The organism is Legionella sp. W05-934-2, assembly GCF_964199965.1.
Taxonomy (GTDB): Bacteria; Pseudomonadota; Gammaproteobacteria; order Legionellales; family Legionellaceae; genus JAFIFT01.
Map to the genome: position 1 here is coordinate 115,343 of NZ_CAXMZT010000003.1, position 57,671 is coordinate 173,013.

The following is a 57,671-nucleotide window of genomic DNA, read 5'->3' on the forward strand; positions in this document are numbered from 1 at the left end:
GTAAGCTAATTGGTCAGTTTATTTTCGTCCAAATTCGCTCAAGAATGTGCTCAGAGCAGGGTTAATCTGCAATTTTGGTACAATTTCTACCGTTTTTCTTGGCTTGATATAACGCTTGATCAGCCCGATGAATAATCGCATCAATCGAATCATCCTCCTCACATTCCGTTATGCCAAAGCTAGCTGTCAATGACACGCCTTGAGGAAATTCTGAGTCGATAATTGCTTTTCGCAATTTTTCACACGTCTGATAGGCTTGGTCAAGATTGGTTTCAGGAAAGATAATGATGAACTCTTCTCCGCCCCAACGGCCAAAAATATCCACTTTGCGAATATTGCTTTTAATAATTTCAACAAATTTGATTAACACGTCATCCCCAACCAAATGACCATGAGTGTCATTGATAGGCTTAAAGTAATCAAGATCAATCATACCCACTGCCAAGTTATGGCAGTAGCGCTTTTGCCGATTTAGCTCGTGATCCAGGATGGTATCAATTCGATAACGATTATAAATGCCTGTTAAAGAATCTGTTTCTGATATGTGACGAATCAATTTTTGGTTGGTAATATCATTAAATATCAGCGTATAACCATTGGGCTCACCATCCTGCTCACTCATAACGACATCCAAACTAATCTCAGCCCAAACCGAACCCTCGTCATTTACCATCAATAACAGCTCCCCTTCCCAATCATTTTTGTGAGTAATTGCCTGGCTCAAACTCTGTAGGGTTGCGCCATTGTTTTCATTAAAAAGTATTTGATAAGGCTTGCCAATTAAGTCATGCTTTTGATAATGATACCGTTGAATAAAGCAGCTTGAAACATAGGTAATAATCCCGTTTAGATCGAGACTAATTGATAAAATATTTTTATCAACGACGTCAAAGTAACTCGTAATTGTCTGACTGGCATTTATTAATATTTGGTTTTTTTCCCAAAGGGCTTTTTGCAATCGCCGACTTTTAACCAATAGTAACAAAATAACAATTAATAAAACTAATAATACCGTGATAATGATGCCGGCATGTTCTCGGATAAAACCCAATGGAGACTGAGTATCTAAGATCGTCTCAGCAAGACAATAAGGTGTCCATAAAAAAACGAATAAACACCCCATCCAAATACAAAATTTTAAAAGACCTTGATAAAAATGCGGCCTCATGCAAAGTTCTCTAATTATTTTAGTACTTTAAGTTTAGTAAAATTTTAGCAGTTTGTTTACATACCCGTACCTGGCGAGTCAAAAAAACGACAATGAAGCAATTTAACTTTCTCTTTTGGGTTTCAGTATATCGGATAGCTTCTGCCCTGGTTTGACGTTTTTCAGCGATATCCTATAGTTAAATTAAGGGAACTAAAAATAAGTGCTCACCATGAAAAAAATACTCCCATTTCTTATGTTAATCTGTCTAACAAGCAATGTATACGCCTGTTTTGGCTCAGGTAGTGCCAGTCAATGCCCTCGAGATTGCGGTAAAGGTGATACGTGTTGTAAAGGCCAAGGGGGAATTAGCTATTGCGATAGTTCTGCAGGACGTTATGTTTGCAATTACGGGGGCTATTCAAGCTGCTACTGTACCAGACATGCGGTCATGGATGTGCAAAATGTTGAGGGATGCTGTGTTTGGCAAGGCGGTGTCTTAAAAATTTCTCCCAAAGGGATGGTTATCTGCAATAATGGGGGGGTATCAGAAATGTGCTCCCGCGTATTCATGAAAAAGCCTCAGGGGACTATCTAGGGCAGGTTCACAAAAACCACGTTTAATGGACGTTGCTAAATTAGGCAACGTCCCTAGACAAATCATGACAAAAGCTGCATAATCTAGATTTTTCCTCAGCGCCCACATGACATGGCAATACCCCTTATTGAGATAAAAAATCTGGTTAAACATTATGATGATCAGACAGTACTTAACGGTATCGATTTAAGCATCAAAGACGGTGAATTCTTGACCTTGCTTGGCCCATCAGGTTGCGGAAAAACCACCCTCCTAAGGCTTATTTCCGGATTTGATACGCCCGATGAAGGAACCATCCATATCAATGGGTTTTGCATTAATCATTTGCCCCCTCAGCAACGCAATGTGCATACTGTTTTTCAAAGTTATGCGCTATTTCCTCATTTTGACGTCTTTAACAATGTTGCATTTGCCTTACATTGCCAAAAATTACCCGAAAATGAAGTGAATGAACGCGTTGAGGAGGCCCTTCGATTGGTTCAATTAACCCATTTAACCCACCGACCTATCAGCCAACTCAGCGGGGGCCAACAGCAACGCGTTGCCATTGCTAGGGCTATTATCAATCAGCCACAAGTATTACTCTTAGATGAACCATTAAGCTCGCTCGATTATCAACTTCGAAAATCGATGCAATATGAGTTAACCCAATTGCAAAAAAAGCTGGGCATGACGTTCATTTTTGTCACCCACGATCAAGAAGAAGCCTTGTCCATGTCCGATAGAATTGTTGTACTAAATGACGGCCATATTGAACAAATCGGCACCCCAAGAGAAGTCTATGAAACACCCCAAAATTTATTTGTGGCTAATTTTATTGGGGAGGCAAATATTTTTGACGTGACGATAGCATCCAACAACGGGCAGAATCATCAAGTGAAAGTGGAAAACGAGACCATCTCTTGTTTGAGTAAACAAATCTACCCAACCAACACAAAGTTGCATTTAATCATTCGCCCAGAAGATATTCGCGTATATAATCAAATGGAGGTTGAAGATACCCAAGGCATGATTGCTGGACGAATCATGGATATCGTTTACAAAGGATCAACGGTTGATTTGAAGGTAAAGCTACCTTCTGGGATGGTTATCAATGCTTCTGAGTTTTTTGATGAAGATGATGAAGATTTGGAATATACCTTGAATGAGTCAGTTTGGGTGCATTGGCTACCTGGATGGGAGGTGTTATTGCCTCATGAAGCGTAAATCCTTAGCAATGATTGGCTTATACAGTTGGTTAATCCTTTTCGCCTTAACACCGATGTTGTTGGTTCTTATAACCAGTTTTCTAACCACCAGCGAACAACATCTGGCAACCACGCCGTTGACATTGCAAGCTTATTTTGCTCTATTGGACCCACTATTAGGCAAAGTGTTTATTCGTTCAATTATCATGGCACTGATTGCAACCGTTGGCTGTTTGATTTTGGCATATCCTTTTGCCTATGCCATGATTAAGAGCCGGCATCAATCATTACTACTCGTCCTAATCATCATTCCCTTTTGGACCAGTTCCCTCATCCGCACTTACGCATTGATTGCGTTACTAAAATACAAGGGCCTAATTAACCACTGGTTCATGACGTTACATATTATCGAAAAACCCATGTCATTATTATACTCTCAGACGGCCGTTATCATTGGTTTAATCTACACGCTATTCCCATTCATGGTACTCCCTATATATACCCAAATGGAACGATTTGACTTTCAATTAATCGACGCTGCTCGTGACTTAGGCGCCAATCGCTGGCAGGTATTTAGCCGCGTATTTCTACCCAATACCATTCCTGGTATTATTGCAGGTAGCCTATTAGTCAGCTTACCAGCCATGACATTATTTTATATCCCCAATATATTAGGGGGCGCTCGCACCGTTTTGTTAGGTAATTTAATTCAGGATCAATTTTTGTTAACTCAAAACTGGCCGCAAGGGGCTGCTACAAGCGTTGCCCTCACTGTCGTATTAATCGGTTTGTTAAGCCTTTTTAAACGCAATAACAAGGCGGTGATGCTGTGAGAAAAACCTATCTAAGCATCATCCTAATGCTGCTCTATCTGCCGATTGTCGTACTGATATTATTTTCTTTTAACCAGGCAAAATACTCCTTACAGTGGCAGGGATTTTCTTTTCATTGGTATCGCATCTTGATGGAAGACCGAAGCCTTTGGAGCGCGTTGTTTCATTCGGTTCTTCTCGGTACGGTCACCGCTATCATAACGACCATGATTGGATTATTTAGCAGCATTCATTGTTTTGCTAGAACCCGATACCAACCACGGTTACTGAATACCTTATTGATTATGATGGTTATCATTCCTGATATTGTTTTTGGTGTAGCGCTTTTAATCTTTTTTCAATTTATGCATCTTAAACTGGGCTTTGTCAGTCTACTGATCGCACATATTACTTTTTGTTTACCTTTTGTTGTGCTGACAATCAATACGCGCTTGAAAACCTTGGATAAAAATATTTATGACAGTGCCCTCGATTTAGGTGCCAGCCATTGGGGCGCCGTCAGTAAGATTATGATTCCTTTGCTCTCACCATCCATCATTAGCGCGCTGTTATTATGTTTTACCCTCTCTTTTGATGATGTGATTGTCTCCTATTTTATTGCTGGACCCGATTTTTCCATTCTTCCTCTAACGATTTTTTCCTTAGTGCGAAGTGGGGTTACCCCAGAATTAAATGCGTTGTGTGCATTCACTTTGGGCTTTTCAATGCTCTTGGTCCTTATTTCCCAATATTATTACCAACGAGAATTATGAAAAAACTGCTGCAAATTCTATGCTTTATTTTCCTGATGCCGGCTCATGCAAACAAAGTCGTCAACGTTTATGCCTGGGGTGGAGAAATTCCTGCCAGTGTCATTCGTGCATTTGAACAAAAAACAAATATTCAAGTGAATTTTTCAACGTATGATAACAACGAAACACTCTACGCCAAATTAAAGGCGGGAGGGATAGGAACGTATGATGTTATTGTCCCTTCAGCCTATTATGTAGAGCGCATGAAACGCCAAGGGATGTTGCATCCACTAGCGCATAAAAAAATCCCAAATTACGCCAATTTGACCTCGCCCTTCACGAAACTCACTTACGATAAAGGCAATCATTATAGCATGCCCTTAATTTGGGGTATTACAGGCATGTTCTACCCGAAACATATTGCCAATCCACCAAAACGATGGAAAGACTTTTGGCAGCCTCGATGGAAACATCAACTTGTTTTATTAGATGATGCCAGAGAAGTCTTTTCGATGGCGTTATTAGCGAAAGGGTATTCGGCCAATGACAGCGATCCCACTCATGTTGAACAAGCTTTTCAAGCGCTACTCCAATTAAGACCCAATATAAAACTTTTTGCCAGCGATAATATCCAAGCTATCATCATTGATGAAGACGCTCAGGCGGGCATGGCCTGGAATGGGGATGTTGGCAAAGCGTTAGCAGAAAATGCGCCCATTGCGTTTCAATTCCCTGAAGACGGCTTTGTCATGTGGGTGGATAGCTTAGCCATTCCCAAAAATGCGCCGCATCTTGAGGAGGCCTATGCGTTCATCAATTTTTTACTGGCTCCAGAGTCCGGGGCTTCCATCGCCCTTGAGGGAGGCCATGCCATAACCAATGAGAAAGCCAAAGCGCTGCTACCGAACGCCATTCGCAATAATTCTTTGATTTATCCTGACAAAGAAGTATTAGGAAAAGCTATCGTTCAGCGTGATTTACCCAGTCAAACTTTAGCGTTATATAGCCGCTACTGGCAGCGATTAAAGTTGTCTTTCTAATGGTGTTAACCCTGGATTTAATCGGGAAGACAATCTTTATCCGCATCCGGATACAATTGTTTGATCCCTCGATAAAAAGTACCTTGGGCATTAAAAATGGCAAACAATAATCCTGATTTTCCATCCAAAAAGCCACGTTGTAGGATGTAACAGCGGGTAAACATCCACATTGATTTCACAAACGTGATGAATAAATTTCCTCTTTTATTATTATCTAGGCGTATTTTGGCACTATAGGATGAATACCGATTGATCTTGGATAACACATGGGAAATATCTTGAAAAGATTGATGCAAAATCGGTGCTTTCAGTTGCCCAACGCGGCTTCCTGCTGGCAAAATAATTTTTTCATGAACTATGTCGTCACTAAAACGTGCCCCTTGTCGCTTAAATAACCTTGCATGCCGGGTTGGGCTCGAACAATGGGGGAGAGGTTTTCCATAAAAATGCATGATAACCGGAATACGATACGCATCTTGATTATCCTCTTTGAGACTTGCAAGAATGACTGACTGTAATTCAGCACTCACGCATTCATCCGCGTCTAAGTTTAATATCCAATCCCCTTTGCAGTGATCGAGCGCTCGCTGCTTTTGCTTACCATAGCCTGGCCAATCGGTTTCAAACACGTTTTCAGTAAACTGTTTAGCCAACGCCACTGTGTTATCCACACTTCCGGAGTCCAGAACCACAATTTCATCAGCAAAGGCAACCGATCGTAAGCAACGTTCAATATTCTTGGCCTCATTTTTTGTGATTATCATCACGCTTAACATAAATTTACCTAAATCATGGTTCTTAGATAAGAAGTACGATGTTGTATTTCTATTTATCAATTGTCAATAAAAATAACAACGAGCTTAAAGAGATTTTCTATTCTACCATTGTTTTCCTTAACTCCAAAAATCATAATAACACAGTGCCTACGTAAGAAGCATCGATTGATTTTTACGTGAACGTTTGCGTCACCGTCTGCGTTACCGAACACACTGTGCCTTCCAAAAAACTACAGATAGAGAAGGGATAGAGTTTTTTCGTAAATGCTGATCGCTTTGCCTTATAGAAAAAGATAGGTATAATACCAATTCGTTAAATTGTTATCACTGCTTATGCGTATAAATCACCGTCACTGGATAGGAATTGTTGCATTAGCAGGCCTAGTCTTCGTGTTTGGCCTCTGGGTATTCAAAAATCGCACCCAACCATCAGATTCCTCCTCTACAAGTATTCCTGTCGAAACGAGTAAAACTCAGCTATTAACCATGGCTGATAAATTTGAGACCGTGGGTAATCTCGAAAGCACCGATCAAATTGATATCAGCAGTGAGTATGCCGGCCAAATTAAAGCCATTCGCTTTACGGCGGGGAGTGATGTCAAGAGGGGGCAACTCCTCATTGAGCTCGATGATACGATGATTAAAAATGAAATGGCAACAGCAAAGCATCGTCTTGCTTTGAGCGAAAGCAATTATGAGCGAATTAATAAACTTGCCCAAAGACGCATGGCATCTGACCAATCGTTGGAAGAATTAAAAACGGATTGGCAAGAGAAAAAAAACGCCTATCTAGCAACCCGCGCCCAGTTGAACAAACTTAAGATCAAGGCACCTTTTGAAGGTACGCTAGGCGATAGACATATCAGCGTTGGTCAATATATCAAAGTGGGTGAGCCACTGGTTAAGTTGGTTGCACAAAATAATTTAAAATTACAATACCACCTCCCAGAGCGATATTTAGCAAACTTAGGGAAAGGTCAAAAGGTGGTGCTTGAAACAGATGCCTTCCCAAACCAGCAGTTTTCTGGTCAGGTAACCTTTATTGATCCCACGTTAGATCCCGCAACACGGAGTATTCGTATTGAAGCAGAGATACCCAATACCGATCATCGGCTACTACCCGGTATGTTTGTTCGATTAACGCATTCGTTTGGAAACGACCATGCTCGCCTTTTTGTCCCCGAAGAAAGTTTAATACCAACCATCAATGGGCAAAAAATATTTATAGCTATAGACAAACAGGCTAAATCCGTCATGGTTCAAACTGGCATACATCACAAAGGGATGACTGAAATCACAAAAGGACTTGACGCCGATAGTTTAATCATCACTCGCGGTCAACACCGTCTCAAAGATGGCGCAAACATCATTGATGTCGGTAGAGGATAAGCATGGGATTTTCAGAATTTTTCATCAAACGTCCCATCTTTACCTGTGTGCTTATGGTGCTAATATGCGCGATTGGTCTCATAAGCCTTAAACAACTGCCTTTACGGCATCTCCCAAATATCACAACGCCAACTGTCAGTATTTATACCAATTACCCCGGAGCCGATCCGCAACTCGTTGAAAAAGAAATCACCATCCCCATCGAAAATTCATTATCGACCATTGCGGGTGTTAAATCAGTTCGCTCCAATTCCTATTTGGGCAAGAGCTGGGTAAATGTCGATTTCCAACTGGGTGTCAACTTGGTTGATGCGGTTAACGACATCCGTAATAATGTTGCGGAACTTGCTAGCCATCTACCGATGGGAACAAAAGCGCCCTCCGTGTATAAAAAGGACGAGGACGTGAACCCTGTGGCGATTATTGGTTTTAATGCGCCTCATTTAGATGCCCTGCAAATCACAGATTATGTCAAACGTTACACCAAGCCAGAATTAGAAGAAATTCCTGGCGTTGGGGAGGTCGATTTCTTTGGCAGTAAAGAATATGCTGTGCGAATTGCCTTGGATCCGATAAAAATGGCCGCACGCGGTGTATCTGTCGCTCAAGTAAAAAAAGCATTTATCGATCAAAATATCGACATCCCAAGCGGCCAAATAAAAAGCACAAACCGCTACTACACGGTGATTACCTCAGCAAAAGTAAAACAGGCCCAGTCATTTGATCATTTGGTTATCGCACAAAGTAATGGTATTGCTGTTCATCTAAGTGATATCGGCAAAGTATCTGTTGCAGAAGATAACAATGAACGATTATTGCGTATCAACGGGAAAGACGCTATTGGATTAGCGATTTTGCCCCAATCGACGGCCAATCCCTTGGAGTTGGCCAAACGTGTTAAAAACGAGATTCATCACATCAACCAAACATTGAATAATGGCATGCAAGCCACCATCGTTTTTGATTCAACCAGCTACATAAAAGCATCCATTAAGGAAGTTTTGAAAACGTTTGTCGAGGCAACACTCTTTGTTGCCGTCGTGGTTTTCTTGTTCTTAGGTAACTTACGAGCTGCCATTATTCCCATTATCACCATTCCAATCTGTTTAATAGCTGTGCTAGCGCCAATGAGTTGGATGGGTTACGATCTCAATACCTTAACCATGCTTGCCATGGTGTTAGCTATTGGGCTTGTCGTGGATGATGCCATCGTTGTTCTTGAAAATTGTCACCGCCACATCCACAACGGTCAAAGCAGCTTAAAAGCAGCTTTAATTGGCAGCAAAGAAATCACCTTCGCTGTCATTGCCATGACGTTAACGCTTGCTGCTGTGTATGCTCCGATGGGGTTCGTTGAGGGGTTTACGGGGCGACTATTTCAACAATTTGGTATTACCCTGGCTTTAACCGTATTTATTTCTGGCATCGTTGCCTTAACCTTATCGCCCATGATGTGCGCTTATCTGTTAACGACAAAATCCACGCGACTAAGTAGCAAAGTCAATGATCTCTTCATGCGATTGGGACAAATGTATCAAAAAAGTCTGAAGTGGGTATTCAGTCACCTAAAGCTATTTAGCCTAATTTGTCTATCTTTGATGACCCTAGGCATCCTATGCTTTAATCAAATAGGTGCCGAAATCGCCCCGGAAGAAGATCAATCCTATATCATAGCCCCAGTATCTTCACCAACCAATGCTAGTTTAAGCTACACCGACTATTATGTTCGACAAATTGAGAAAATTTATAACCAAGTGGATGAACAGACCACTTTTCTCACATCAGTTAGGCCCGAATCCGCTTTTACCTTGCTGAAATTAACCCCTTGGGAAAACAGATCCCGTAGTCAACAAGAAATTAGTCAATGGTTGTCAAAAAAGTTTAACCAGTTAACGGGTGTGAGTGTGTTCGCTCGATCTCCCCAGCCTTTAGGCCAAAGCAGCTCCCAACAGAGTTTCAGTTTTGCCTTAACCGGCAATACCTCCTATGAAAGGTTACACAAAATTGCGAAAGGGATAACGCAGACCATGGAAAAAAATCCCATCTTTTCCCATGTACGCAATCAATTAACCATCGATAGTGAGCAACTAGAACTGCAGATTAACCGTAAGCTCGCCAATGATTTACAAGTCAACTTAAGTGATATCGCTGAGTTGTTAAGTACCATGTTAGGTGGTGCTAACCCGGTTGAGTTTAATTTTGCCGGTCAATCTTACCCAGTGATTATGCAACTGGATCAACCAAACCAACATGATATTGGTATTATAAACCAGTTATTTGTGCAAAGTGCGCGAGGCAAAATGATTCCATTATCTAATTTGATAACTGTCAGCACCAATACTGCTCCCAATAATCTTCCCCATTTGAATCGACAGCGAAGTGCCAATATTAGCGCTGAAATCGCGCCAGGGTATGATATGCATGATGCCATTGTTGCCATTGACAACCTATGCAAACAACTCTTACCTGATGATGTCCATTACCAATTCACTGGCAGTTCCCAAGACTTTATTGAATCAAATGGTCAAGCAATTTTTGCCTTTGTTCTTGCCTTATTTTTTATTTATTTGGTGCTTGCCGCCCAATTTGAAAGTCTCATTGATCCTTTGATTATTTTATTATCGGTACCGTTGTGTTTGTGTGGGGCAATATTTGCACTATTTCTCACCGGCACAAGTCTATCAATCTATAGCCAAATCGGCATGATTACATTAATCGGATTAATTGCTAAACACGGCATTATGATAACTGAGTTTGCCAATGCCCATTTGCATGAATCACAAGATGTCTTAGCGGCGATTACTGAAAGCGCGACCATACGGTTACGACCAATATTGATGACTACTTTAGCAATGGCATTAGGCGCCCTTCCTTTGCTTTTTGCTCATGGTGCAGGCGCTGAAAGCAGAGGTCAACTGGGGTTGGTGATATTTACAGGTCTATGCTTTGGCACAATATGTTGCATCTATGTTGTGCCAGTCGCTTACTACTTAATTCGACGCCTTGGACAGCCAGTCACTCATTTTTCCGTCTCTCAACAAGGTTTATCGAATAGTGGTGAACATGCAGTCACTTAATGATTGCTGGCAACTATAGCCGCCAAAATCACTGACCCATTGCGTTTCTAATGGTGAAGGAATGCGCACCCTGACTTGCCACCAAATTGAATAGCGCCCTTCAGAAGTATCATAAAAACAGACCACCCCTTGACCATAACCTGCCCGCAAGATTTTAGCTTGAGCAAAGCGAGTATTGTCATCGCCTTCGGGTCGTTTGGGCGAGTAAGGATTTGGCTGCCACGGTGGAGGTGGTGCACCCCATTGCAATGAGCTAGTCTGAGGATCCGGGCAAATATCCGCGCGTGCTGTCGCGGCTATCATCATTGCAATTAAGCAGAACAGTATTTTGTTATGTCTCATGTGCCCCCCACAAATGCATAAACCGATTTAAAATGAATTGTCCGTCTTTATCCTAAAGCACAGCACTAGTTCTCTTCCTTATTATTAAACCTAAATTGAACAAATTTTGCAACCAAGATGGCCATTAAAATGGTTAAGAACGCCTGCCCTGAACAGGCCGCCATCCACGATAAAGTCTTTGCCATTGGACTATTGGGTACAACGTCCCCATACCCCACCGTGGTTAATGTGACAAAGCTATAATAAATAAAATCATTATCCCAATCATTGATATCCGTTGGTAATCCATTAAATGAATCCGGATTGCCATACATCAGTGCTTGAAATAAGTAGGCCCAGCACAATCCAAGAAACAAATAGGCTGAAAGCGATCCAAATAACGTCGTGACATTTACTTTTTCATCTTTCAGGGTAAAGTTGACGCAGGAAACAAATAGCAATGCAAATAAACACGTGGTAACGATATCGCGAAAGAACTTCAGTGTCATGGTAGGATAAATGGATAGGCCTGGTAATAACGATATTTCAATCAGACCCAAAAAGCCAATGCTTAACCAAATGACTCGCTTTTCATGCGAAATCACCCAAAAACTATACAATAACAAAATAACAAAGACATAATGAGCAACTTGAAGGTTTGCTATGGATAACTGACTAGCGTTCAACAACAAATACCCAACTAATACGAGAAATAGGAACAGAAATCGTAAGCGTTCGATGATATGAGGATGTTTCATGGTATCCATGGTTAAATGGCTGATAATTTATACTATCGAATTTTTAAGCGCCTGACTACTGGGGTACCTCATCCCATTCATTGCTACCAATAACGAAATGAGCGCCGAACATGCACACTTTTGATTCGTCGCCATGAATGAGGTCTCGCCTTAAGAATGCTTTGGCTTTTGTTGGAAAGATGGTTCGTTAATTTCTCTTGCAATCCACTCAAGGTAACGATGTATTGCCCCCCGATTTTCCACTAATACTTGGGTTGCCGCCTTGGCAATTTGTTGACAATCCTCTTCATTGTTGAGAAGTCTCACCACAGATTCAATCACTTCTGAGATAGTATTGGCTAAAATCATCGCTTGCCTATCATGGAGCATTTGAGCAATATGCGTAAAATTATGCATATGAGGTCCTGTCAAAACGGGGATGCCTAACATGGCGGGCTCCAATACATTATGCCCCCCCACGGGGACCAAACTTCCGCCCACAAACGCCACCTTTGCCAATGAGTACCACTGCATGAGCTCACCGACACAATCAATCACAATCACCTCGGCATTGGACTGAATCTTATCAGGTTCACTACGTTTATAGGTCACAAGGCCTAATTCCCGAATTTGCTCAAAGACAGCATGGAATCGCTCGGGATGTCTGGGAACAACTAAAATCAGCACATGCGGTGAAGCTGCCTTGATTGTACTTATATGATTTAGAATTTGTCGTTCTTCATCGTCATGCGTACTAGCTAGGATAAGGACTGGTCTGTCTTTTCCCCATTGCTTTTGCATGGTTTGCATCGGTAGGTTGTCTTTATCAGCTGGCATAGGTTGATCAAATTTAATATTGCCTAAAACCTCTATCACCGGTTTACTAGGATGGTTCGCTAGGCGGCGAAAGCGATGCGCATCTGTATCACTTTGCGCCAAAATGGCATCCACGGATTGTAAAACAGGTGCTATTAACCGTGCAATTTTTCCGTAGCCATGCATGGATCGTTCCGATAATCTCGCATTAATAATAGCAATTTTAACCCCCATTTTCTTTGCTTCGCCTACCAAGTTTGGCCAAATCTCCGTCTCCATCAACACTATAAGTTTCGGTTTTATTTTCTGTAAAAAACGATATTGCAACGTGGGTAAATCATAGGGCAAATATTGGTGTTGAATCCGACCTTGAAACATATCCATTAATTTTTTTGACCCAGTCGGTGTGGTCGTGGTTACCATTAATTGATAACCCTTTTCCAACAAAACGTTGATCAACGGAGAAACAGCTATGACTTCGCCAAGCGATACGGCGTGTATCCAAATATCAACTTGGCGCAAATTAGCCTGTCTCGAAAAACGCTCCCCAATACGATAACGGTAAGCTGGTAATTTGCGACTCTTAACGAAAAGGCGCAGAAAAACAAAAGGCATGGCTAAGCGGAGAAATAGATTGTAAAGATGATGCATAACAAACTGTTTTAGTAAAAAGTGTAGTATAACAGAATCGAAACATTATATGCTAAAATATCCCATGCAACGTCAAAATACTGTGAGATGCAATAAATTGTGAGGCGAGTGTGGATGATTTTTCATTTTTAGGCTTTTGGGTCGGCAAGATACTCGGCGCTATACTAGGGTACCTAGTAGCAGGCCCTGTTGGCATGTTTTTTGGCCTTTTGATTGGCAATTTCTTTGATCGCGGCTTGGCCAAAAATGTCACTAACCCACTGTACCTGTTCCATAAAGAAAAACGACAAGTCATCCAACGAATTTTTTTTCAATCTACTTTTTTAATCATGGGACATATTGCTAAATCAGATGGCCGAGTAACTGAGCGAGAAATTGATTTGGCTCGCCAACTCATGAGTGAAATGAAACTATCGAAAGTTCAAAAAGAGGAGGCTAAGGGGTTATTTCACCAAGGAAAACAACCCAGTTTTAACTTAGGTCACACATTAACATTGCTAAAGACACATTGTCGAAATCGTCCGGAGCTTTTAAGACTATTTATTGACATTCAATATCGGGCAGCCTGTATCGATGGACTCAATCAAGAGAAAATCGATGCCCTTAATCGCGTCCTTCGTTTTCTTGATTTTGCCCCACTGAATAAACAATTCCGCTTTTACCAAGACTTTTTCCAGGATCAGCAACAAAAATATCAGCAAAAACAGCAACAACAACGCCAACATACCTATCAAAAGCAACAAGATAACCAGCAGTATAACCAGCAATACACTCGCCCCCATAACTACGACCCCCTTGCCAGCGCTTATGCGATATTAGAAGTCCCCGCCAGCGCAAGCAAACAAGAGGTAAAAAAGGCTTATCGTCGCTTAATGAGCCAGAACCATCCGGATAAACTGATTGCAAAAGGATTGCCGGAAGAAATGATTAAGATGGCAACCGATAAAACGCAAACGATCAGTAAGGCTTACGATGAAATCTGCGAAGCAAGAGGATGGAGCTAACTAGAGCGTGCCCTAGAATACTCGACCGATCTTAGGACTCGGCACTTTTGTTAGCCAATTATCAACTTCTGCCGAAAGGTGGTTCTCTTGGTAATGATAATCTGGCCCAGCGCCTGGAATAGTCCGCTTAAAATAATAGTTTTTATCAAATAAAAACTGACGCTGAGAATAATCCTTAATCACCAGACGATTATCAAACTGCCCAACGATATCTAAAACTGGAAAACGGATCTGCCATGGGTCATTTACCTTTACGTCTGGGTATTGAAACGCCGAAATCAATACCAAACCACTCACTTGTTTTGCTTGAGGCTGTGAAAAATAGTGCAGTAATTGGTGATAATCGTCGCCATACCAAATAATACCAATTTTTAATTGGGTTTCTTGGCGTAAAATAGCTAAATAGGAGGATAATTGCTCCGTAAATTTATCAGAGGATAGCGAAGAAGGCACCACCGCGACGGACCAGCCCCTCTTCGATAAAATTTCAGCCAAAGTTGTCAATAAATGTTGAGCATGGCTATTTGTCCCTTGGACCAATAATAAACCACCTGCAGAATGACTTGTGCTTGGCCAAAAAGGCAGTTTGGTCTGTTCGTCGATAGTCAGGGTTGTTGGCGAAGCCAACAACCCTGTGCCGTTTAGCAATAGCAAACATCCCAGTAAGAATTGCCGTAACATAGCGTTTTAGGACGTTGAAGAGGTATCAAAAACATCCGACAACTCTGCTAATACTTCTTTAGCCATGATCTGATGCGCTTTAGCAGTGGGATGAACGGGATCAAAAAATAAGTAGTGTTCACAATCGCTAGGAGGGGCGATATTAAATAGCTTCTCCATGCGAATAACCGGCTGCAATCTGACATTGGCCGCAAGATCTTCCTCAAAACACATATCAGTCACATTGGTGATATCATAGTTCTCAGGTGTTTCAAGCGCTTTGTTAAACATTTGATGAACATTATAAAAATACCAATGCACATCGGGATGTTTTTTACGATACGTTTCCATGACTTGGTCAAGCATGGCATTATGTTTTTGGGTGTACCGTGCTAATTTATCATGCTCCTCTTCACCCATGCTTTTTGCAAGCGGCGTTCTACTCAACTCGGGAAGATTCAAAACAAGAAAATGTTTTGCACCGGCATTGATTAGCTTATCTAACGCTTTAGAAGTTCCTTGTTTAACGGTGTCGACGGTTTCATCTTCATCATCGGGTAAAATTAGATAATTATTGGCACCAATCCATATGACATACAAGCTCTCCTCATCGGCAACTTGATTATTATTTTGCAGAAAATCCTTTACTTCATTTGCTAACGTAAACACCCCATCAATATCGTCATTCTCTGCTGTCACACCCGCGCCGCCTAATGCATAATCTTGTAAAAAATTCTCCTCGGTCGATATTGCTTTTGCTATATATTCAATCCAAACTGGGCCATCACTAAAGCGCCCTTGAAAATAAGGCGGAGTTTGGGGGACATAATGCTGAGTTCTCTCAAATGCGTTGCCGTTGTCGGAAAGACTATCGCCAAAGACAACAATATGGTTGAATGGTACAGAAGCTTTCGCTACCAATGAAAAACAGATTAGACCTAAATTGATTAATCGTTTCATAAGCATACCCTCAGAAGTTATAGGATCCAGTTTAAAAATAACACGAGTTTAGCACAGAAAGAAAGACATGATTGTATTTGCACCATTGTGAGCCCATTTATATCGTTTCTTTGGGTTCCATCAGGGCACGTACAATTGCCAAATCTTCTGCGCAATTGATATCTTGCCTGGGTAAAACTTTAGCAGTATCAACGTAAATGGTATGACCATACCAGAGTGCACGTATTTGCTCAAGCTTTTCTTGTTGCTCAAGCCAACATGGAGCATAATTTGCCCAAGTTCGCAAGAATTCTGCTCGATAAGCATACAATCCAATATGACGAAAATACCCATCCACATTGAGTGTAGCACTGGATTGAGAAGGGATCATTTGACGAGAAAAATAGATGGCTTGCTGCTTTTGGTTCCTGATAACTTTGACCACATTTGGATTGGTTAGCTGATCGCTTGACTCAATGGGCCAACACAAGGTTGCAATATCACACTGACTTTGATTTAAATTATTTGCCACTTGTTCAATAAGAATCGGTTCAATTAGAGGTTCATCCCCTTGAACATTCACAATACAAGCATCTGCCGGATAGGAACCTCTCTTAATGATTTCTGCTAATCTGTCCGTTCCGGTCAAATGGTTGGTGGAGGTCATGACAACATTGTCGGCAAACTGGCGCGCAACGTCAAGAACCTTCTCATCATCGGTGGCTATCGTTATCGAAGCAGCACTTGTCATACAAGCTCTCTCATAAACCAATTGTAGAATAGGCTTTTCTTTAATCGTCATCAAAACTTTGCCAGGCAAACGAGACGATGCAAAGCGAGCGGGTATGATAATGTGGAATGGGGTCATAATTGTTCTTTTTCTTCCAGAGGGATAAGACGTGCTTCATGCTCAAGCATGACTGGAATGCCATCCTTGATGGGATAAGCTAACCGATCAAATAAGCAGATCAGCTCGTTGTCTTTTAATTTGAGCTTACCTTTACAAAGGGGGCAAACGAGAATATCTAATAATTTTTTATCCACCAGATGCTCCTTGAGTTACCTGATTGCGAATATACACTGGCAAAGCCTGAATAGCGGTGACAGGCTCAATATGTTTGTTCAATACTAAATCAACCATAGCCTCTAAATTCGGATAAATGGTAAGAACCTGGATAATACGTTGCCGTATTTCCTCCCCTAGTTGGGGCAAGTATGCCTCAACACCAACACCGGCTATCACAAAACGGTTATCAGTCAGGGATATTTGCTGGGCATGGCTTACTTGTTCCTCAGCCAAAACCATTGTCTTGCCGGAGTATATAGCCCAATAAAGCTCATTCATCCTGGCATCAACGGCGGCTAGGATGGGAGCCTTTTCTCCCTTTAATCTTAGGTGATGGGCAATGGATTGCAAACCACTCACCGGGTAGACAGGAAGATCATGAGCAAATGCCATGCCCTGTACAACACTACAAGCAACGCGCAAACCGGTAAAGCTACCTGGCCCGCGACCGAAGATAATAGCATCTAAACTCTCTGGATACCACTGTTGCTCGGATAAGAGCTCATTTACCATGTGGAGGAGTTTTTGGGAATGGGTGCGGACACCGACTTGTTGTCGACTACCCAAACATTGATTTTCTCCCACTGCGACACTGGCGGTATCCGTTGAGCAATCAAGTGCTAACCACTTCATATCCTAGACCTATGTTTTCAATAAATAACAACGTTTGCATGAGACTTCTTGTTCGTTTTACCGGCGGCAAACTAGCGAATATCTGTCGCCCATAATCGCGACCAACTAATCGGGGATCACCGATAACAAAGAGACCGACATCTTGTGAATCACGTATCAATCGGCCAACCCCTTGTTTTAATGCGATGACGGCTTGGGGTAACGAATAGGCATCAAACGCAGACACCCCTTGGGATCGTAAATAGGCAATCCTGCCTTTGTTGATGGGATCTTCGGGGCTTGCAAAAGGCAGCTTGTCGATAATCACACACGATAAAGCCTCCCCTTTCACATCGACGCCTTCCCAAAACGTCGACGTCCCCAACAACACCGCATTCCCTAAATCACGGAAACGAGACAGCAGTATGGTTTTTGATTCTTCACCTTGTATTAAAAGAGGATATTTTAGTGTATTTTGTAGCTTAGCTGCAACCTGCTTTAATGCGCGATGGCTGGTAAATAAGAAAAACGTTCTCCCACCACATGCGTCAATGACAGGTAAAACCTGCTCGATCAGTTTGTCATGGTAATCGCGGTCTTTGACATCGGGCAAATGCCTGGGCAAATATAACAAGGCTTGTTGCCAATAGTCGAAAGGGCTGGGGTAAATCGCCGTTTTTGCTTTAGTTAACCCCAGAGGTTTTAAGAAAAATTCAAACGAATCAGCCATGGTTAACGTTGCAGACGTGAATATGTAGCTTCTTCTGGCATAGCTAACAAGTTGGGAAAATTGTTCAGCAACTGATTGGGGGGTCATGTGCACAACAATCGACTTTCTAAAGGATTCTACCCACAGGATCATGGAATCCGCGTTATCTTGAATTGGTACAAAGAGTGCAACAATTTCTTGCAGGCGTTCATCACATCGAGCTAATCCTTTATTTTCTTCATGCAGATAGGGCTTAATATCTTCTTTCAAATCCATTAATAATTGTTGCAGGGCAAGCCATGTCGATTGAAATGGGGGAGCTCGCCACAATTTTTGCCACTCGCTCCGTGACTCAGCAGGCCCACATAAGTGAAGCAATTGGCTAATATGTTGATTGATGGTAACCACATAATTGTTTAAACAATCCAAGGATTTGACATCAGAGGGCCACTCCTTTTGCAAATCTGAGAGAAAGTCCTCAATTTGCCTTGTTCCAAGACGCTTTCCATTAAATCGTGTTGCAATCTCATGCAACTGATGGGCTTCATCAAAAATAATGACATCCGCTCCGGGTAGCAACTCGGCAAAGCCTTCTTGCTTCAACGCAGAGTCGGCAAAGAATAAATGATGATTAATGACGACAACATCTGCTTCCAGAGCTTTTTTGCGAGCATCAACTAAAAAGCACTCATTAAAAAAGCCACATTTCTGGCCTAAACAATTGTCTGTTGTTGATGTAGCGTAAGGCCAGACAGGTGCATCATCGGCAATTTCAGGTAACTCTGTTCGCAAGCCTGTCTTTAGTCGACCTAACTGCTCACGTATAAATGCCATATCATGGCTTTGTTGCTTTGTTTCAAAATGGCCTTCACTGGCATATAAGTGAGTCCGATATAAGCAAATATAATTGGAACGACCTTTTAAATTAATCGCTTTGACTGAAATACCTAAGGCTTTAATGAGTTGGGGTAAATCTTTATTAAACAGTTGGTCTTGCAAGGTTTTTGTTGCAGTAGAAATAATCGCTTTTTTGCCAGATAAAAGTGCGGGAACGAGGTAGGCAAATGTTTTTCCCGTGCCTGTTCCTGCCTCAGCCGCAAGTTGCCCATTGTCTTCGATACATTGGGCAATGGCTTTTGCGAGTTCTTGCTGTGCTTTCCGTGGATGATAGCCAGCAATTGCCGTTGTTAATCGTCCATTGTTAGAAAATACCCGGCTTGTTTGACTAAGCAAACTACCGGTTAATCCTGTCAGCTCTCCCACTGAGTTTCTAACATATCACGTTTATTTTCGACCCCTTCCCATGATTTCGCGTCGTCAGGGGCATCCTTTTTAGCGGTGATATTGGGCCAATGTGCCGCTAGCTCAGCATTCAGTTGCTTGAATTCAGCTTGCTCTGGGGTTAAATCATCTTCCGAAACAATCGCTTCAACAGGACATTCCGGTTCACATAATGCGCAGTCAATGCACTCATCAGGATGAATCACCAGGAAATTCGGGCCTTCATAAAAACAATCCACTGGACAAACTTCCACGCAGTCAGTGTACTTGCATTTGATGCATTGTTCTGTCACCACAAATGTCATTTTTTACTCCTTAGCTAACTTAACTACTAGGATTGGGTAAAACATAAAAACTGCTGATATTATCCGCAGTCAAAGGGGGAGGAACAACTAACAAGGGTCCATTTCTACTACCTTTGTATAACGATTCACCCGTGGTGGCGTAGCGTGAGCATCCTTGGTTTAGGAGTAATGCCAAACCAACCGACACGAGCATCATTGTGCGTCGCCATTTGGGGAGTATGTTAACTAAATAATGCACATCATACCTCTTAAAGATTCGCTAATTGCTGTATTGCTGCCTCAACAGCCGGATGATATTTTGTTGATAATGGCGTTAAAGGCAGCCGAATTTCATCATTAATTAACCCTTGTTTACTGACCATCCATTTCACAGGAATCGGATTTGCTTCAACAAACATCAATTGATGAAGGAATTGTATATCGCTCTGCAATGCTAGACAAGCATCATATTCCTTATCTTCGGCTAATTCACATAATTTTGCCATGATTTTGGGGGCAACATTGGCTGTCACTGAAATAACCCCTTTCGCGCCATTAGTTAGCCACTCTGCACAAGTTGGGTCATCCCCGCTGTAAACATCGAGGGTGTTATTTGTTTCTTTTAAAATTGCTTTCAATCGACTCATATCCGCTGTGGCATCCTTAATACCAATGATATTAGGATATTGCGTGAGCCTAGCAATGGTTTCGGGCAACAAGTCACAAGCGGTTCTTCCTGGCACATTATACATAATAATAGGCAACGCTGCTTGGCTAGCAATTTGGCTATAATGCTGAAAAAGCCCTTCTTGAGTGGGTTTAATGTAGGCAGGCGTCATAATCAGCGCTGCATGCACACCAAGGCCCATGGCTTCTTTTGTGAAAGCCACCGCATCACGTGTTGCATTTGCACCCGTTCCGGCTATCACCGGAACCCGCTCTCGGGTGTGTTGAACGGCTGTCTTAATGATTAATAATTTCTCTTCGTGATTTAACGTCCCAGACTCACCGGTTGTGCCTGCAACCACTAACGCGTGTGTTCCCATTTCTATATGGTAGTCAATCAGCTCTTTCAATCGGGGCACATCGATTTGACCATTTAACAGCGGGGTTACAAGCGCGACCATGCTTCCTCGAAACATACGATAACTCCCAATTATTTTTTTCCTAGTTTAATGTGCTCACGCAAGGGGTACAAGTCGGACTATAAAAAAAAATTAATTGCTGTGCTGCGCTTGATCAAACGCCTTGATTTTATGTTCATTTAGTTGATATATAGTTTATTTATTCTACAATTAATAATGAAGGAACTGATATGAGGACATAGCATGAAAAAAGCGATTCAAGTTGTTGGTTTAGCTGGTACACTTTCACTCGTTGTGGGTTGTTCAGGCGCAGCAGTAGGATCCGGAGTAGGCGCTGCAGCTGGTGCTGGTCTCGGCTATGCCGTATCGGGTGGTACTGCTCTTGGTACTGTGCTTGGTGCAGGTGCAGGTGCATTAGCAGGTGGAGCCATTGGCTCAACGTATGATAGGCCTTATTATTATCCGCCTTATTACTACTACTAGTAGATTACCTCCATATAAACCCACATTACGCCTATGGCTAATGTGGGCTACAATTTTTTTTCAAAATTTCCATTATCCCTAAGCCTAACGGCAATGGGCGTTGGTTAGAGGTTTTTTAATTCGGATTCATGCCAAAACAAATTCTTTTCACAATTCTAATTTTCAAGCTATACTAAAAGCTCAGTATTTTTGAAATTGACCGGGACGTCATGCTACTAATCATTGGATATATTGTCATTTTAGCTTCGGTATTCGGTGGATTTGCGCTCGCCGGGGGGCATTTGGCAGCCATTTTTCAGCCAGTTGAACTGCTGATTATTTGTGGAGCCGCTGTTGGCGCATTAATTGTGGGGAATACGAATAGTACCCTTAAAGAACTGCTAAAAGCATTGCCATCGGTTACTAAATCAGCAAAGACTAACAAGCGTGCATACATGGATTTGCTTAATTTACTGTATGCGTTGCTAAATAAATCTCGCCAAGAAGGACTCATGTCCCTTGAAACAGATGTGGATGAACCCGCTGAAAGCAAAATTTTTCAACAATTCCCTAGCGTCGCTAAAAACCATCACTTAAGGGACTTCATTTGTGACTATGTTCGCTTAATGATCACCGCCAACATGCAACCCTTCCAGCTTGAAGCCTTAATGGACAATGAAATTGAAACTCACCACAAAGAAGCCTTGATTCCTGCCAATACTGTGACAAAACTAGCTGATGGAATGCCAGCTTTTGGTATTGTTGCCGCTGTCTTAGGCGTGGTACACACCATGGAATCAATCCATCTCCCCCCATCCCAACTGGGCGTTCTGGTAGCGCAGGCACTGGTAGGGACTTTTTTGGGTATTTTGCTAGGGTATGGGTTTATTGGTCCTATTGGTAATTCACTGGAAATCAGGGCCAATGAAATTCACTTAATGATGAACTGTATTAAAGAAACCTTACTCGCCAGTTTGCATAATAACCCACCCATCATTTCCGTTGAGTTTGGACGCAAAGTATTATTCTCCCAAGCTCGTCCTACATTCAATGAATTAAATGATGAAATAAAGAATGCGAAAGCTGCGCCTGCAGCAGCGGATACTCCTGCGTCAGAAAAAAGCAAAGAATCATAATAGGATACTAAACGATGTCCGGTAAACGAGAAGAATTGTCTGACGAAAAAGAATCCAGCCCGATTATCGTTAAGAAAATCAAAAAGCATGAACATGGCCATCATGGTGGCGCTTGGAAAATTGCCTTTGCCGATTTTGTTACCGCAATGATGGCTTTTTTCCTATTAATGTGGCTATTAGCTTCTCTTAACAAAGCCCAAAAAGAAGGGATAGCAGACTATTTCAAACAGCCCATAAAAATTGGCCTGCTTGGTGGTGACAGCATGGGTGACCGGGCATTGCAAGTTGTAGGTGGCGGTAAAAATATTGAAGAGCAGGACGGCTCTGTGTCCGCCTCCGATAAACCCGTGAGTAAACAAAAATCGACCGCTGAAATAAAAGACCCTGGGCAACGAGCTGTTGAGATAAAGGCATTGAATGAATTACGCGACAACATCATGCTTGCTATGAAAAGCGACCCAGCACTTGATGGGCTTAAAAAGCAATTGTTAATGGATGATGTAAAAGACGGATTACGTATCCAACTAATCGATAATAAGGATCAGCCCATGTTTGGCATTGGCAGTGATGAAATGAGCGATGAAATGAAACAAATGTTGCAAAAAATCGCAAAGGTCGTCAATCAAGTCGATAATAAAATTAGCATTCAGGGGCATACCGATGCTCACCCCTACCACAACCCCGAAGATCTGGAACAAACCAACTGGGAGCTGTCTACCCAACGAGCCAATGCCGCCAGAAGAGCGCTAGTCGCCTCCGGCGTATCTGAAGACAAATTCTTGCGCATTACCGGCTATTCTTCCACCATTTTATTCAACCCTGGCGATCCCTTTGACGCCCGTAATCGACGAATCAGCATTATCGTCATGAAAAAAGATTCCGAGATTGAGTTATTAAAAGGACAATAGTCGAAAATATTTGACACCCATGGCAATCTCCAGCCGGGTTATTCCATGAACCACCGTGTCAATAATTATGGTATCAAATTTGACGATAACATACCGGATATTGAACGGATCAAAATAGCCTCCGCCATGTTTCAAGCAGGCAGTCAAATTGAGGGGTCAGCGCGGGGTGTAATTACCGGAATGATAATGGACCCCAAGAAAGAAGAACAAGGCATGGCTCTCAATCAACAATTAAAAGCAGCCGCGGTAGATTTTGTCAATGAGATCAACCAACACGCACCCAACTCAGGCATTGGCTCAGCCAATCACCTAATCTATGCATCCAATGACGTGATCCATAGCACCCCTGCACAACAAGCAGTGGATACGCAGCCGAAACAGCCTCGCCCAAGATAGTTTATTAAATAGACAACAAATCAAACCTTGCCCACGCTTTGGTGATCAACGCTCGGTTGATGAATAATACCCCCATCAGTGACTACTGAGGTGCCAACTTTAAGTCAGAGTAGTTCAGCGCTTGATTTCTCATTCTTTTGTCAACGAGTGTATCGAATTGGCCTTTGTTCAACTCAACCCCAACCGCTTTTTGGCTAAAAAATAGAAGATTTTGACATCGCGTTACTTGCTGCTGAAGGGCCGTTATTTTCTGACACAGTTTCGCTTTCGCCAGTTTATTTTGATTTAACTGGGATGATGGCAAAGGAATATACTTTGCACCACTGAATAATGAGCCTAAACTGACCCCCTCTTTTTCTCGAACGTGAATTTTAATGTCACTTGCTTGATTCACTTGCTGAATCTCTTTTTGTTGTTGGCTATCAAATTTTCGGCTTAATCTATCTTTGGCCAATTTTTCTTGACAATAGTTGTAGGTTAAGGTTTTTGGATCTTTTCCCTTCGATAAGGCATTTTCACGCCGCACGTCTTGCAACCGAGTGTATGTTTTTTTGATTTCAAGATTTAATTGTTCCGATACACCATCTAATTTCTTACTCAGAAACGCTATTTCTACTTGAGCAGCTTTGCGCATGCACCGGCAATATTGCTTTTGCTCTTCCGTTAAAGACTCATCTTCAAGTAATTCACCAATCTTATTGATAGCAAGTTGTAAACGATAGCAATAAAATTGGATAAATTCAGACTCTGGCAGTTGGTTCTCGATCCAAGCATCGATACACGATTGGCCGCATGATCCCATAAATTGATAGTTCAGCTTTTTTTTATCATCATGAAGTTGTTTAGCATGGTAGAGCTTTAATATAGGAGCATTCATCAGATTGACACCATCACTAACCGTTTCAGCCTGGATGATGGTTGGTCTGACAAGTGTCTCTATAAAATCTGATTTAAACAATGATTGAATCGATAGTTCATCAGTCACTTTAATCGGCGTTTGACTATCGTCAATCACTAGGTTCACAAACAAGGTTTTCCAACTGGCTGTATTATGAGCGCCTGCACCCGTGTTATAAAAGCGAAACCGAACCGAGTCGGTAGACACCTTTTCCACATCAAATACAGTTGCATGTGCCCCTTCTTCGCTGTGAAATCCATGGTTAAAAAGCGCTGTTTCTCCCGCTTCCAAATTCACAATCGTATCAAGTGCATCAAAGACTCTATCCGTCAAACAAATACTTTCAATGTCATAGGTTCGGCCTAGTTTTTGCAAAAATTTGTGCTGAGCCTTTTTCATGAGAACAGACTCTTCAACTTGATGGCAATGTTGTAGTTGGTCGATGATATGCCTGAAACGTTTTTCCATCATAGCACTGTGAGGAAGGGTCTCTAAAAATGCTTCTAAATCTTGGCGATAATTATCAAAGGAATCAATGGTTAAGGATCCTTCTAACTCATCGGGTACATTTTTAACCATTAATAGCGTGCGATGCGATAAATAACTTAAAGTTCGTTTAGTATCTTTATCTTGGAGGACCATACTAACAGCCCCCCCCACAAAGTACCAGAGCACCTTGTCATACCAAGCCAGTGGGTTTTGCTCCCTCTGGGCATTTTTCAATTGTTGTTTGGCCTGTTTAATCACCGCCAAATAGCCTGATTCATCCTGGTTGAGAAAACCAATAAAATACAGAAAAGTTTGCCACCATGTCTTTTTTTGGTAAATTGCTTGGTTATGATATTGGCTAAGTTTATCAATGAGATTTTGATAAAATTGCACTTGCGCCGCCAAACTCTCTTCTGGATTTGATTGATATTTTGTCAAAAGCGACTGCGCTTTTGACCCTCGGCCGACTAAATTAGTATCGTTATCATTCAGTAATGTGTTAAGTTGTTGACGAAGATGATAATGATATTTGACTGCCATAACAGCAAGACCTGGCCTTTAAAGATAAGCAAACAATATCATCTTCCTGGATATATAGCAATCAACAAGGCATCATTTAAAACACTATGTTTTAAGATAACGTCATTACTATCGATATTAATATCGAAAAATCGCTGCCAATCCTGTATCAGAAGGCATCATATCACCCGGGACAACCACAACCTCTCCCGAATTTTTGATAACGACCTCGCTTAAATCATCTAATAAATCATTCATAGCCGAGTTGGAAGTCTCCTCAACTCGAATCTTGCCATTTTGGTAAACACCTGGAATTTGGCGATCAGCATCCACTAACATCGTTTTGATCCGACCAATTTCAGCCATTTCAGCCACGTATTCTAAATCAACCGACCCCCTATTTTTGATTTGAGCCAGTTTAAACTCTTCAACAATCCCATCTAGGCGATTGGTATAATAAGGCCGAATCAACTCCCAACATTGTTCTTTTAATGTACCATTTTCTAACGAACCAGGATAAGCGTTTAATCGCTCTTTTAATAGCCAGGGGTTATGGCTAACTTCCCTAAATAGCGATTGATGTTCCGGCAAAGCACCTAAAAGTAATGGGATATTTGAGGGTCTTGAATGATAAGCCAAAATGGCGCGATCCACTTGGGTGAAAAACCGCCGAGTATCATTATCCACACTATCTTTATGTCCTCCGTGTCCATGATACATTGCCGAACCCGCATTGGTACCACCATAAGAAGCCACCGTCAGCCGAGCCTCAGAGACTTCATCCCCCAACGCTTGTTCGATGGTGGCGGGGACATGTCTATCCAGTTCCACTTCATCGAGATGATAACGATTGCCCTGGTATAAACAGACTTTATCTCGAGATACACCCAATACTTGATAACGGTCAGCCGATTGCAACAAACGCAAAAGAGGCTTCAAATAAAATTGTTGGCCCACAACGGCAACAGCAGGTACCGTTTGTTGAATACGATGTAGGCGCACATGGTTTGGTGTGGCTAACATGACTAATCCATCTAACGGAAATTGCCAAAACCTTCGATTATTTAATAGCCTGTAGAAAGGGTTTAAGTAGCGAGTAACCTCATTTTGCGAATAGGTCTGACGTAGTGAATGTTCCAGTTCTTTAATTAAATTTTTAAATTGGATAACATTTTGCTCTTTATCTGGGTTTGAACGGAATGTCGGCATATAAAGGGACATACAAGGGTTTGTTTGAGGGTTTATGATTAAATGCTTGAACTGGTTTGGACTTAATTGCATAGGTTTGCCTCATCATGGTTATTTCCTTCTTTTAAATATAGCATATCAAACCATGTATATGTTTAATATTTGACCTAAAACCATAAAAAACTCGCATTTTAAAATTTCTTGGTTATAATTGTCACATTGTCAAAAAACCTATGAAATCCGACCTTCCATGATTCAAAGAATTCCCGTCGAAAAAATTTCGATCGTAGCTTTAGTGCTACTGATTACTGGCGCCATTGATAGCATTCGCAATTTACCAGCAACTGCCCTATTTGGCTCAACCTTAATTTTCTTTTTTATATTATCCGCGATTATTTTTCTTATCCCTGTTGCATTAGTAGCCGCAGAATTATCATCTGCATGGCCGGAAGATGAGGGCGGGATTTATTCCTGGGTTCGTCATGCTTTTGGAAGTGGGCCGGCTTTTTTTGCTATCTGGTTGCAATGGGTAAATACCGTTGTTTGGTACCCCACCATCATCTCATTTATCGCTGGCACATTGGCTTATTTGATAAACCCAGTGCTTGCGACCAATAAGCTCTATATTATCAGTGTCATCTTAATCGTTTTTTGGTCACTGACCTTTATCGGTATCGCTGGCATCCGTACATCAGCGAATATTGCGGGAATTTGCGCATTTGTAGGAATGATTATTCCCATGGCATTTATCATTCTGCTTGCCATTATTTGGTTAATAAAAGGCAATCCAATTGCCGTTGATTTATCTTGGCATAAATTATTACCTGTCTGGCACGATTCCCAATCCTGGGTCTCCCTAACAGCCATCATGACTGCCTTTTTAGGGATGGAGCTAGCAGCTGTGCATGTGAAAAACATTGACAATCCTCAGCACAATTTCCCCAGAGCGATGATGTATTCTGCCACATTAATCCTATTCACCATGATATTGGGCTCCCTGGCAATAGCCTTTGTGCTGCCCTCAGCCAAAATTTCACTTGTCGATGGTGTCATGCAGGCATTTGATAACTTTTTCCGCGCTTACCACCTTCGTTTTCTTTTACCTATCACCGCTATTCTATTACTCATTGGTAGTGTTGGTGGCATGATCAATTGGGTAATATCACCCGCCAAAGGGTTAATGATGGCGGCTGAACACGGCTTTCTCCCACATTGGATGGCGTACCGAAATAAGCATGGTGTCCCTTCGCGTATTTTGTTGCTCCAAGCCGTTTTGGTGACACTCTTTTGTAGCACTTTCTTACTATTACCCAGCATCAATTCTATTTACTGGCTTTTTACCGATTTAAGCACAGAGATGTATATCGTGATGTATGTTTTTATGTTTTTTGCCGCCATCAAACAAAAAGAACAGTTTGCTCATCGACCACGAGTCTTTCAAATTCCATTTGGGAATATCGGTTATTATGGCATTTGTGTATTGGGCTTAGTTGGATGTACGATTACCTTAATTGTTGGCTTTATTCCACCGAAAGAAGCCGTGCAATTAGGAGATCAACACTGGTTTCAAGTGATATTTAGCTGTGGCATTATTTTAATGTTATTACCAGCCGTGTTAATCTATTGGCATAAGAAACGAGCCATGAAACGAGATTATCGATGAGCGATGATATAGAAAAATTGGAACAAATACGAAAAAAAATCGACAGCATCGACTTGCAATTTTTAGACCTACTCAATCAACGTGCCAAGTTGGCTTGCCAAGTAGCGGCCATTAAAAAAAAGCAAAAAGAGCCTATCTATTACCGGCCTGAACGTGAGGCCCAAGTACTTAGAAACATTGTGTCCCAAAACCAATCTCCCATCGCTGATCGGGAAGTTGCGAGAATTTTCCGAGATATCATGACCGCCTGCCTTTCTTTACAAAAAGAAATGACGATTGGGTACTTAGGCCCCGAAGGCACCTTTACTCACCAAGCAGCAGTCAAACACTTTGGGGAAGGCGCTGTTAGTAAGCCGCTCAATAGCATTGAAGAAGTATTCCAAGAGATTAGTGGCAATCATTTGGATTATGGCGTGGTTCCTATTGAAAATACGACACAAGGGATGGTCACTCAAACGTTAGATCAATTGTTAATCAGTGATGTGCAAATCTGTGGCGAAATCATGCTGCGTGTTCGCCAACATTTTGCCTGCTTACCTGAAACAAAAGAGATTAAAACCATTTTTTCTCATTCTCAATCCCTTGCTCAATGCCGTTCCTGGTTAGCTAAGCATTACCCTAATGCAGAAAAAATAGCGGTTGAAAGCAATGCGTTTGCAGCGATCAAGGCAAAAGAAACACCTCATAGTGCATGCATTTGTGGTCAGCAGGCCATTGACCACTATGGCTTAGAAAATAGACACGCTAATGTCGAAGATTATGCCAACAACAGCACACGATTTATTATCATTGGCCAGCAATGCCCTGCTCCGAGCGGTAAAGATAAAACATCGTTGATTATCTCATCCCCCCACAAGGCCGGCAGTTTAAGTAATTTATTAAAACCGTTTGACGAACATCAAATTAATATGACATTGATTGAGTCTAGGCCTTACCAACACCGAAATTGGACCTATTTATTTTTTATTGATTTTGAAGGTCACCAAGATGAACCCCATATCAAATCAGCCCTTGAATCATTAGCGAGCATGTCCGTCATGATGACCCTTCTAGGTTCCTATCCCCAGGCAACTGGCTAACCTATTTTCGCTCTTAATTAACGTGGTTGTTAATAAATATACTCATAAAAATAGTTTGAATGATACGTAAACGTTTGCGTTACCGTCTCCGTTACCGAAATAAATCTTTCACATAAATCCTCACATTTTGAATGATCACGGGTATATTTTTTTCTTGAAAAATAATTGCTGATACGCAACAATAGCGCCGGCTGTCCAACATTTAAGGAAGAATTATGAAAAATGCTCTTAATCTGCGTGAACGTTTGATTTTAAGTGGCGCCAAAACATTATCAGACGTTGAATTAATCGCCATTCTTATTAGCTCAGGAAACCAAAATCAAAGCTCTATCGCATTAGCACAGACATTATTCGATCATTTTGGTTCTCTGCGAGCACTCCTCAATACCAATTTACATACCTTTTGCCAAATTAAAGGGCTAGGACCTGTCCGTTTTGCTCAACTACAGGCCGCAAAGGAAATTATTCACCGCAATGAGATGACTCAATTACAAAAATTGCCCCAACTAACCAGCAGCGATCAGACGTTTGCCTTATTGAAAAAGTTACTTCGTGATGAGAAAAATGAAGTGTTTATCGCCTTGTTTCTGGACAATCAACATCGTGTCATTGCTTATGAACCATTGTTCAGAGGCTCGATTAATAGCACAACCATCTACCTTCGTCCCATTATTGAACGCATCATTGCCCACAATGCCGCCGCGATCATTCTTGCCCACAACCACCCCTCTGGCGTTTCTGATGCAAGCGCTGAAGATTTTGCGATTACCGATAAAATCAAAAAGGCGATAGGTATTTTGGACACGCGGCTGCTCGATCACATTGTTATCGGTGATAATGAGGCATTTTCAATTTTTAATGAGCAAAAATGGCTTTGTTAATGCATACTACCCCAACATTTTAATGGAAAATGGGATGAATTTTATGCATCTGAGACAATTCATTTTGTTAAATTACTTGAAAAGACTGAATATTTTGCTATAAAAAAGTAATAGGATACTATGTTTAGGACAATCCATGGCCTACAAACTATTTGCCGAACGGTTAAATCAAGAGTTAGATAATATGGATGTACCCACCCACCATAGCGAGCGGACTGCGGTATTAGCGAAACTAATCCATGTTCCCCGATTCAAAGCACAAGCCTATTTGGATGGCATCTATCTGCCAGATGAGCAAATATTATTAGCTTTATGCAATGAATTAGAAGTCGATATGGACTGGCTCTTAGGCAAAAAGTAACTCAATCCCCCGCAACATCGTCTAGATTTCACCCAATCAGGCGATGCTTCGTCAGGACTTACCGAAACGCATCATCATCTTCTTGCCATTCAGGATGAATGTTCGGTGGAAAGGTCAGCTGATGCCAATCTTCAAATAAGCCCAAATGAAAAAGTGCGTCGCCCTCGTTGACGAGTGGAATATTGGTTTTGCCGATAATGACCGCATCACAAGGACACACAATTTGTGCGGTTTCATCACTCATGGGATCGGCCATATCCGCTAAGATTTCATCTTTTTTTACGTAACTACCTAGTGGTCTGGCCGTCACAACCATGCCACTTTGGGGCGCTCGAATCCAAAAGCTTGATTCAGCGCGAGCAATTTTGCTGATTGGGCGAAATTTCTTTGACATAGATGGTGGAAACATATTCAAAAAATTCATTGTTCTTAATATCCCCCGAACACCTAGCTTAATTCCCCATAAATCAAAACGTAATGCTTCACCTACTTCGTAGACAATAATGGGGATATTGCGCTTATCTGCCGCCTCTCTTAGCGAACCCGCACGGATTGGTGAATTGATAATAACCGGCGCGGCAAATGCTTCAGCCATTTCGTTGGCAACCGAGTTCGAATGGGAAACCCGAATCTGTGGGTAATTACTGCGATGGATTGCCCCAGTATGCAAATCGATACCATGGGTACACTTTTCAATAATTTCCGCCATCAGTAGCTGTGCCAATCGCGAGGCAAGCGAGCCTTGATGCTGCCCGGGAAATTGGCGATTTAAATCCCTTCTATCGGGTAAATAGCGCGATTGCAGAAGAAAGCCATAAACATTCACCACCGGAAGCGTTATCAACGTTCCTCGAATTTTTTTTAATTGCGGTTGATGGTGGAGTCGTCTAATAATTTCTACCCCTAAAATCTCATCGCCATGCACAGCACCCGAGACAAACAAAATAGGGCCTTCTTTTTTGCCATGAAAGATATGCACAGGCACTTCAATCGGGGAAGTGCTATACAATAAGGGAAGTTGTAATTTCACGCAGCGGTAATTTCCTGCAGGAATGGCTTGTCCACCAATATAAAATGGGGGCCGTCTGTCCATATCTATCCCTGAAAACGGCGCCTGTTTTTTCCAGGCCCCATTTGCTTTTCAATATAACCTATTATCTTACCAGCTATATCGACATTTGACACCTTTTCGATGCCTTCTAATCCTGGGGAGGAATTAATTTCTAGGACTAACGGGCCATGCTTGGAACGGATAATATCCACACCAGCAAGCTTTAAACCCATCGCTTTTGCAGCAGCAACAGCAATAGCCCGCTCTTGGGGAGTAAGCTTTACCCTACTCGAACTACCCCCTTGATGAATATTGGCTCGAAACTCTCCCTCTTTGGCCTGTCGCATCATGGAAGCGACGACTTTATCACCCACAACAAGGCAACGAATATCACTGCCTTTCGATTCTTCAATAAACTCTTGAACTAGTATATTGGCCGACATGCCTTTAAACGCATTAATAATACTCAAGGCAGATTGATGCGAATCAGCCAAAATCACCCCTTTGCCTTGTGTTCCCTCAATGAGCTTAATGACCAAAGGTGCTCCTCCCACCATGCGAATCAAATCCTCCGTATCATCCGGGGATTGAGCAAACATGGTGAGTGGCATGGGAATATCTTTTCTTGCCAATATTTGTAAGGAGCGAAATTTGTCACGCGACCTGGCAATCGCAATTGACTCGTTTAATGCATAGACTCCCATGGTTTCGAGATGACGTAAAACCGCTGTTCCATAATAGGTTATTGACACCCCAATCCGTGGAATAACCGCATCAAATGTTGGCAAGGGTTCTCCACCACGATAGTAAATTTGTGGATTCGATGCCACGACATTCATATAACAATGCAACGGGTTTATAATTTTAACATGGTGTCCAGCTGCTTCCCCCGCCTGCTTTAGGCGTTGATGAGAATATAACGTCGGGTTTGTAGCAAGAATTGCAATATGCATTAGCCTACCTATTGTCGATTGTTAATTAGGATTTATGAAGAACTTGAACTGTTCAGAAATCATCCCTGGGAACATCTCAAATTATAGACCATCTATGCGTCATCATGTTCATTGTCATACCAATGCCATAACGTATGAACGGGGCCTGATAAAGCATAGGCTGAAAAACCAAGGAAAAGCACAACCGCCGGGTTCGCTGCGATGGCCATAAAAATTATCACCATGATAACCAAATACAGGAAAGGTACTTTTCCTTTGAAATCGAGATCCTTAAAACTATAGTAGCGGATGTTTGAAATCATTAAAATAGCCATTAACGCTGTTATCACTGCGGTTAATATCATCACAAAGCCATTATTTAATTCATTTTGATGGCACATCCAAGCAAAGGATGTCACCACAGCCGCGCTGGTTGGGCTGGATAAACCTTGGAAAAATCGCTTATCTTGGTCCTCAACATGGATATTAAATCGAGCTAAGCGTAGCGCAACCGCTGCAGTGAACATAAAGGAGACTAGCCAACCGATTTTTCCCATCGAATGCAATGTCCAGCTATAGAGTAACAGTGCCGGAGCAACACCAAAAGTGACCATATCCGACAAACTATCGTATTGAGCGCCAAACGCCGTTTGTGTATTGGTTAATCGAGCAATGCGCCCATCTAATCCATCCGCAATCATGCCGATAAATATAGCCACGACAGCTGCTTCATAATGGCCTTTTAACGAGGAAACGATGGAATAGAATGCTGAAAATAAACTCGCCGTAGTAAATAAATTTGGCAACAAATAGATGCCATGATGCGTATCTTTCATACTTAAATAGCGTCTTATACATAGTCATGAAATAATACCCAGATATTACCACAGCCTTGCTATCGACAACAGATGCCTGAGCAAATTCAATTTCAATACTGAATTGGACAATTTAATGCTATAATGTCCATATCAAATATTTTAAGCTCGAATAATGGACAAACCCAAGTCAAAGTCGAAGAAAATTGTCATCGAAGGCGTCACCGATCAGGGCAAGGTATTCCGGCCTAGTGATTGGGCTGAGCGCATGAGTGGCACCATGGCCACCTTCAAACAAAGGCGCTACCATTACTCCCCACTACTGCAACCAGGTGTCAATAAAGAGGGGTACAAATGCGTGTTACTGGATCCAAAATTGAAAGAATCCAGTCCCCAAGTGTATCAATCCATCCTGGCATTTGCGAAAGAAAATAACTTAAGAATTTGCGGGGAAGATGATGTCGAGTCCTAGGGAATAACCCTGAAAGATTTAGTAGAAATGATAACGTAATAAGCGATTGTTCCTAGCCACTATAGTAGTGGTCTTTTGTGCCTTTTACGATTAACTGATAGGTTCTTTCTGAGATGATACCTTCTTCTAATTTCTTTTTCGCATCCACCGTCATTAACTGGCCACGCTCTCGCACTAATCGTCGGGTGGAGGAAGTAACCTCATTGGGATTGCCTTCCAACAAAATATCTCTGGCTTCTTCATCAAACACTAAATATTCCCTTAAAGCAACGCGCTTTCCATCCACAGTGGGGACCAATTTTTGCCAAATACACAGGCGAATGGTTTCGAGAATATCAATCACGCGACCAAGACGTTCTTCGCCACTAAACGAGGTAACCAATCGTCGCATGGTTTCAGCAACACCAGAGGTATGCAGGGTCGTATAAACTGGATGGCCAGTTAAAGCTGCCTCCAAGGCCGCTGAAATCGTATCTGAATCGCGACACTCGCCCACCAAAATCAACCGTGGCTTACGCCTAAGGGCATTGCGAACCCCTTCAGCAAACGAAGGAAGATGCCTCGGGATCTCTGATTGGCTGACGATGGCGGAAGTGGTCTCAATTTCATCGTAAACAAATTCAATCGGTGCTTCATAGGTGAGGACTTTACGGTTAGAATCCTCATTTTCGATTAACTCTCTGACAATAGAAGCGAGCAAGGTCGATTTACCAGAACCCGTTGCCCCCGTGATAAAAACAATACCTTCCTGGGGCGCGATTGCATCAATGATTTTATCAGGTAACTCCATCGTCTCTAACCGAGGCGGTGTGGTTGGAATGGTTCTTAGTGTAATCTGGATAGAATCGTGCCCTTCAACCAAACAAGACGTTGCATTGACCCTGTATCGATAGCGAACCCCTCTCGCTGGGCGAAATTCATAATGCGTATCTATATCCCTTCCCGATAATAATTGCGTGGTGGCATTGGGGCCATAAATTGCATTAATCAGATCCCCTAATTCTGTGTTGGATAGATGGCGATTGGTAATCTGCAATAAACGGCCATATACTTCAGCATAGATTGGCTCACCCGTTTGGATTGTAATATCGGATGCATCCAAACCCTCAGCAAACTCTAGCATTTTATCCATAAACTGAGGCGTGAACCTTGTCGGTTCATCTGGCATCAACTGTATACCCATGATAATTCTCTATTAGCTTACTGGCGGTGCGATAACGGGCTGCCAGGCATGATTCGTTATAATAATTTTAGCTGAGGACGCTGTTTTTTCCATGATTCTAAATTTCTTCAACGCATCTTCATCCTTAGCAACAGCCGCTCGCCACTCTTTCGCGTTGACATTCAAGGCAGGTAAAGCAGTTATTCGCAAGACTCTGTCATCAATATGAATCTCATTCGCATCGCCGGTTACACCTAAATCTGTGTCGGCCACAAAAGGTGGAGAGACCATGTTCATCGCTAATAATTTACGATAGCGAATCATACCAACAAAATCTTCTTGTAAACTAGCAAGGCGTTCTTCGAGAATCGTATTGGCTTGTTCAATGCCATTATTCCAGCCTTGTTCAACAAAATGACGCCAAACTTGTCGTTCATCCTTCGTTTTTGGAAGTAAACTAACGTGAGGATATTCCGGCTTTTTGTAATCCATCCATATATACTGGCGCCAAGTTGGCGGTACACTAATAAAATGGGCTTGTTTTGCCACTTTATAGGTTCTATCCGAGACTCGAATCGTTTGCGCATCGGCAAGGTTCACCGTATTACGACCCGAGAGCAAAACGGGTGGCATGACATTATGTTCTAATATGAGTGCGGTGAAATCAAAAACTTGATCCAGATGCCTGGCGTTTCGCATGAGGGCTTTATTAATATTCTTTGCACGCATGGCCAGACCAGACTGAGCCCCTAAACTTAAGGCTGTTTCCTTTAAGGCCATTTCGCGAATTCGGCTTATCTTTTCCGTTTTATTCATCTGATTATTTTTGGAAGAAGCCATCGATTGCAAACCAGCCAACGTGGTGACATCACCTTGATTGGATTGCAAGCCTGACGTGCAGCCTCCCAGCAACAATAAACTGATAATGCCTAGGTTAAGAATATATTTTAGCATAACGTAGTTCTACTACCTGTGAGTCAGGGTAAACATGAATTGACGCCCTTTTTCCCGCTTGATAATCAATATTACGGAGTAACGTCGCTAAACTTTCATCTTTTGCATATAGGCTAATCAAAATTGGTATTGAAGGCTCGTTGCCTAAAATGCGTAGCCGATAATGCGCCGCGCTCGCTATCCTACTCGCCAATTCTGCAATGGGACCGTCCCAGTCAACTGATGCGCGTGCGGCTAGATTTGATGTATTGGGAATGGTTGCAATATTATCCATTTTCGGGGGTATAACCACTTTTTCAATTTTAGCAACTTCTCTCATTGACTCCGAAACCGATGAAGCAGCCTCCGCCAATTTGATGTTGGCATCATCACTGGGATCATTCATTGGCGGCTTTTTATAAGACACCGATGAACAACCTACCAACAGACAAGATAATATTACAGCAGGTATTCGATGAATCATGCGTATAGTCTAGTAATAAGGATGATATTACGATTGAAACAGGGAGTGAAGAAGATGTCAAGATGATTCTATCTTTTCAGTAAGCGATAGCGTACTTGTCCTGCCTTTTTTTCCTTCATGACTTGCATGAATGGAGCGTCAAATGGCGAATTTGCATTTGTTTCAACATAAACTAACCCTTGTTGAGAAAGTAGGCCTCTCTGGTCAATCAAATCCAGGCTGGGAAGGAGTAATTCACTCGCAAATGGCGGATCCAAAAACACAATGTCGAAGGCGATAGTTGTCTGCTGGAGGTAGTGCAAAACATCTTGGCATACGATATTAACATTCTCTAATGCCAATATGTCTGCTTGCTTTCGCAGCGATTGTGCCGCCTCAGGGGAAGACTCTACCATGATGACGTTTGCAGCCCCCCTAGAAGCGGCCTCAAACCCCAAAGCCCCACTTCCGGCAAATGCATCGAGCACACAAGCATCTCGTATATCATGCATTAGCCAATTAAATAATGTTTCACGAACCCGATCAGCGGTAGGCCGCAATCCAGGTATATCGGGAAAATGGATTTTACGGCCACGCAATTTACCACCAATAATACGGACTGATTGTTTCATCATGCATTGTTAGCTGAGCTTGTTTGCCCCACTTCGACACGTAACATTTGCTCCGGCTTTAATTGCTTCGCCATCGATTGTCGAACTTGTTCAGACGTTACTTCATTAATTTTATCTCGATAGGTTAGAAGATAATCATTGGGCAAAGAGAAAAAATGGATTCGTAGCATCATCGTCGCAATTTTGTCATTGCTTGCAAGCGATAAAGGAAAACTGCCCACAAGATATTGTTTGGCTTCTTTTAATTCCTGATCCGTTGGCCCATGCTTTATAAAATTCTCCGTCACTGATTCTGTCACTTGGATAGCCTGATCAGCTTGGCTCTGTTTGGTGGAAAGGCTAATTAAAAAAGGGCCTATCGCCGGCATCGGAACAAATTGCGACCCCACACCATAGGATAACCCTCGCTTCTCCCGTACCTCAAATGCTAATCGAGAAACAAGCAGTCCCCCTCCCAATATATAATTGCCAACTTTTAATGGAAACATATCTGGACTGTGGTAATCGATCCCCAATTGCCCCATGCGTATAATCGTTTGGCTCGATGGAAACGCTCGCTTCACTAAACGGCCATTTTTATGGGGCGTTGCTTTATTAACCTTATAGGTAGCCTCCGCTTGAGGCAGTGCTTTTGATAACTTAGTGGCAAGTTGTTCTGCTGTTTTCTTATCCAAATCACCAACTAAAACTAGTGTGGCCCCTTTAGCGCCATAGTGTTGATTAAAAAAGCGTTCGATTTGAGGCTGCGTTAATGCAGACACCGTTTCTAAGGTTCCATCCACACTATGGGCATAAGGATGATCCCCATACAGCGATTGGAAAAACACCATATTTGCCACTTCATTTGCATCTTGTTGACTGGCTCTGATTGCAACGAGTTGTTGTTGCTGAACGCGTTTAAATGTTCCTTCTGAAACATGAAAATTGGACAACAAATTTGCCAAATTATCGACGGCGGGTAATAAGGCATCTGATTTGGATAAACTTTTTAAATTTATCCCGGCCATTGTCCGATCGGCAAACGTCGAAAATTGGGCGCCAACATCGGCAAACCGCTCTGCAATTTCAGTCGCATCACTGGATGAACTTTCTTCGCCAATTAATTGATTTGTCACCGATGCCAAACCGAAGAGGGCTTCATCTTGTGCCGATCCCGCCGGAAAACCCATTTTTAAAACAACCATGGGCACTTGAGGGGCTTTATAATAAACAACCTTCATACCATTTTCAGTCAGCCAGCTTTCGGCAGTTAAAGGTAGACTATGGGCGATGTTGGTTATTAGGAAAAAGACCGTGAAGCATGCTATCAATCGTTTCATTGGTTACCCCCTTGGTCCTGGGTAGGAATAAGCTCAGCCCGGGTGAGCCTGTTTGAATTAAAGTAACGTTGCGCAACTTGCTGGATTTGCGCTGGCGTTACCTTTTCTATTTGCTCCTGCCATTGATCGCTGGTTTGCCAACCTAAGCCAACGGTTTCTAACCAGCCGATTTCCATTGCTTGGCCAAAAATCGAATCCTTCTCAAACACTTTACTGGCTAATAACAATGTTTTAATGCGCTTCAGTTCAACGTCTGATACGGGGTTGTTTTTTAAATCGTCTATTTCAGACCAAATCGCTTTATCCAATTTATCCACTGTTTGACCCTGAGCTGGGATTGCAAAAAATATAAACTGGGTATCGTACCGTGCAAAAGGATTGTATGAAACGTCGATGTCTGCTGCAACCTGTAGCTTTCTCTGCATATTTTTTGCTAATCGAGCGCTATTGCCGGCATCTAAAATCCCCTCAATGAGCTCTAAGGCATAAACATCATTCACATGCGTTGTGGTGTTTAATGAAGGAACCGAAAAACCCACCATCAAAAGAGGCACTTTAGCAGGCAGATGAACTTCAACTAACTTTTTTCCTAATTGTGGGGGCTCAGGTTGTTTTTTCGTAAGGCTCATTTGACTTGGCTTAATCTGGCCAAAATATTGTTTGGCTAACGCAAATACTTGTTTGGCTTGCACATCACCGACAACCACTAGCGTTGCATTATTAGGTGCATAATAACGCTCATACCAATCGCGGAGATCGTTTAATTTCATCTCCTGCAAATCACTCATCCAACCAATAATAGGATGGTGATAGGGCGAAGAAAGATTCGCTGCCGCCATGAACCGCTCATAGGTCAATCCTTGGGGATTGTCATCCGTGCGCATCCGTCTTTCTTCTTGAATAACTTTGATTTCCTTAGCAAACTCTTGTTCATCAAATTGCAAATCCCTCATCCGATCCGCTTCAAGCTTTATCATTGTCTCGAGCTTATCTGCTGATATTTGCTCAAAATAGGCAGTATAGTCAGTATTCGTAAATGCATTTTCTTCACCGCCCACACCGGCAACTGTTTTGGAAAATTGTCCCATCGGTACTTTGTTCGTCCCTTTAAACATCATGTGTTCAAGTGCATGGGATAGTCCAGTTTTTCCAGACACCTCATCTGCAGACCCAACGCGGTACCAAACCATCACCACCGCCACAGGGGCTCGATGATCTTCTTTGACAATCACTTTAAGGCCATTAGCCAGTTTCATTTCACTGACGTTTGCTGCCAGCGGAAATGAAATAATTAGTAATAAAAGGAGAAACAATCGCTGCATAGACGACACCTATATTTAACGTAGTGATAGACAAAATATACCCAAGAGGGGCCAAGTTCAAGGGGCAAAGACAACTCATAGGGGAATTATACACCCATTTAGTAACATTTTTTCACTCAAAGATTGGGGTTTTCCCCAAGTCCTGATAGAATTTCATATTTTCACGGTTTTGTATAGCATATGATTAACTGGTTTCGAAAAAATAAATCGGAAGAGATGCCCAAAGAGCAGGATGTCCCTTCAACACAAAAACCCGATGAATCGCCAAAGTCGGGGTTGCTTTCGCGTGTTAAACAAGGTTTAAGCAAAACCCGCAAGCAAGTTGGGCAAGGGGTCGCCAACCTACTGTTGGGCAAAAAAGTGGTCGACGAGGCCTTGCTTGAAGATCTTGAAACGTTATTGCTTAGTGCGGATTTTGGCATTGACACCGCGAATTATGTCATTCGCCAAATTGAAGAGAAATTATCTCGAAAGTCCTTGTCAAATGGTGAAGCGGTCTATGCAGCCTTAAAAGAAGAATTGATCCAACTAATTGGTCCATTGGCCCAACCGCTAGATACTTCAACCCATGATGGACCATTTGTCATTCTGATGGTAGGCGTGAATGGTGCTGGAAAAACAACAACCATCGGCAAACTAGCCAAACAGTTTCTTAATCAAGGTAAGAAAGTCATGTTAGCGGCAGGCGACACATTCCGGGCTGCGGCCGTCGAGCAATTAAAAGCTTGGGGAGAGCGAAACCAAGTCCCCGTGATTGCGCAACATACCGGTGCGGATAGTGCCTCCGTTGTTTATGATGCATATCAAGCAGCTATCAACCGCGAATTTGATATTCTCATTGCCGATACTGCCGGTCGATTGCATACCCAAAGTACATTAATGAACGAGCTAAAAAAAGTCAAAAAAGTGTTACAAAAGCTCAATGAAAAAGCCCCACATGAAGTCATGTTAGTCCTTGACGCAAGCATTGGGCAGAATGCCTTAAGTCAAGCTCAGCAGTTTCGGGACGCCATCGATGTGAGCGGTATTACCATGACAAAATTGGATGGAACGGCGAGAGGTGGAATTTTATTTGCAATTGCGCATCAATTAGAGATACCATTTCGTTATATAGGTATTGGCGAAGGAGTAGATGACTTACGCGTCTTTGATGCGGAGCAGTTCATCGACGCTATTTTTGACCATGATACAATTCAAACAAGTGAGTAAACGCTATCCGGGTGGATTTGAAGCGTTAAAACAAAATAATTTTAATTTAGCCAAAGGGGAAATGGCTTTCCTTACAGGCCATTCCGGTGCTGGGAAAAGCACCATGCTCAAATTGATAGCAGGTTTGGAGCAGCCCAGTTCAGGCCAAATCATTGTCAATAATCGCACAGTTAATCATTTAAAAGGAAATGCCATGGCCCAACACCGGGCAAGTCTTGGCATAACCTTTCAATCCCCCCATTTGCTTAGTGATCAAACCATCTTCAACAACGTAGCCTTGCCTTTAAGAATCCGTGGTATAGCAGAACAACCCATCAAAAAGCGCGTTCAGGCTGCATTAGATTTAGTGGGGCTTTTGAGTAAAAGTAACCAGTATCCTCGTTATTTATCGGGGGGAGAGCAGCAGCGTGTTGGTTTAGCAAGGGCCGTAGTACATAAACCCGATTTATTGCTTGCCGACGAGCCAACCGGAAATTTAGACCCTGCCCTATCGGCAGACATCATGCGCTTATTTGAACAACTAAACCAAGCGGGTGTATCCATCCTCATCGCCACCCACGACCTCACGTTAATCGCTGGCATGCCTTATCGCCTGATCACCTTAAATCAGGGGGAATTATGCTAAAATCATGGACATGCTGGGTCGCTTCACAACGCCAAGCTTGTCAAGCAAGCGCCTACCATTTATCCCGTCATCCGATGGCAAGCATTCTAACCATCATTGCCTTAGCCATTACTCTAAGCTTGCCTACCTTATTTTATGTTATAGCCGATAATTTACAATCGGTCAGTCATCGCTGGCAATCCAATGGTCATTTGATGGCTTATTTAAAGCCTGGACTCTCAGAACCCGAAGCTAATTCAGCGATTGAAGCCATCCGCTCCCTTGATAACATTGGCGAAAGTGAGGTGATACCCGCAGACCAAGGAATGGCCTTGTTGCAAAAGCAACCCGGCATGACTAATTTGATGGATTATCTGCCTAAAAATCCTTTACCCACAGCTATTCGCATTATCCCAAACAAACAACTAGGTAACCCGCTTGCCATCAAGCAACTGAAATCACAAATAATTGCAATCAAACAAGTTGATCTTGTTAAAATGGATCAAGGGTGGATTAACCAGCTCCATCACCTAAGCCAATTAATGACCGGTTGTACGGAGTTGATATTTATCTTGTTAGCTTTGGCCGTTATTTTGATTGTGGTGAATACGTTACGATTGGATATTCAAAATCGTTTTGAGGAGATTCAGGTTTTAAAATTGATTGGTGCAACAGATGCCTATATCCAACGTCCCTTCTTATATATGGGCTTTTATTATGGATTCATCGCTGGCGTTTTAGCCATGATTACAATCAATATTTGCCTGAGCTTTATTGCAACCTTGGTCAGTCAACTGGCTGCTAGCTATCAGATTCAATATTCACTCTATAGCTTAACGACAACGGAATCGTTAATCTTGCTTGCCCTCAGCAGTAGCCTAGGTTGGTTTGGGGCCAAAATTGCTGTTCGTAGCCAACTCAAAGACATCGAGCCATCCCATCTAATGCAAGTTTGAGAGAAAACGCTTACCATTATTAGACTTTATAGGCTGAAGATTTGTACTGGATTGCTTCGCTTTGCTCGCAACGACGGCAACTTTTTCTTGCTTTAGAAAAGTGAAGATACCTCAGGGCCTTGGCCTGACTTACAAGTCAGGCCTAGCTAGCGTTGACAGCGTATGCTACTGTGGCGCTGAAGCTGGCTCTTGATTTTGCCCAGCGTTCTCTGGATCAGGGCAATTGCCTTCCCCAGTTTTGAAAAACGCCAATTTGAAACAACCGCCTACACCCGGCGACACCAATGTTCTTGGGGCACGAATGCGGCATAACCCGTTTTCCAAGGCGTCTGTAATGACTTTTCTCAATGCTTTCTTTTCCTCTTGCGACAGTTTATCTAAGTCATTCTGTTTAAGGTTGAGGTCTTTTAAGCCAGGCAATTGGATCAACGCATGCAATGAAGCTATTTTCTCAGGATGCTGCGACCACTGCCACAACCCATTATGTCTTAGATCGAGGGATTGCAACGCTTGGTTTTGTTGTAAGGTTTGAAGAAGTGTTTTAATATCTAACGGTGTCCATCTGCCCATACCACAATCAGTCAAACTCACTGACTTTGCATTTGCGATAGCTTTAAACAGTAGTTCGGTTCTTTCTAAGATAAGTGCATTTGCTTTTATCCCGTTGAGGTGAACATTTAGCCCTTCTGGCAGTGCTTGAACTAACGTCGTCTCATTTTGATTTTTATCAAGCGCTAAGAAATGGGCAATGGCAAGGTCGGGTTTAAATTGTTGAATGCAGTAAACCAATGACTTGAACGCTGCTGTATCCATACGCTCAATTTTATTCATATCCAGTTTAAGCACAAATGGCATATGCTTTGTTTGACATTCTAATTGCTGTTTAGAAAACGCATTCATCTTCAAAATCGCATCTTTCCCAAGTACAATTGATTCCTTAAGATCATGTAACGGCTCTAATTTCTCACATTCATCCATCAAAATCGCATCAATCGGTTGCTTTGTACCTCGATCCGTTTCACAAGCCGTTTTTAATTCCGCGAATCGATTATCACGAATCAAAGGATTTTTTTCTGACTCGACACCCATTCGATAAAGGATAACTTCTTCCAAGGCAGCACTTTTTTCAACCTCATCAATGTTATGGCGGGAATTCACATAAGTCTCAATTAGTTCATTAATCGTTTTAGGCATTTATCACTCCTTTGAAGTACAAATTCCAGGACAAACCGTTGATTAAATACGCTTCATAATCCTCAGCCCCGTTTCTAGCGTTACTGACTTAAGAAAAAAAATCAATAGTTCGGAAATGAGCAGCTTGAATTATCCATCATCATTCATGCCGGTAAAGCCAGTATAGGTTAGGTTTTGATCAATCAAAAAAATGCTATTTTTTTTGTTTTTTTATTCGGTATTACAGAGCCTTGATCGAATTCCTTCAAATACGTGAGCGTTTGCGTTCACGTATAATTTAGTTGTATTTAATACCAATTCCAGGATCCAAATACCCTTTTAACCTTGACAAAATATTTGATATAATGTAAATAGAGTGTAATTTATTAATCGTCTTAACAAATACTGCAAAATACATTGTATAATAAGTCCAATTAAAGAAACCGTCACCACGTTTTGCGGAGGAAAACATGAGTAAGCAGCTGCAATTAGCTTCAATCAACCTACCAATTGGTAGCTTAGATGCTTATATTCACCATGTGAATCAATTCCCGATGCTAAGCGCTGAAGAAGAATATGGTTATGCCCAGCGTTTCCAATCGGAAGGATGCATTGAAAGTGCACGCCAATTAGTGCTTGCGCACTTGCGCTATGTTGTGCGTGTTGCTCGTGGCTACTTAGGCTATGGCTTACCCCTCAATGATCTGATCCAAGAAGGCAATATCGGCTTGATGAAAGCGGTGAAACGGTTTGATCCAACCATGGGGGTTCGCTTGGTTTCCTTTGCGGTACACTGGATCAAAGCTGAAATTCATGAGTATGTTATTCGCAACTGGCGTATTGTTAAAATTGCTACCACCAAAGCACAACGTAAATTATTCTTTAAACTGCGGCAAATGAAGACCCGTTTAGGTTGGTCTACTCCTGAAGAAATTAAAGCCATCGCGCATGATCTTGGTGTATCCCCCAAAGAAGTCACCCGCATGGAGCGTCGCTTAAATGCTCGTGATGCAGCGTTTGACGAACCCGTTGATGACGATACCAATGCACCATTATTATCACCGGTTCAATATTTACAAGACCCTAATTCTGACCCTGCCCTGCTAATTGAAAAAGAAACGATTGAAGAGCGCAATCATGAAAACTTAGTCTATGCCATGGAAAGTCTTGACGATCGCGCCCAAGATATTCTCAAGCAACGTTGGTTAACTGAGAAGAAACTAACACTGCATGATTTAGCAGCTAAATATGGCGTCTCTGCTGAACGTGTCCGCCAGCTAGAGAAAAATGCCATGATCAAATTACGTAAAAAACTCGAAGAGATGGCGTAAACAGGCTAGCAAATTAACCATTCAACTCAAACATTGACGTACGTCGCTAACCTGTTAAAATTAGCGTAATTATTGTAATATTTGAGTGCATCCAATGAATAATACGATTGATATCGACAAATTCTACGTTAGCCCTTATGACAAAATGTTTCATGGGTTTGATAAAACCCATAAACTATCCGAATCTCAAAAAAGGGAAATTGCCAAGCATCAGCGCATTGCAAAACTGCGTGATAATGCCGATATAGCCGATGGCGATCGCGCCATTTGGGATAAATTTTAACGAGCTGTTTTATACCAATGACTTTTCCAACATCGAGCGCGGATACCGTTTACGCCCAACCTCAACAGGTAATTGCTGACTTTTCATTTGATGAAAAAGTGGCATCCGTTTTTTCAGACATGATCCAACGCTCCATTCCTGGATACCGAACTATTCTCAAGCAGCTCGGCCTATTCACAACCTTGTTCTGCCAGGAAAACTCAAACTATTATGATTTAGGATGTTCATTGGGGGCGGCTACCTTAGCCATGCGCCAAAATATTAATGCCCCAGGCGGTAAGATCATTGCTGTGGACAATTCAGCAGCCATGATCCAACGATGTCAAAACCATGTGTTATCCTTTAATTTCATAACGCCCGTTGAATTCCATTGTTGTGATCTGCAAGATATTACCATTGAACAAGCAGCCATTGTCACGCTCAACTTTACCCTGCAATTTATTAAGCCCGAGGAAAGGCAAGCGATCATAAACCGCATATATCAAGGGTTAAAGCCAGGAGGTTTGCTGTTTATGTCAGAAAAACTGACTCTGGAAGACAAGCACATCAATGCCTTGTTAATTAATGCTCATCATCAATTTAAACGAAATAATGGTTATAGTGATCTGGAAATCAGTCAAAAGCGCACCGCCCTTGAGAATGTCATGATTCCTGACACACCGAGCTGCCATGTGAATCGAATGCAGCAAGCTGGCTTTGCTCATATTAGTCAGTGGTATCAAAATCTTAATTTTGCGTCATTTATTGCTGTCAAATAAAGTCATGCTAGGTTTCAACCAACATCCCGCATTAACCGATTTTTTTATAAAAACAGCGGACTCGTCTTTATCAAACTACCATCCTGCTATACAAGATGGACTTGAAAAGCGATTTGACCAATACCAGCATGGTCATATGGATCAGTGGTTTCATATTATCCAATCACTGCCGAGGTTGCCCGCAGATAACATCGACTTAGCCAATTCCGTTTCTGTCAGTCAATCATCGCCTCTTAGTGAAGAACAGCAGCAACAATTAAAAAGCCAATTAATGCAGCTACACCCTTGGCGAAAAGGCCCCTTTCACCTCCATGGACTAACTGTAGACTGTGAATGGCGTTCCGATTGGAAATGGCAGCGAATTAGACCACACCTAAATTTATCCGGTAAAACAGTCCTAGATATCGGCTGTGGCAATGGTTATCACACCTGGCGTATGCTGGGTGAAAATGCACAATTAGTCGTTGGTATCGACCCCTCGCAACTGTTTTGGCATCAATTTTTAGCGATAAAACACTTTGTCGGGGAAGTTCCGGTTTATTTTTTACCGATTGGCATTGAGCATTTACCGAACCCGATGCCTGTTTTTGATTCGGTGTTTTCAATGGGCGTCTTCTATCATCGTAAATCACCCATCGATCATCTTTACACTATCCGAGACTTATTAAAACCAAACGGGGAAATGATCCTAGAAACCTTAATCGTCCCCGGCGATAAGCAAACGGTATTGGTCCCCAACGATCGCTATGCTTGCATGCCGAATGTGTGGTTTATTCCTTCGGTTGATGCATTAACCAGTTGGATAGAAAAAGCCGGCTTTTCCCATGTCCATTGCATTGATGTCACGCAAACCAGCATAGAAGAACAGCGCGCAACGGAATGGATGACCTACCAGTCCCTCACCGATTTTCTTGACCCAGAAAATCCTCATAAAACCATAGAAGGCTACCCTGCGCCCACTCGAGCTATCATAATTGCCAAAAAGTACTAGGGACGTTCCCTAATTAAAAGCTAACTTAAAGATGGGTCAAAATAAAATGAAGCAATTTATAGGCAATAATCGATAATATCGAGGCGGCGGGTAATGTTAACACCCACGAGGTGAATATATTGCGGATAACGATGAGATTTAATGCACCAATACCTCTGGCTAAGCCAACGCCCAAAACCGCGCCTACCAGCGTTTGTGTTGCAGAAACTGGGATGCCCGTACTCGTTGCAACAACGACGGTGGTTGCAGCGGCCAATGTGGCAGCAAATGCACGGCTAGGTGTTAATGCGGTGATGGAACTGCCGACGGTTTCAATGACTCGTCGACCATACATTAAAAAACCGGTGATAACGCCAATACAGCCTATCAACGTTATCCATGAAGGGTAATTTTCCGCCACAAAATTGCCGGAGTTAACGCTTAAGCTATACACAATACTCAGCGGACCAACTGCTAGAGATACATCGTTAGCACCATGTGCAAATACCATTGCACAAGCAGTTAATCCCATCAATACGGCAAAGTACTTTTCAACTTGCTCAAAGCGCGTATGACGACTCATGTGCTGGGGCTCAGGTAATCGTCGGACAATCGTCATCCCTACCCAAGTTAATAGGACACTTGAAAACAGGGTGACAGCAATATCTTGCCGAATAGATAAATGGATACCAAAATGGTCTAGCCCTTTAAAGACGGTAATATAGGATAAAACGATACCAACGAGGAATAAATAATAGGGTAAATATTTCTTTGCTCGCGCTAACGGGTCGGATTTAACAAAAATGGCTAGCTGAATGGTGATAAATAGCAAATAACCGACAACTCCCGCGATCACAGGCGATGTGACCCAGCCAATGGCAATATGCCCAACTTGATCCCAATGAATTGACGAGGTTCCTAATACTATCGCACCAAATCCAACCATAGAGCCAACAAGGGCATTGGTAATTGAAACAGGAAGTCCGAGAAAGGAGGCTAAGTTCATCCAAACAGTACAGGCTAAAAGGACACTTAACATGCCTTCAATCAAGATAAGTGGCTGATCGACCAGTTCAGAAGTGTTGATAATTCGATCACGCATCGTTTCGGTGACACCACTACCTCCAAAAAATGCGCCAAGAAACTCAAAGATAACTGCAATAATGATTGCTTTTCGCACGGTAATTGCTTTGGAACCCATGGTGGTGCTCATGACATTGGCCAAGTCATTGGCGCCTACGCCCCATGTCATTAGAAAACAAAGAACGACCGCCCCCACTAAATATAAGAATGAAATTTCCATCAGCGTATTACCGGGCAATTAATATTTGTAAACGACCACCGACAGTTTGTGCGCGGTCAGCTAAGTCATCAATCCATTCCAACATTTTATATAAGAAAATAATATCCACCGGCGATAGCGAGTTTTCCATTTCAAATATCTGATGGCGGATAGAAGCAAGTTTGACATCACTTTCTTTTTCAATTTGCTGTAGCTCAGTAATCATATCTTCAACGATAGTTACCTCTCGACCACGAAAACCCGTTTCTAAAAGCTCATCGAGTTCATTTATTGCTTTACAGGCTTGTTTTGATGCATCGATACAGCGCCCTAAAAATGGCATAAAATCTTCTTGAATGGACTCGGGAATGACCATTTTACGAGCCAACGTGAGGCCTGCAATATGCTGGGCTTTGTTGGCTATCTTGTCTTGCGCTGTCAGCAGTTCTAATAAATCGGTTCGAGACACTGGTAGGAATAACCCGGTTGGTAAGTGGAGGCGTAAATCGCGCTTAATGGAATCAGCTTCTTGCTCTAATTGGTTAATTTTTTCTTGAATCTTAGCCGCCGTTTCCCAATCTTTTCTTAATACCGCCTCAAAAAACGGATAGAGTTGCTCAGCGCATTGGTGCACACGTTGCATGTGATGTTCTAATGGCTTGATTGGGGAAGGTCCAAAAACATTGAAGATGCTGCCCATACTAAGCTACCTTAGTGTCCAATTTTGGCATCAGTATACCGGGTAGTTTTTCAAATTACCAGTGCTTAACAAAGAGATTCCGTATCAACACCCAATTTTGACAAAATGCCCGCTAAGGTGTCATGGTCGTAGTATTTTATTTTTAACCAGCCACCTTGCTCATCGTTTGGTTGACATACAACGGGCGTTCCTAAATGCTCCGATAGATGAACTTCTAAGCGTTTAATATCGGCATCTTCAGGGGTATTTGGCGATTGCTCCATCTGTTTATGTTCTTTTATCTGACTTTCCATTTGTCGGACAGACCAATGTCTTTGTTGCGCTAACAGGCCAAATCGGCGTTGCTCTGCTTTACTCAACCCAACCAGGGTTCGTGCATGACCAAAGCTCAATTTTTGACTTGCTACCCAAGCTTGGACGGTCGAATCAAGCGTCAACAAGCGCAACAAATTGGTGATGTGGCTTCTAGACTTGCCGACGATTTTAGCGATATCTTCTTGTTGAAAATTAAATTGACGTTGAAGTTGCTGGTATCCTTCAGCTTCTTCGATGAGGGTTAAGTCCGCTCTTTGAATATTTTCAATTAAGGAGACAGCTGCTGCTTGTTGATCATCGTAACCAACAACGACACAAGGCACATTGGTTAAACCAACCATTTGTGCAGCGCGCCATCTTCGCTCCCCCGCCACTAGACCATACTTATCCTCAGCTTCGGGTCTGACTATTAAAGGCTCAATCAGACCTTGGCTTTCGATGGAGTTGGCAAGTTCTTGTAAACGCTCTAAGTCGAAATGTTTTCGAGGTTGGTTAGGGTTAGGAATAATCGATTGGATTGAAATAATTTTAAAATGCATTGTCAGATTCGGTGCGTTCGATGAATGGGTATATTATACAACGACTGACAAGGTCTGTGGTAGTAATGAAAACGTAGCAGGCAATTGCCCAACCAATTCGCCATCTGCCTCGATAAACAGGGGTTGCTCAAGTTGTCCTTCAATCGACACTGTTTTAGCCTGTACAAACTTGACCTTTTTCTCCAAGAGGTGGCGGCCACTATAGATTTTACGCAACTTCCACAACGCCTGTAATTTGGTGAAATCATGGAAAATGACCACATCGAGAAGCCCATCATTCAAATTTGCCATCGGCGCGACATGCATATTTCCGCCAAAGTATTGACCATTACAAACCGCCATGAGCAACATATCCCCTTCAAATGGGGGGTGCTCATCAAATTGGATGGTAACAGGGGTGCTTTGGTAGGTTAATATCCCTTGAAGGCTATGAATAAAATAGTTAACGCCTCCGCCTAGCTTTTTTAGCCAGCTTGTTGCAGACGAATATTTAATCACTTGGGCAGATAATCCACAGCTTGCGATGTTGATAAAATAGCGGGTTTTATTATTGGCATAGCTGATTTTACCAATATTGCAGGCCACACCTTGATTGTGAGTGAGGTGATTGAGGAATTCCGTGACATGCTGAGATCCAAACTGGCGAGCAAAATCGCCGCCACACCCCGCATTAAAATAAGCAAACTGGGTTCGTTTACTCAGAAATCGATCGTTGTCGATAAATCCATTAACCGCATGACTTAAAGTGCCATCGCCTCCAATGACGATAAAATAGTCGGGCTCATCCGCTAATAATCCCCGGACTAACTTCACTAAGTCATCGGTATAATTCGTCATACGATAGGTTATTTTATCGGATAATGCTTTTAATCCCGGATGTAATACCTGCCATACTTTTTGCCCCCGCCCACCACCGGCAGCCGGGTTAATAATGACAGAAATGGACCTCATAGTTTTGCAGCGAGGGTAGTGGCTTGGTTAATAGCAAATTTTGCATCCAGCCCGAGTGCTTTAAAAGCGCCACCAATCAAATGGACAGACTTACCTTCTTGCAGCAAGGGTTGGTATAAAGCCGTCAAAGGCAGTTGCCCAGCACAAACGACAATGGTATCTGCAGCGATGACTTGAGGCTTATCATCAACGAGAATATGCAAGCCCTGATCGTCAATGCGCTCATAACTAGCGCCCGATATCATTTGGACATGTTTGTGGCGTAACGTTAATCGATGAATCCAACCGGTTGTCTTGCCTAAGTTTTTGCCAATGCTTTCCTTTTTGCGCTGCAAAATGGTTACCGAATAAGGAGAGGCTTGGACTTCGGGTGTCGTCAGTCCGCCACGATGGGATAATTGGGTATCAATGCCCCATTCTTGGAAATAATCGCCTTGCTTTTCCCCTTGGTGGGTTAAATAAGTTGCCACATCCACACCAATGCCGCCCGCCCCAATTAACGCCACTGTTTTGCCAGGTTTTCGTGCCCCTTCCAGCAGCTCAATATAAGTTATCACACTGGGATGATCGATTCCCGGGATGGATGGCTTTCGAGCAGAAATTCCCGTTGCCAACACAATTTCATCAAAAGGCCGCAGATCAGAAATGTCTGCATCATGGTTTAGAATCACTCGGACGTTATGCACACGAAGCTGGTGATCAAAATAGGCAATGGTGTGCGCATAATCTTCTTTCCCAGGAATCACTTTGGCTAAATTGAATTGCCCGCCAAGCTTGTCACTCCGCTCAAAAAGGGTGACTTGGTGGCCTCTTTGGGCAGCAAGTAATGCACATGACATCCCTGCCGGCCCTGCGCCAACCACAGCAACTGTTTTGGGTTGAGTGGCAGGTTCAATCTGCCACTCCGTTTCACGCGCTGCAATTGGATTGACTAAACAACTTGCTTCTTTATGCGAAAAAACCTGATCAAGACAAGCTTGATTACAAGCAATGCAAACATTAATAGAACGCTCATCCCCTTGCTCAGCTTTTTGGACAAATTCGGGATCCGCTAAAAATGGGCGTGCCATTGAAACCATATCAGCATGCCCTTGTGCCAGAACGGATTCAGCGATTGTGGGCGTGTTTATGCGGTTGGACGCAATCACTGGAATAGCAAGATGAGGGCGTATGCGTTGGGTGACGGATGAAAACCCGGCTGGCGGAACCATCGATGCAATAGTTGGTATACGCGCTTCATGCCAACCAATACCGGTGTTAATGATGGAGGCACCTGCTTTCTCAATGGCTTTCGCTAATTCAATGACTTCCTCCCAACTACTACCGTCTTTTATTAAATCCAACATAGAAAGGCGGTAGATAATAATAAATTTCTCCCCCACTTCTTCGCGAATGGCTTTTACTACGGCTACGGGAAATTGCATACGCTTGCTAAAGTCCCCACCCCATTGGTCTTTCCGCTGATTGGTATGAGCGACTATAAATTGGTTAATTAAATAACCTTCACTGCCCATCACTTCTACCCCATCATAACCTGCCTGTTGGGCAAGCTTTGCACACCTGGCAAAATGGTGAATGGTCTTCGCAACGCCTCGTGAACTTAACGACCAAGGCGTAAAGGGGGAGATAGGGGATTTAATGCGGCTTGGTGCCACCACAAAAGGATGATAACCATAGCGTCCAGCGTGTAAAATTTGCAAGACGACTTTACCATCTGACGCATGGATGACATCTGTCATACCCGCATGTTTTTTCATTTCGCTTTGGTTTGATAACTTCGCTGCAAAAGGTGCCAATCGACCGGCTCGATTGGGAGCAAACCCACCCGTAACAATTAGGCCAACGCCCCCTTGTGCTCGCCGTTGGTAAAAAGCAGCTAACCGATTTAAATCGGGCTTATCCTCCTCTAATCCCGTGTGCATCGAGCCCATCAAGACCCTATTCTTCAGGGTTGTATAACCTAAATCCAATGGTTCAAACAGGTGTGGAAAATATTGATTCTTCTGCATAATCCCTCAATCGTATCAAACGCTCACTATTTGATTTTATTATACCCATGCAAGGTTAAAAAGCTAGGGGCTAATGGCATTTCGTGATCCGCGCTATATTTGCATTATCAAACCGGATGAATTCCTATTTTGATCCGTTGAAGGAGAACTATCTGTAAAGGATAAAAGCACTGAACTAATACGAGCCCGTGCCCTTGTCCAGATTTAGAGAATTAAATATAAACTTTGAGCTTGAAGCAGCCCACCGAAAAATGGGGAGCTTTGCCCATTAAAAACCGGGCACGGGCACGGGCATGCTCACGGGTGCGTATTGGTTTTGTGGGTGAAACCAGTACAGAGAGGAGAACCCTGTCAGCTATCGACAGTCAGGGTAAGTTCACGTAATATATTTATTAGTTAAAAAAAGGTAACCGAGCCATGGGGCACTTGCCCAGCACTAAGCTGAATAAGCCGTATCAAAATACGCAACAAACATCCGAAAATACCCAAATTCCGGTAAGCTATTTTCGCTCGCGCTTATATACTGCTCCTTATTCCAGCAACCCATTATTGGCGGCTGCCTCGCCCCTATTTTCACTACTCGATCGATTAGCGTTGAGCTATACGCTTCCCCCCATTGCACAATTAAGGGAAGATTTTAGGTATGAACTTCAAGCATATCAAAGCCGCATCCAAGAAAAAAACCAAGAAAATGCCAACCATTCGATTGCGTATTATCTTTTAACAGCAACAATCGATGAGCTCATTGCCAGGAACTATTACCGTATTTTTCATCAACCCGTCAGCTTCCATGCGTTTAGTCCCATTGGTCGTGGGGAAGAACCACCTAGTAGCCAGTTTTTCCGTGTTGTCGATAAAATTCAACATCAGCCGAGCCAGTATTTGGATATCATTGAAATCGCTTATTTTTGTTTATTAGCCGGTTTTGAAGGAAAGTTTCACGATCAGGTTGATTCTAGGCAACAAATCGATAATTTATGTGAATCCTTGTACCAGCTGATTCGGCAACACCGAGGCCATCAAAAGTCGCTAGGCAAACATTCTCACCAAACAAATGATAAACCCATGATGTCTAACAGGCCTCTGCCAATTGCTGTGGGTCTTAGCGCAGCGGTTTTAGCCTCTACTTTCTATTTTTGTCATACTCATTTAAACCATAAAGTTGAGAACCTGGCCTTTAGTCCTATCGTTAAAGCTCAATGGGTGCCCCATGATGCATCCTAATCAAAAACAACTGCACAATGCGTTAAAACGCTTATTTAAGCAACTATATCATCAATATAAACAAGTTCACTTTGCTTTGTTAATTGGGAAGGATAGGCAGGGAAAGAATACCTTTTTGTCGCAAAGTGATTTTCAATCGTATGACGAATTCTCATGTCAAGAGGCTAAAATTTATTATCAAGCTAATCAGGTAGTCTTATTACTAAGCGAGTCTTGGTTAATGGATAATACCTTACCGCTACAAAAACAAATCCACCTAATCAATCGTTGTCATACACTTGTTCCTATCCAATCCATACTCATCTGCATCAATCTGCAAGAGTTAGTCGGTGAAGATGGGTTTTCAGTCAATGAGCGCTTGCAAACGCACATTCATCTGTCAAACTGGGTGAGCCAAAGCTTAAACAAGTCAATCCCCTGCCACCTTATCATCACCCATGCAGATGGTATCACCGGATTTTGTGATTTTTTTGCCCAAACATTGGTGGGGAATGATAACCTCGACCTTTTCGGGTTATCTTTCGATTTTCACCCCGATAAGACAGAAAAGCAGATTGGGCAAAAGCTATTTCAATTAACCGCCCATATTCAGCACATGGTCATCGACAAACTCCATTTCAGTCGCTCAACGATTAAACGTCAGCTCATTCGTGAGTTTCCCCAGCAATTTAGTGCTTACCATCGCGCCGTGTCCTACTGTATCAAAGCCATGTCGCAAACAAACTTACCCGTTGTGGGTTTATATTTCGTCAGCTCCATACAACAAGGAGCAAGTTTCGACCCGCTAAATAAACGGATAAAACGGGAATACAGCCTAGCCTTGCCCGATCATCATAACCTTGCAACCAATTACAAACCCTATTTTGTGCAAGCGACGCTGACTCATATTTTGAAAAGACACCGCCTAAGCTCTGAAATTCCCTATCAAAGACAAATCAAAATTTTTGGGACCGCTGCAAGTATACTCTTCGTCTTAGCAGCGTTATATGGCATCAAGCAAGGGTTTAAAGCTAATCGTGAATTAGATTATATCAGTGACTTACTGATTACCCATGAAAGCTATCTTAGCCAAACGAATGATTTAAATGCTGCGTTGTTTCATTTAACCCAAGCGAGCAATGAAATTGAGCAACTACCCCACTCTTTATTCTATCCCAAATCATTGCATAAATTAGAACAACAATTATCGCAAAAGACGACCCATGCTTTGCACCAACAGTTTTTACCAATCTCTTTAGACAAGTTAAAACAAGTTATGCAATCATCATCAAGTCCCGTTAGCGACAAATTCACGGCACTAAAAGTCTATTTGATGCTTGGATCTAAACAACACTTTGATGAAGAAACAGTGATTAATTGGTTTAAGCAACGATGGCAACACCTTGATGTTGCTGAACAAAATAAGCAAATGGCACTAATGCGAAATGCCCTTCGACCACCCTACCAGCCAATTTCCATAGACCAGCAAATCGTCAAAGACACTCAAAACTACCTTAATGCGTTACCCGAACCCTACTTCTACTATATGCTGGCTAAAGATTTTTTCCCCAATCAGAAACAACATATCGAAATGCCGGGCTTTAATCTGTCGACGGCAGACTTGCCCATCTATTTTTCTAAAGCTGGGTTTGAAAGTTTAAAACCTAAACTGGTTGGAATTGCGCAGGCTATTAACAAAGATAGTTGGGTATTAGATAAAACCCCTAACCCCGAATTAGCGGGTATGATTGAAAAGTCCTATTGTTACGCATACCGAGATTGGTGGAAACACTTCATTGAGAAATCCCATCCTCGAACGCCAAATTCATTTCAAGACATCGAACAAATAACCAAACAAATTCACCAAAATCAATCGTTTTCACGATTTATGCAGTTCATCCAATTACAAACAAGTCCTGTTGCAAGTGAATACGGTGAATATTTTAATCGCTATGTGCCTTCTGAATTTTCTAATATTAATCTCATTAGTCAATCAGCAGTGGCCCAAGTGGATCAGAGTATTGGTGAGTTAGGTCAATTTACCAACCAAATCAATTTATTGGAAGACCGACAATCCATGGTGTTTAACTTAACCAAAGCACGGTTTAAGCAACCAGACAATGTCGATCCACTAAGCGTTGTCTATACGCACAGCCAACGATTACCTGAACCTTTAAAATCTTGGACCAAACTCTATGCGGACGAAACTTGGTACCATATGTTGAAAGATTCTCAAGAGAAGTTAAACCAGTTGTGGCAGCAAGAAATAGCACTCTATTACCAACAAAAATTAGCGCACCGCTTTCCGATTGATGAGAAAGGGGAGTTTGATATTAATCTTAATGATTTCAATGCATTTTTCGCAAAACAGGGGCGCTTAGCTCAATTTACCGAAAATCATATCAAACCATTTCTACAAACGGATGCTGCTGAATGGCAAGTTAAAGAAGTGAATGGATATCGGATGCCCTTTAAAGATACTGTTATTAAACAGTTTATCCAAGCAAATATCATAAGCACGATGTTTTTTGAAAAAGAGACTGTGACTAATGTCAAATTTGAACTTCAAAAAATTGCCTTAGACCCAACCATTGAGCGATTAGAAATTGTCATGGATGAACGCAAATTCAAAGACACAAACGATGATACTGGTGAAAACAATGATCGCCAATTTACCTGGCCATTCAATCAAACGGCCATTCGAATCAAAACCATCGAAGGGAAGCAGTTTGAACTGGAGGCTCATGGGCCATGGGCTTTATTGCACATGTTACGCAACCTATCAATTACTGCTGACCCAGAACGCCCTCATCAACTATTGGTTGATTTGAATGTCAATGGCTACTCCGGTCGCTATATTTTAACAAGTAATTCCTTAATCAACCCACTAACACCCAGCATATTAGATCAGTTTGAACTTGAAGATTTGTTGTTTAATTAAGTCAGCGAGTGGCCCCAATATCCGGCTATCCTCGACGTTCAACTTGATATTTCCTGAGTGCTTATCTAAGTTGTAAGTATGAAGCGCTATTTATACTATCTCATTTTTCTGTTATCTGTTGGATACATACAGGCAAGCTTTGCAGGCTCAAAATTCCTCAATTCCCAAGAAATTCGACAATTAATTGCAGGCCGTGATATGTCGTTTTATGGGAATTACGGTCCCATTAAATTCCAAGGCGAAGCGAAGTGGTCAAAAAACGGGACCATTCAAGGATATACTCGCTATTTATCGAAAATGAAATATTGGCAAGGCCGCTGGTATGTCAAAAATAACACCTATTGCCGTCAACTGTCTTCTGCAGGGAAAAAGGATTTTCGCTGCCACCGGGTAAAGCAAATTAACGCCAACACGATACAATTT

58 protein-coding genes (1 of these 58 cut by a window edge) are annotated in these 57,671 nt (G+C 42.3%); 27 read left to right on the plus strand and 31 right to left on the minus strand.

Going from position 1 to position 57,671, the window contains the following annotated elements:
• Positions 1 to 61: 61 nt before the first annotated feature.
• Entirely contained in the window at positions 62 to 1,168 is a 1,107-nt protein-coding gene (locus AB3348_RS04115) for a diguanylate cyclase (RefSeq protein WP_367606293.1), read from the minus strand.
• A gap of 211 nt (positions 1,169 to 1,379) precedes the next feature.
• Between AB3348_RS04115 and AB3348_RS04120 the strand changes: the two genes are divergently transcribed.
• The 5 genes from AB3348_RS04120 (at position 1,380) to AB3348_RS04140 (ending at position 5,536) form a co-directional block, all read left to right on the plus strand.
• On the plus strand, positions 1,380 to 1,745 hold the full coding sequence (locus AB3348_RS04120) for a neurogenic locus notch (RefSeq protein WP_367606294.1): 366 nt from the start codon (positions 1,380 to 1,382) through the stop codon (positions 1,743 to 1,745).
• 111 nt (positions 1,746 to 1,856) lie between these two features.
• Entirely contained in the window at positions 1,857 to 2,951 is a 1,095-nt protein-coding gene (potA, locus tag AB3348_RS04125; protein WP_367606296.1) for a spermidine/putrescine ABC transporter ATP-binding protein PotA, read from the plus strand.
• Positions 2,941 to 3,765, plus strand: coding sequence for an ABC transporter permease (locus AB3348_RS04130; protein ID WP_367606297.1), 825 nt, complete (start codon positions 2,941 to 2,943; stop codon positions 3,763 to 3,765). Before potA ends, AB3348_RS04130 begins: the two co-directional genes overlap by 11 nt.
• A complete protein-coding gene (locus tag AB3348_RS04135; protein WP_367606298.1) occupies positions 3,762 to 4,517 on the plus strand; it encodes an ABC transporter permease subunit in 756 nt (251 codons plus the stop codon). Before AB3348_RS04130 ends, AB3348_RS04135 begins: the two co-directional genes overlap by 4 nt.
• Entirely contained in the window at positions 4,514 to 5,536 is a 1,023-nt protein-coding gene (locus AB3348_RS04140) for a PotD/PotF family extracellular solute-binding protein (protein WP_367606300.1), read from the plus strand. The genes AB3348_RS04135 and AB3348_RS04140 overlap by 4 nt, the downstream gene beginning before the upstream one ends.
• Before the next feature lie 17 nt (positions 5,537 to 5,553).
• On the opposite strand, the gene AB3348_RS04145 is transcribed toward AB3348_RS04140, so the two are convergent.
• The gene (locus AB3348_RS04145) at positions 5,554 to 6,312 is read right to left on the minus strand and encodes a glycosyltransferase family 2 protein (protein ID WP_367606301.1); all 759 of its coding nucleotides are present in this window, start codon (positions 6,310 to 6,312) and stop codon (positions 5,554 to 5,556) included.
• Positions 6,313 to 6,645: 333 nt separating this feature from the next.
• On the opposite strand from AB3348_RS04145, the gene AB3348_RS04150 reads away from it, so the two are divergent.
• Both AB3348_RS04150 and AB3348_RS04155 read left to right on the plus strand, forming a co-directional pair.
• Complete coding sequence (locus AB3348_RS04150; RefSeq protein WP_367606302.1) at positions 6,646 to 7,701, plus strand: efflux RND transporter periplasmic adaptor subunit; 1,056 nt, start codon at positions 6,646 to 6,648, stop codon at positions 7,699 to 7,701.
• 2 nt (positions 7,702 to 7,703) lie between these two features.
• Positions 7,704 to 10,778, plus strand: a complete 3,075-nt coding sequence (locus AB3348_RS04155) for an efflux RND transporter permease subunit (RefSeq protein WP_367606304.1) — start codon at positions 7,704 to 7,706, stop codon at positions 10,776 to 10,778.
• On the opposite strand, the gene AB3348_RS04160 is transcribed toward AB3348_RS04155, so the two are convergent.
• The 3 genes from AB3348_RS04160 to waaA all read right to left on the minus strand — a co-directional run bounded on the left by AB3348_RS04160 (position 10,746) and on the right by waaA (position 13,303).
• Positions 10,746 to 11,120: a DUF3757 domain-containing protein gene (locus tag AB3348_RS04160; RefSeq protein ID WP_367606305.1), complete on the minus strand. Its 375-nt coding sequence runs from the start codon at positions 11,118 to 11,120 to the stop codon at positions 10,746 to 10,748. The two genes, AB3348_RS04155 and AB3348_RS04160, sit on opposite strands and share 33 nt — an antisense overlap.
• Before the next feature lie 65 nt (positions 11,121 to 11,185).
• Positions 11,186 to 11,857, minus strand: a complete 672-nt coding sequence (locus AB3348_RS04165; protein ID WP_367606306.1) for a potassium channel family protein — start codon at positions 11,855 to 11,857, stop codon at positions 11,186 to 11,188.
• Positions 11,858 to 12,007: 150 nt separating this feature from the next.
• Entirely contained in the window at positions 12,008 to 13,303 is a 1,296-nt protein-coding gene (gene waaA / locus AB3348_RS04170) for a lipid IV(A) 3-deoxy-D-manno-octulosonic acid transferase (RefSeq protein ID WP_367606307.1), read from the minus strand.
• A gap of 110 nt (positions 13,304 to 13,413) precedes the next feature.
• Between waaA and djlA the strand changes: the two genes are divergently transcribed.
• Positions 13,414 to 14,307 carry a co-chaperone DjlA gene (gene djlA, locus AB3348_RS04175; protein ID WP_367606308.1) on the plus strand — a complete coding sequence of 298 codons (894 nt, stop codon included), beginning with the start codon at positions 13,414 to 13,416 and terminating at the stop codon, positions 14,305 to 14,307.
• A 12-nt stretch (positions 14,308 to 14,319) separates the two neighbouring features.
• On the opposite strand, the gene AB3348_RS04180 is transcribed toward djlA, so the two are convergent.
• From AB3348_RS04180 to dapA, 9 genes are all read right to left on the minus strand, one after another.
• Entirely contained in the window at positions 14,320 to 14,988 is a 669-nt protein-coding gene (locus AB3348_RS04180; protein WP_367606309.1) for a hypothetical protein, read from the minus strand.
• Between the two features lie 6 nt (positions 14,989 to 14,994).
• Positions 14,995 to 15,927, minus strand: coding sequence for an SGNH/GDSL hydrolase family protein (locus AB3348_RS04185; RefSeq protein ID WP_367606310.1), 933 nt, complete (start codon positions 15,925 to 15,927; stop codon positions 14,995 to 14,997).
• Positions 15,928 to 16,024: 97 nt separating this feature from the next.
• Positions 16,025 to 16,774 (minus strand): 3-deoxy-manno-octulosonate cytidylyltransferase, encoded by a 750-nt coding sequence (gene kdsB / locus AB3348_RS04190; protein ID WP_367606311.1) that lies wholly within the window; start codon positions 16,772 to 16,774, stop codon positions 16,025 to 16,027.
• Entirely contained in the window at positions 16,771 to 16,950 is a 180-nt protein-coding gene (locus AB3348_RS04195) for a Trm112 family protein (RefSeq protein WP_367606312.1), read from the minus strand. Before AB3348_RS04195 ends, kdsB begins: the two co-directional genes overlap by 4 nt.
• Positions 16,943 to 17,605: a tRNA (adenosine(37)-N6)-threonylcarbamoyltransferase complex dimerization subunit type 1 TsaB gene (gene tsaB / locus AB3348_RS04200; RefSeq protein WP_367606313.1), complete on the minus strand. Its 663-nt coding sequence runs from the start codon at positions 17,603 to 17,605 to the stop codon at positions 16,943 to 16,945. The genes AB3348_RS04195 and tsaB overlap by 8 nt, the downstream gene beginning before the upstream one ends.
• Positions 17,586 to 19,556: an ATP-dependent DNA helicase gene (locus AB3348_RS04205; protein ID WP_367606314.1), complete on the minus strand. Its 1,971-nt coding sequence runs from the start codon at positions 19,554 to 19,556 to the stop codon at positions 17,586 to 17,588. The genes tsaB and AB3348_RS04205 overlap by 20 nt, the downstream gene beginning before the upstream one ends.
• A complete protein-coding gene (fdxA, locus tag AB3348_RS04210; RefSeq protein ID WP_367606315.1) occupies positions 19,544 to 19,879 on the minus strand; it encodes a ferredoxin FdxA in 336 nt (111 codons plus the stop codon). The genes AB3348_RS04205 and fdxA overlap by 13 nt, the downstream gene beginning before the upstream one ends.
• Positions 19,880 to 19,898: 19 nt before the next feature.
• The gene (locus tag AB3348_RS04215) at positions 19,899 to 20,075 is read right to left on the minus strand and encodes a hypothetical protein (protein ID WP_367606316.1); all 177 of its coding nucleotides are present in this window, start codon (positions 20,073 to 20,075) and stop codon (positions 19,899 to 19,901) included.
• A gap of 52 nt (positions 20,076 to 20,127) precedes the next feature.
• Entirely contained in the window at positions 20,128 to 21,000 is an 873-nt protein-coding gene (gene dapA, locus AB3348_RS04220; protein ID WP_367606317.1) for a 4-hydroxy-tetrahydrodipicolinate synthase, read from the minus strand.
• Positions 21,001 to 21,186: 186 nt separating this feature from the next.
• Between dapA and AB3348_RS04225 the strand changes: the two genes are divergently transcribed.
• From AB3348_RS04225 to AB3348_RS04240, 4 genes are all read left to right on the plus strand, one after another.
• Entirely contained in the window at positions 21,187 to 21,426 is a 240-nt protein-coding gene (locus tag AB3348_RS04225; RefSeq protein ID WP_367606318.1) for a hypothetical protein, read from the plus strand.
• Between the two features lie 209 nt (positions 21,427 to 21,635).
• Positions 21,636 to 22,541, plus strand: a complete 906-nt coding sequence (gene motA / locus AB3348_RS04230) for a flagellar motor stator protein MotA (protein WP_367606319.1) — start codon at positions 21,636 to 21,638, stop codon at positions 22,539 to 22,541.
• 14 nt (positions 22,542 to 22,555) lie between these two features.
• On the plus strand, positions 22,556 to 23,449 hold the full coding sequence (gene motB, locus AB3348_RS04235; protein ID WP_367606320.1) for a flagellar motor protein MotB: 894 nt from the start codon (positions 22,556 to 22,558) through the stop codon (positions 23,447 to 23,449).
• A gap of 45 nt (positions 23,450 to 23,494) precedes the next feature.
• Positions 23,495 to 23,845, plus strand: coding sequence for a hypothetical protein (locus AB3348_RS04240; RefSeq protein WP_367606321.1), 351 nt, complete (start codon positions 23,495 to 23,497; stop codon positions 23,843 to 23,845).
• A gap of 82 nt (positions 23,846 to 23,927) precedes the next feature.
• Here AB3348_RS04240 and AB3348_RS04245 read toward each other — a convergent pair whose 3' ends face one another.
• Positions 23,928 to 25,772, minus strand: a complete 1,845-nt coding sequence (locus tag AB3348_RS04245) for a hypothetical protein (protein ID WP_367606322.1) — start codon at positions 25,770 to 25,772, stop codon at positions 23,928 to 23,930.
• Positions 25,773 to 25,889: 117 nt separating this feature from the next.
• Positions 25,890 to 27,032: a hypothetical protein gene (locus tag AB3348_RS04250; RefSeq protein WP_367606323.1), complete on the minus strand. Its 1,143-nt coding sequence runs from the start codon at positions 27,030 to 27,032 to the stop codon at positions 25,890 to 25,892.
• 157 nt (positions 27,033 to 27,189) lie between these two features.
• On the opposite strand from AB3348_RS04250, the gene AB3348_RS04255 reads away from it, so the two are divergent.
• From AB3348_RS04255 to AB3348_RS04270, 4 genes are all read left to right on the plus strand, one after another.
• On the plus strand, positions 27,190 to 28,602 hold the full coding sequence (locus AB3348_RS04255) for an APC family permease (RefSeq protein WP_367606324.1): 1,413 nt from the start codon (positions 27,190 to 27,192) through the stop codon (positions 28,600 to 28,602).
• On the plus strand, positions 28,599 to 29,681 hold the full coding sequence (pheA, locus tag AB3348_RS04260; protein WP_367606325.1) for a prephenate dehydratase: 1,083 nt from the start codon (positions 28,599 to 28,601) through the stop codon (positions 29,679 to 29,681). Before AB3348_RS04255 ends, pheA begins: the two co-directional genes overlap by 4 nt.
• A gap of 215 nt (positions 29,682 to 29,896) precedes the next feature.
• Positions 29,897 to 30,562, plus strand: a complete 666-nt coding sequence (gene radC / locus AB3348_RS04265) for a DNA repair protein RadC (protein ID WP_367606326.1) — start codon at positions 29,897 to 29,899, stop codon at positions 30,560 to 30,562.
• 136 nt (positions 30,563 to 30,698) lie between these two features.
• The gene (locus AB3348_RS04270) at positions 30,699 to 30,923 is read left to right on the plus strand and encodes a hypothetical protein (RefSeq protein WP_367606327.1); all 225 of its coding nucleotides are present in this window, start codon (positions 30,699 to 30,701) and stop codon (positions 30,921 to 30,923) included.
• A 58-nt stretch (positions 30,924 to 30,981) separates the two neighbouring features.
• Here the strand turns inward: AB3348_RS04270 and AB3348_RS04275 are convergent, their stop codons facing one another.
• The 3 genes from AB3348_RS04275 to pssA all read right to left on the minus strand — a co-directional run bounded on the left by AB3348_RS04275 (position 30,982) and on the right by pssA (position 33,742).
• Positions 30,982 to 32,016 carry a succinylglutamate desuccinylase/aspartoacylase family protein gene (locus AB3348_RS04275; RefSeq protein ID WP_367606328.1) on the minus strand — a complete coding sequence of 345 codons (1,035 nt, stop codon included), beginning with the start codon at positions 32,014 to 32,016 and terminating at the stop codon, positions 30,982 to 30,984.
• 2 nt (positions 32,017 to 32,018) lie between these two features.
• On the minus strand, positions 32,019 to 32,927 hold the full coding sequence (rimK, locus tag AB3348_RS04280) for a 30S ribosomal protein S6--L-glutamate ligase (RefSeq protein ID WP_367606329.1): 909 nt from the start codon (positions 32,925 to 32,927) through the stop codon (positions 32,019 to 32,021).
• Positions 32,928 to 33,019: 92 nt separating this feature from the next.
• Entirely contained in the window at positions 33,020 to 33,742 is a 723-nt protein-coding gene (gene pssA, locus AB3348_RS04285; protein ID WP_367606330.1) for a CDP-diacylglycerol--serine O-phosphatidyltransferase, read from the minus strand.
• A gap of 154 nt (positions 33,743 to 33,896) precedes the next feature.
• On the opposite strand from pssA, the gene AB3348_RS04290 reads away from it, so the two are divergent.
• On the plus strand, positions 33,897 to 34,193 hold the full coding sequence (locus AB3348_RS04290; RefSeq protein ID WP_367606331.1) for a DUF3579 domain-containing protein: 297 nt from the start codon (positions 33,897 to 33,899) through the stop codon (positions 34,191 to 34,193).
• 52 nt (positions 34,194 to 34,245) lie between these two features.
• Here AB3348_RS04290 and dotB read toward each other — a convergent pair whose 3' ends face one another.
• From dotB to AB3348_RS04320, 6 genes are all read right to left on the minus strand, one after another.
• The gene (gene dotB / locus AB3348_RS04295) at positions 34,246 to 35,361 is read right to left on the minus strand and encodes a Dot/Icm type IV secretion system ATPase DotB (RefSeq protein WP_367606532.1); all 1,116 of its coding nucleotides are present in this window, start codon (positions 35,359 to 35,361) and stop codon (positions 34,246 to 34,248) included.
• Between the two features lie 27 nt (positions 35,362 to 35,388).
• Positions 35,389 to 36,309 carry a type IV secretion system DotC family protein gene (locus tag AB3348_RS04300; protein ID WP_367606332.1) on the minus strand — a complete coding sequence of 307 codons (921 nt, stop codon included), beginning with the start codon at positions 36,307 to 36,309 and terminating at the stop codon, positions 35,389 to 35,391.
• The gene (gene dotD, locus AB3348_RS04305; RefSeq protein ID WP_367606333.1) at positions 36,290 to 36,772 is read right to left on the minus strand and encodes a type IVB secretion system lipoprotein DotD; all 483 of its coding nucleotides are present in this window, start codon (positions 36,770 to 36,772) and stop codon (positions 36,290 to 36,292) included. The genes AB3348_RS04300 and dotD overlap by 20 nt, the downstream gene beginning before the upstream one ends.
• A 68-nt stretch (positions 36,773 to 36,840) precedes the next feature.
• Positions 36,841 to 37,386, minus strand: coding sequence for a 16S rRNA (guanine(966)-N(2))-methyltransferase RsmD (gene rsmD / locus AB3348_RS04310; RefSeq protein ID WP_367606334.1), 546 nt, complete (start codon positions 37,384 to 37,386; stop codon positions 36,841 to 36,843).
• Positions 37,383 to 38,702, minus strand: a complete 1,320-nt coding sequence (locus AB3348_RS04315; RefSeq protein WP_367606335.1) for a M16 family metallopeptidase — start codon at positions 38,700 to 38,702, stop codon at positions 37,383 to 37,385. Before AB3348_RS04315 ends, rsmD begins: the two co-directional genes overlap by 4 nt.
• Complete coding sequence (locus tag AB3348_RS04320) at positions 38,699 to 40,024, minus strand: M16 family metallopeptidase (protein ID WP_367606336.1); 1,326 nt, start codon at positions 40,022 to 40,024, stop codon at positions 38,699 to 38,701. Before AB3348_RS04320 ends, AB3348_RS04315 begins: the two co-directional genes overlap by 4 nt.
• A gap of 180 nt (positions 40,025 to 40,204) precedes the next feature.
• On the opposite strand from AB3348_RS04320, the gene ftsY reads away from it, so the two are divergent.
• The 3 genes from ftsY to ftsX are packed head-to-tail and all read left to right on the plus strand — an operon-like array spanning position 40,205 to position 42,793.
• A complete protein-coding gene (ftsY, locus tag AB3348_RS04325) occupies positions 40,205 to 41,233 on the plus strand; it encodes a signal recognition particle-docking protein FtsY (RefSeq protein ID WP_367606337.1) in 1,029 nt (342 codons plus the stop codon).
• The gene (ftsE, locus tag AB3348_RS04330) at positions 41,208 to 41,858 is read left to right on the plus strand and encodes a cell division ATP-binding protein FtsE (RefSeq protein WP_367606338.1); all 651 of its coding nucleotides are present in this window, start codon (positions 41,208 to 41,210) and stop codon (positions 41,856 to 41,858) included. The genes ftsY and ftsE overlap by 26 nt, the downstream gene beginning before the upstream one ends.
• Positions 41,852 to 42,793, plus strand: a complete 942-nt coding sequence (gene ftsX, locus AB3348_RS04335; protein WP_367606339.1) for a permease-like cell division protein FtsX — start codon at positions 41,852 to 41,854, stop codon at positions 42,791 to 42,793. The genes ftsE and ftsX overlap by 7 nt, the downstream gene beginning before the upstream one ends.
• A 165-nt stretch (positions 42,794 to 42,958) precedes the next feature.
• Here the strand turns inward: ftsX and AB3348_RS04340 are convergent, their stop codons facing one another.
• Positions 42,959 to 43,987, minus strand: a complete 1,029-nt coding sequence (locus AB3348_RS04340) for a hypothetical protein (protein WP_367606340.1) — start codon at positions 43,985 to 43,987, stop codon at positions 42,959 to 42,961.
• A 449-nt stretch (positions 43,988 to 44,436) separates the two neighbouring features.
• Between AB3348_RS04340 and rpoH the strand changes: the two genes are divergently transcribed.
• The 4 genes from rpoH (at position 44,437) to cmoB (ending at position 47,329) form a co-directional block, all read left to right on the plus strand.
• Complete coding sequence (gene rpoH, locus AB3348_RS04345) at positions 44,437 to 45,297, plus strand: RNA polymerase sigma factor RpoH (RefSeq protein WP_367606341.1); 861 nt, start codon at positions 44,437 to 44,439, stop codon at positions 45,295 to 45,297.
• Between the two features lie 94 nt (positions 45,298 to 45,391).
• Positions 45,392 to 45,580 (plus strand): CBU_0585 family protein, encoded by a 189-nt coding sequence (locus AB3348_RS04350; protein ID WP_367606342.1) that lies wholly within the window; start codon positions 45,392 to 45,394, stop codon positions 45,578 to 45,580.
• Positions 45,581 to 45,597: 17 nt separating this feature from the next.
• Positions 45,598 to 46,338, plus strand: a complete 741-nt coding sequence (cmoA, locus tag AB3348_RS04355) for a carboxy-S-adenosyl-L-methionine synthase CmoA (protein WP_367606343.1) — start codon at positions 45,598 to 45,600, stop codon at positions 46,336 to 46,338.
• Positions 46,339 to 46,342: 4 nt separating this feature from the next.
• A complete protein-coding gene (gene cmoB / locus AB3348_RS04360; protein WP_367606344.1) occupies positions 46,343 to 47,329 on the plus strand; it encodes a tRNA 5-methoxyuridine(34)/uridine 5-oxyacetic acid(34) synthase CmoB in 987 nt (328 codons plus the stop codon).
• A gap of 25 nt (positions 47,330 to 47,354) precedes the next feature.
• Here the strand turns inward: cmoB and AB3348_RS04365 are convergent, their stop codons facing one another.
• From AB3348_RS04365 to AB3348_RS04385, 5 genes are all read right to left on the minus strand, one after another.
• Entirely contained in the window at positions 47,355 to 48,611 is a 1,257-nt protein-coding gene (locus AB3348_RS04365) for an inorganic phosphate transporter (protein WP_367606345.1), read from the minus strand.
• A gap of 7 nt (positions 48,612 to 48,618) precedes the next feature.
• The gene (locus tag AB3348_RS04370; RefSeq protein ID WP_367606346.1) at positions 48,619 to 49,290 is read right to left on the minus strand and encodes a TIGR00153 family protein; all 672 of its coding nucleotides are present in this window, start codon (positions 49,288 to 49,290) and stop codon (positions 48,619 to 48,621) included.
• 65 nt (positions 49,291 to 49,355) lie between these two features.
• A complete protein-coding gene (locus AB3348_RS04375; protein ID WP_367606347.1) occupies positions 49,356 to 50,144 on the minus strand; it encodes a ParB/RepB/Spo0J family partition protein in 789 nt (262 codons plus the stop codon).
• A gap of 33 nt (positions 50,145 to 50,177) precedes the next feature.
• Positions 50,178 to 51,095, minus strand: a complete 918-nt coding sequence (locus AB3348_RS04380; RefSeq protein ID WP_367606348.1) for a diacylglycerol kinase family protein — start codon at positions 51,093 to 51,095, stop codon at positions 50,178 to 50,180.
• Positions 51,092 to 53,104: an FAD-dependent oxidoreductase gene (locus tag AB3348_RS04385; protein ID WP_367606349.1), complete on the minus strand. Its 2,013-nt coding sequence runs from the start codon at positions 53,102 to 53,104 to the stop codon at positions 51,092 to 51,094. The genes AB3348_RS04380 and AB3348_RS04385 overlap by 4 nt, the downstream gene beginning before the upstream one ends.
• 417 nt (positions 53,105 to 53,521) lie before the next feature.
• Here AB3348_RS04385 and icmH point away from each other — a divergent pair, with 417 nt between their 5' ends.
• The 3 genes from icmH to AB3348_RS04400 form a co-directional block, all read left to right on the plus strand.
• Positions 53,522 to 54,328 (plus strand): type IVB secretion system protein IcmH/DotU, encoded by an 807-nt coding sequence (icmH, locus tag AB3348_RS04390; RefSeq protein WP_367606350.1) that lies wholly within the window; start codon positions 53,522 to 53,524, stop codon positions 54,326 to 54,328.
• Positions 54,315 to 57,248: an ImcF-related family protein gene (locus AB3348_RS04395; protein WP_367606351.1), complete on the plus strand. Its 2,934-nt coding sequence runs from the start codon at positions 54,315 to 54,317 to the stop codon at positions 57,246 to 57,248. The genes icmH and AB3348_RS04395 overlap by 14 nt, the downstream gene beginning before the upstream one ends.
• 78 nt (positions 57,249 to 57,326) lie before the next feature.
• Positions 57,327 to 57,671, plus strand: partial view of a hypothetical protein gene (locus AB3348_RS04400; protein WP_367606352.1) — the 5' portion only. 45 nt of this gene lie beyond the right edge of the window; 345 of the gene's 390 nt are visible here — the first part of the coding sequence; the start codon lies at positions 57,327 to 57,329; the stop codon falls past the right edge of the window.

Coding starts and splice junctions, on each gene's coding strand:
- AB3348_RS04115 (WP_367606293.1), bottom strand. CDS start 1,168: ATGAGGCCGCATTTTTATCAAGGTCTTTTAAAATTTTGTATTTGGATG.
- AB3348_RS04120 (WP_367606294.1), top strand. CDS start 1,380: ATGAAAAAAATACTCCCATTTCTTATGTTAATCTGTCTAACAAGCAAT.
- potA (WP_367606296.1), top strand. CDS start 1,857: ATGGCAATACCCCTTATTGAGATAAAAAATCTGGTTAAACATTATGAT.
- AB3348_RS04130 (WP_367606297.1), top strand. CDS start 2,941: ATGAAGCGTAAATCCTTAGCAATGATTGGCTTATACAGTTGGTTAATC.
- AB3348_RS04140 (WP_367606300.1), top strand. CDS start 4,514: ATGAAAAAACTGCTGCAAATTCTATGCTTTATTTTCCTGATGCCGGCT.
- AB3348_RS04145 (WP_367606301.1), bottom strand. CDS start 6,312: ATGTTAAGCGTGATGATAATCACAAAAAATGAGGCCAAGAATATTGAA.
- AB3348_RS04150 (WP_367606302.1), top strand. CDS start 6,646: ATGCGTATAAATCACCGTCACTGGATAGGAATTGTTGCATTAGCAGGC.
- AB3348_RS04155 (WP_367606304.1), top strand. CDS start 7,704: ATGGGATTTTCAGAATTTTTCATCAAACGTCCCATCTTTACCTGTGTG.
- AB3348_RS04160 (WP_367606305.1), bottom strand. CDS start 11,120: ATGAGACATAACAAAATACTGTTCTGCTTAATTGCAATGATGATAGCC.
- AB3348_RS04165 (WP_367606306.1), bottom strand. CDS start 11,857: ATGAAACATCCTCATATCATCGAACGCTTACGATTTCTGTTCCTATTT.
- waaA (WP_367606307.1), bottom strand. CDS start 13,303: ATGCATCATCTTTACAATCTATTTCTCCGCTTAGCCATGCCTTTTGTT.
- AB3348_RS04180 (WP_367606309.1), bottom strand. CDS start 14,988: ATGTTACGGCAATTCTTACTGGGATGTTTGCTATTGCTAAACGGCACA.
- AB3348_RS04185 (WP_367606310.1), bottom strand. CDS start 15,927: ATGAAACGATTAATCAATTTAGGTCTAATCTGTTTTTCATTGGTAGCG.
- kdsB (WP_367606311.1), bottom strand. CDS start 16,774: ATGACCCCATTCCACATTATCATACCCGCTCGCTTTGCATCGTCTCGT.
- tsaB (WP_367606313.1), bottom strand. CDS start 17,605: ATGAAGTGGTTAGCACTTGATTGCTCAACGGATACCGCCAGTGTCGCA.
- fdxA (WP_367606315.1), bottom strand. CDS start 19,879: ATGACATTTGTGGTGACAGAACAATGCATCAAATGCAAGTACACTGAC.
- AB3348_RS04215 (WP_367606316.1), bottom strand. CDS start 20,075: ATGATGCTCGTGTCGGTTGGTTTGGCATTACTCCTAAACCAAGGATGC.
- dapA (WP_367606317.1), bottom strand. CDS start 21,000: ATGTTTCGAGGAAGCATGGTCGCGCTTGTAACCCCGCTGTTAAATGGT.
- AB3348_RS04225 (WP_367606318.1), top strand. CDS start 21,187: ATGAAAAAAGCGATTCAAGTTGTTGGTTTAGCTGGTACACTTTCACTC.
- motA (WP_367606319.1), top strand. CDS start 21,636: ATGCTACTAATCATTGGATATATTGTCATTTTAGCTTCGGTATTCGGT.
- motB (WP_367606320.1), top strand. CDS start 22,556: ATGTCCGGTAAACGAGAAGAATTGTCTGACGAAAAAGAATCCAGCCCG.
- AB3348_RS04240 (WP_367606321.1), top strand. CDS start 23,495: ATGAACCACCGTGTCAATAATTATGGTATCAAATTTGACGATAACATA.
- AB3348_RS04245 (WP_367606322.1), bottom strand. CDS start 25,772: ATGGCAGTCAAATATCATTATCATCTTCGTCAACAACTTAACACATTA.
- AB3348_RS04250 (WP_367606323.1), bottom strand. CDS start 27,032: ATGCAATTAAGTCCAAACCAGTTCAAGCATTTAATCATAAACCCTCAA.
- AB3348_RS04255 (WP_367606324.1), top strand. CDS start 27,190: ATGATTCAAAGAATTCCCGTCGAAAAAATTTCGATCGTAGCTTTAGTG.
- pheA (WP_367606325.1), top strand. CDS start 28,599: ATGAGCGATGATATAGAAAAATTGGAACAAATACGAAAAAAAATCGAC.
- radC (WP_367606326.1), top strand. CDS start 29,897: ATGAAAAATGCTCTTAATCTGCGTGAACGTTTGATTTTAAGTGGCGCC.
- AB3348_RS04270 (WP_367606327.1), top strand. CDS start 30,699: ATGGCCTACAAACTATTTGCCGAACGGTTAAATCAAGAGTTAGATAAT.
- AB3348_RS04275 (WP_367606328.1), bottom strand. CDS start 32,016: ATGGACAGACGGCCCCCATTTTATATTGGTGGACAAGCCATTCCTGCA.
- rimK (WP_367606329.1), bottom strand. CDS start 32,927: ATGCATATTGCAATTCTTGCTACAAACCCGACGTTATATTCTCATCAA.
- pssA (WP_367606330.1), bottom strand. CDS start 33,742: ATGAAAGATACGCATCATGGCATCTATTTGTTGCCAAATTTATTTACT.
- AB3348_RS04290 (WP_367606331.1), top strand. CDS start 33,897: ATGGACAAACCCAAGTCAAAGTCGAAGAAAATTGTCATCGAAGGCGTC.
- dotB (WP_367606532.1), bottom strand. CDS start 35,361: ATGCCAGATGAACCGACAAGGTTCACGCCTCAGTTTATGGATAAAATG.
- AB3348_RS04300 (WP_367606332.1), bottom strand. CDS start 36,309: ATGCTAAAATATATTCTTAACCTAGGCATTATCAGTTTATTGTTGCTG.
- dotD (WP_367606333.1), bottom strand. CDS start 36,772: ATGATTCATCGAATACCTGCTGTAATATTATCTTGTCTGTTGGTAGGT.
- rsmD (WP_367606334.1), bottom strand. CDS start 37,386: ATGATGAAACAATCAGTCCGTATTATTGGTGGTAAATTGCGTGGCCGT.
- AB3348_RS04315 (WP_367606335.1), bottom strand. CDS start 38,702: ATGAAACGATTGATAGCATGCTTCACGGTCTTTTTCCTAATAACCAAC.
- AB3348_RS04320 (WP_367606336.1), bottom strand. CDS start 40,024: ATGCAGCGATTGTTTCTCCTTTTATTACTAATTATTTCATTTCCGCTG.
- ftsY (WP_367606337.1), top strand. CDS start 40,205: ATGATTAACTGGTTTCGAAAAAATAAATCGGAAGAGATGCCCAAAGAG.
- ftsE (WP_367606338.1), top strand. CDS start 41,208: ATGATACAATTCAAACAAGTGAGTAAACGCTATCCGGGTGGATTTGAA.
- ftsX (WP_367606339.1), top strand. CDS start 41,852: ATGCTAAAATCATGGACATGCTGGGTCGCTTCACAACGCCAAGCTTGT.
- AB3348_RS04340 (WP_367606340.1), bottom strand. CDS start 43,987: ATGCCTAAAACGATTAATGAACTAATTGAGACTTATGTGAATTCCCGC.
- rpoH (WP_367606341.1), top strand. CDS start 44,437: ATGAGTAAGCAGCTGCAATTAGCTTCAATCAACCTACCAATTGGTAGC.
- AB3348_RS04350 (WP_367606342.1), top strand. CDS start 45,392: ATGAATAATACGATTGATATCGACAAATTCTACGTTAGCCCTTATGAC.
- cmoA (WP_367606343.1), top strand. CDS start 45,598: ATGACTTTTCCAACATCGAGCGCGGATACCGTTTACGCCCAACCTCAA.
- cmoB (WP_367606344.1), top strand. CDS start 46,343: ATGCTAGGTTTCAACCAACATCCCGCATTAACCGATTTTTTTATAAAA.
- AB3348_RS04365 (WP_367606345.1), bottom strand. CDS start 48,611: ATGGAAATTTCATTCTTATATTTAGTGGGGGCGGTCGTTCTTTGTTTT.
- AB3348_RS04370 (WP_367606346.1), bottom strand. CDS start 49,290: ATGGGCAGCATCTTCAATGTTTTTGGACCTTCCCCAATCAAGCCATTA.
- AB3348_RS04375 (WP_367606347.1), bottom strand. CDS start 50,144: ATGCATTTTAAAATTATTTCAATCCAATCGATTATTCCTAACCCTAAC.
- AB3348_RS04380 (WP_367606348.1), bottom strand. CDS start 51,095: ATGAGGTCCATTTCTGTCATTATTAACCCGGCTGCCGGTGGTGGGCGG.
- AB3348_RS04385 (WP_367606349.1), bottom strand. CDS start 53,104: ATGCAGAAGAATCAATATTTTCCACACCTGTTTGAACCATTGGATTTA.
- icmH (WP_367606350.1), top strand. CDS start 53,522: ATGGGGCACTTGCCCAGCACTAAGCTGAATAAGCCGTATCAAAATACG.
- AB3348_RS04395 (WP_367606351.1), top strand. CDS start 54,315: ATGATGCATCCTAATCAAAAACAACTGCACAATGCGTTAAAACGCTTA.